The sequence below is a fragment of the Embleya sp. NBC_00888 genome (assembly GCF_045207655.1).
Lineage (GTDB): Bacteria > Actinomycetota > Actinomycetes > Streptomycetales > Streptomycetaceae > Embleya.
The window spans coordinates 4,828,566-4,884,621 of the sequence record NZ_CP108784.1; the positions used below are offsets into that span (position 1 = coordinate 4,828,566).

Genomic DNA, 56,056 nt, shown 5'->3' on the forward strand with positions numbered 1-56,056 from the left:
CACGACGCCGAGGTCGTGGCCGGGCTGTGCGTACGCCGGGAACTGCCCAGGGTGCGCGATGTGCCCTGGCAGCCGCGGTTGTTCACGACCGCGGCCGTGCACGCCGACCCGGAGCTGCGACCCGAGACGGTGTGGGACACCCTCTCGGTCAACAAGCTCTACGACCGGGCGTTCCTGCTCGAGCACGACATCCGCTTTCCCGACGGCGCCGCGCACTACGAGGACTTCGTGTTCACGGCGCGCGTGTACGCGGCCGGGCCCCGCCTGGCGGTGGTGCCGGACCACGTCTACACGTGGCACGTGCGCCGCGACGGCGGCGACCCCTCGATCTCGCTGCGCCGGGACCGGGTGGCCAACTGGCTCGACCGGCTCGACGCGCACCGACAGGTCGTGGACATCTTCACCGAGGCCGGCCGCCCCGCGCTGCGGGCGGCGGCGCTGACCAAGTTCCTCGAGCACGATCTGCGGCTGTACCTGCGGGACCTGGGCGCGCGCACCGCCGAGTACCGGGACGAGTGGTGGCGCGCCTGCCGGGCGCACCTCGCCTCCTTCGAACCCGAGGCGTTCGCGCGGGCGTTCCCCACCGCGCGGTGGGCGGCGGCCGTGATCGCCGCACACGAGACGCCCGCGGGCGTCGCGCGGCTGGCCGAACTGGCGGCCGAGCCGCCGCGCCTGATCGGCCCGTACCCGGAGCACGCGGGCACGCCGGTGTGGGACGAGGCCGGGCCGAAGGTGGTCCTGGACGCGCTCGCGGAGATCGCGCCCGCCGACCTGCCCGCGGTCGTGGAGGCGAGCGTGCGCGGCACGGTCGGCACCACACTGGACGTCACCGTGCACGACCTGTACGGCCGGCTCGCGGCGGCCGGTCCGGTCCGGCTCGACCTGGAACTGCGCGATCGGCACGGCGTCGAGGTCCGGGCCGTGGGCGTGCGCGAGGGGCTGCTGCGCGCTCTCGCGGACGCGTCCGGCTGGTCCACGACCGTCACCGTCGAGGGAACCGTGCTCGCCGGCGCGGAGCCCTTCACGGTGTGGGACGTGTGGGCCCGGGTGCACTTGGCCGAGGGCCCGCCGCTGGTCACCAAGGTCCGGGCCGGGACGGGCCTGGGCCGCCGGTTGCGCCCGGACCTGCGGCACGGAGTCGCGTTCGTGCAGTTCTACCGGACCGCGAGCCGCTCGCTGGCGATTCGCCATGCGGGCGGTGGGGTCGGTGTGCGCGAGGTGCTGGGCGCCCGGCTCCGCCGCCGCCGGGCGTCGTGACCCGACCGACTCGATCCGCCCGACCGACTCGATCCGCCCGGCGGGGTCGACCCGCCGGGCGGGCTCACCGGTAGACGTAGTCGAAGATCTGCTCCCAGCGCTCCAGCACCGCCTCCGGCGCGAACCGGGTGACGTCCTCGAGCCCCTGCTTGCCGAGCCGGTCGCGCAGGTCGCGGTCGCGGATCAGGCGCTCCAGCGCGGCGGTGAACTCGTGGGTGTTGCCCCGCGGCACCAGGAGACCGTTGCGCTCGTGGGTGAGGATCTCGCGCACACCCGGCGCGCAGTCGAACGCGACGCTGGGCACGCCCATCGCCATCGCCTCCATCAGCGAGATCGGGAAGCCCTCGGCGCGCGAGGGGGCGACGAACACCGAGGCCTCGCGCAGCGCGCCCTCGACATCGGCGGTCTGCCCGGCGAACTCGACGGTGCCGGTCAGGCCCAGCGCCGCCGCCTGGGCGCGCAGCCGGCCCTCCTCGGGACCCGACCCGTACAGCCGCAGCCGCCACTCGGGATTGCGTCGGGCCACCTCGACCCACGCCTCCAGGAGCAGGTCGTAGCCCTTCTCGAAGGAGAGCCGACCCAGTCCCACCACCAGCGGATCGGCCCGCTCGGAGAACGTCCGCGGCCTGATCGGCAGCGGGTTCGGCAGCACGTCGACGTTGTTGAGCCCGTCCCGGCTCCACGCGTCCGCGTCCTCGACGGTGAGCAGCAGCAACCGGTCCACGTCGGCGAACCAGCGGCGCACCCGGCGCGCGCGCGAGGAGTTGGCGGACGCCTCGAACGACTCGTGGCTCATCCCGATCACCCGCAGCCCGGAGGTGTCCGCGAGGGCGACCCACTCCATCGCCCAGACCTGCGGCGCGATCACTATCGCGCCCGGCCGGGCCGCGCGGAACAACGCCGTCAGCCGGTCGGCGGCCTGCCGCATCGACGCCTTGCGCAACATCTCGCGGCGTTGCGCGCCGACGTTGAGCCGATCCCGCACGGTGCGCGGACCCCAGGCCGACGGCGGGTGCACGCGGTGCAGCACGCTGGTGCGATACGGCAGATCACGGCCGTAGTCGTGCACGGTCTCCGGGTGCACCACTCCGATCAGGTGCACCGTGTGCCCACTCGCCTGGAGCATCCCCGCCGTGTGGTGCGCCCAGCGCTGGAGCCCGCCGAGTTCCTCGATGTTGTTGCAGACGATGAAGATGTCGCGCGGTGTGCGCGTCACGATTGCCTCGCTCACTGCTGCCTCGCTCACTGCGCGCCCCCGGTCGGGAAGAAGCGCGCGACGATCTCCTTGGCGGCGGTGCCCCGGTCGTATTCGCCGTAGGACTTCACGAACGCCCGGCGCCGGTCCGCGTAGCGCTCGCGCATGCCCTCCACCTCGCGCATCGCCGCGAACAGCGCGTCCTGGTCGCCGGCGAGCGGCCCGGGCGCCTGCTCGGCGAGTTCGAAGTAGGCACCGCGCGACTGCCGGGTGTAGGCGTCGTAGTCGTAGGTGTAGAACACCATCGGCCGATCCAGCAGCGCGTAGTCGAACATCAGCGACGAGTAGTCGGTGATCAGCACGTCGGCCAGCCGCAGCAGCGGCGTGACGTCGTGCGTGGTGGACGCGTCGCGCACGTCCGCCGCCAGCGACGGCGGCAGTTCCACCTCGTCCAGGTAGTGCGTACGCACCAGCAGCACGAACTCCTCGCCCAACTCCGCGACCCAGCGCTCGAGATCGAACGGCATCTCGAAGTCCTCGTCCTCGCCGCGCGGTCGGAACGTCGGCGCGTACAGCACGATCCGGCGCGGATCGTCGACCAGGCCCAACTCGGCCCGCAGCGCCTCGACATCGGCGGTCCCGGCGTCCTTGTCGGCCAGCGCGTCGTTGCGCGGGTAGCCCACCCGCAGCGGTTCGGCGCGCAGCCGGTAGGCGGCCATCAGCGTGTCGACGTCGTGCTCGGAGCGGACCACGAAGTAGTCGAAGCGGTCCACGCCCTTTTGCAGCCGGGCCTGCGCCGCGGCGTCGGACTGCTTGACCGAGGGCATGTCGAAGCCCATGCGCTTGAGCGCGGAGCCGTGCCAGGTCTGGATGTACGTGGTGCCGGGATTCTTCACCGCGTCACCCAGCACGCCCTGGTTGTCGATCCAGAACTCGGCCTGGGCGAGCGCCTTGTAGTGCGCCCACGAGCCGCGTTTGACCAGCGTGGCGTCCTTGGGGAAGCCCGCCCGGCTCTCCGCGTAGACCCACACCGCCTCGAACCTGGCACCGGAGCGCCGCAGTTCCTCGTGGATGTAGCGCGGGTTGTCGCTGTACCGCAGGCCGAGGTGGCTCTCGAAGACGACCAGACCCTTGCGCACCGGCAGCTTGGCCAGCGCGGTCCGGGCCAGTCGGAACGCCTCCCGCTTGCGCGCCCCGGTCCGGGTGATCTGCTTGCGGGCGGTGGCGACCAGCTTGTGGCCGAACGGGCTGTCGGCGGTCCGCAGCACCAACTCGCGGCCCTTGCGCGCGATCGCGCCCTCGTGCGTGATGGTGAAGGACAGGTGCCCCTTGTCCGTGATGAACGGGACCACGTGGTCGCCGACGGCCTTGCTCAGCCGGGGCCGGATCGGGATCCGCCGCGCGTCCTCGGGCAGCGAGGTGGCGAAGATGCGACTCGTGGTCACCACGCCGTCGACCGTCAGGTCCATCCGCACGTCCCACACCGGGTCCAGCACCCCGACCGGGTGCAGGGTGCGGGTGAGGTCGACGGTGGTCTCCCACACCAGGCCCTCGGGCGTGTGCCGGACCGAGTCCACCGGGACGTGCACCGTGGTCATCGCGAGCTTCTTGCGCCGGGAGCGGAACTCCAGGCGGGCGGAGAGCTTCGCGGTCGGCGCGATCCGGTCCAGCGGATTGACGATCAGCCCGGCGAGGCGGAGCGAGCCGCCGGTGGAGGAGTAGTGCGTCAGGTCGTTGCCCAGCCAGACCAGGTTCAGCGGCTTGGACCAGGTCACCAGGTCGGTGACGTCCAGGACCGCGCGACCGAGTTCGTCGTCCAGGTGCTCCGCGCACCAGTAGACCCGGCCGTCCCGCCGGTGCAGCGGCGCGCACACCTTGGTGCGGTTGAGCACCATGTCGATCGCGGTGAGCAGGTTCGGCCAGTCGTCGCGCAGCACCAGATACGCGGCCAGCGCCGGGATGTGCTTGGCCTGGCGGAACGCGCGCGGGTCCAGCGTGGCCAGGTACTCCTGGGCCATCGGGATGAACTCGCGACGGAATTCCTCGGTCTGGAACGGCAGGCCCCACAGGTAGAGCACCAGGTCGTGCTGGAGGAACTTGATGTCCTTCCGCAGCTTCAGCGCCCGATGTTCCTCGCCGTGCAACTCCTCGTCGATCCGGCGGTGGATGGTCAGCCGGTCGGCGAAGTTGCGCAGCTCGCCGCGGCGGTTGGAGATCGAACGCACCTTCGCGTCCTCGACCACCCGCCACTGGTAGACGGTGTTGGGGATCAGCGTGATCCGGTTCGCCGCCAGGTAGGCGCGGGCCGAGAACAGCAGGTCCTCGTAGTGCAGGCCCTCGGGGAAGCGCAGTTCGTGCTCGTCCAGGAAGGCGCGCCGGTAGCACTTGTTGGTGGACAGCGTGTCGTAGAGCAACTCCGGGCGCTCGTCCAGCGAGTCGAGCACCGCGCGTTCCGCGTACAACTCCGGGTACCACGGGGTCTGCTTGCCCTTGCGGCTCTCGTGCACGCGCACGCACAGCCCGGAGATCAGGTCCGACCCGGTCTCCTCGGCGGCCACCAGCATGTTCTTGCACGCGTGCCGGTCCAGCGTGTCGTCGCTGTCCAGGAACATCACGAAGGTGCCCCGGGCCTGGTCGATGCCCTCGTTGCGGGGTCGGCTGCATCCGCCGCTGTTGTGCGGCAGCCGGATCGCCCGCACCTTGTCCGGGTGCTCGGCCGCGAACCGCTCCGCCACCGCGAAACTGTCGTCCGTACTGGCGTCGTCGACGATCAGGATCTCGAGGTTGTCCAGCGTCTGACGCAGCACCGAGTCCACCGCGCGCGGCAGTCGGGCCGCGTCGTTGTAGACGATCACGATCACGCTCACGTCGGGTGCGCGAGACACACTCATGCGGCCACCTCCGCGGGCGGGGTTCGGGAACGGTGCTTCGAGCTTAGTCAGGCTGCGGATCGCCGGGCCAATCCCGGTCGCGGGACGCCGCACGCCGGGCGGCGGCACATCCACGGGGCTCGACGGGACGGACACGGGACGGACATCGGACGGACAATGGAGGCGTGAACGCGGGTGTGCGCGGTTCGCCCGGCGGCCTCGCGAGGGCGGCCGGAAATCGGTTCTCGCTCGCGGGTGGCGGACGACGGCGGATGATCCGTTAACCTGTCTCGTTGTTTCGGGGAACTCCCCACACCCTCCGCTCGATCGGCGTTGCTGCGGCGATTGCTCAAAGGAGTGATGGCGCCTGTCCACTGCCCTGGTCGTCACAGAGCCCACCTCCACCGGTTCGACGGCTCGGACGGATCGGCCGGATCCCGCCCCGCTGCTCGCCGAGCTGTCCGCGATCGACCGCCGGGTCCCCGAGATCGAGGTGGTCGCGGCGGACGCCCTCGCGAGCGCCCTGGCCGGCGGCGACTGTCGGGTGACCATCGTCGACGCGCGCTTCGTCGGCCACCGGCACGCGCTGCGCCTGGTGATCGCCGACACCCGCTTCCCGGTCGCGCACGTGCCCGGCGTGCTCGCGCTCGAGGGCGAGGCGCGCGCCGAGGCGGCCCGGATCCTGGCCGCGCTCGACCGGCAGCCGGCGAACGTGTGCGTCCCCGACCTGCTGGCCGAACGACTGACCGAGGCCGGCATCGCGCCGCGCGAGGTCCCGCTGGGCGACCTGGTCGCCGAGGTCGCCCACGACGAGGCCGCGCGCACCCGGGCGCTGGCCGCGGTGGCGGCCGTGGACGACGAGCGGATCCGGCTGAACTCGGCGGTCAAGGCCCGGGACGGCTTCTTCACCACGTTCGCGGTGAGCACGTGGTCGCGCTATCTCGCGCGCTGGTGCGCCCGCCGGGGGCTGACCCCCAACCAGGTCACCGTCGCGTCGCTGTTCGTCGCGCTGATGGCGGCGGCCGGTGCCGCGACCGGCACCCGCGCCGGCTACATCGCCGCGGCGCTGGGCCTGTACTTCTCCTTCGTGCTGGACTGCACCGACGGCCAGCTCGCGCGCTACGCGGTGAGCTACTCGCGGATCGGCTCGTGGCTGGACGCCACCTTCGACCGGGCCAAGGAGTACGCGGTCTACGCGGGCCTCGCGCTCGGCGCGTCCCGGCACGACGACGACGTGTGGACCCTCGCGCTGGTCGCGATGGTGGTGATGACCACCCGGCACATCGTCGACTTCGCCTTCAACGAGACCCGACGCGGCATCGGCGGCGGAGACGACGACAGCGCCGACGGCGGCGCGGGCGCCAAGCTCTCCGGCAAGCTGAACTCGGTCGGCTGGACCGTGTGGGCCCGGCGGATGATCATCCTGCCGATCGGCGAGCGCTGGGCGCTGATCGCCGTGCTCACCGCCACCACCACGCCGCGGATCACCTTCGTCGTGCTGATCGTCGGCTGCGTGCTCGCCGCCTGCTACACCTCGCTGGGCCGGATCCTGCGCTCGCTGCCGCGCCGCGCCGCGTTCGTCCCGCAGGTGGGCGAACACCTCGCCGCACTCGCCGACAGTGGTCCGCTCGCCGAACTGGTGGGCCGACTGCGGCTGCGCGTCCCGGCCCCCGCCGCCGCCCTGCTCGGCACCGCCGCGCTGGTCGCGGTGCTGCTCGCGGGCGGCGCGGGCGAGTGGTGGGGCCTGGCCGGCGCCGGCGCCTACGCGCTGTGCGCCGGGATCGCGATCGGCCGACCGCTGGTGCGCCGGCTCGACTGGGTGGTGCCGCCGATCTTCCGGGCCGCCGAGTACGCCGCGATCACCATCCTCGCGGCCCGGGTGGTGCCCACCGCGGTGGCCGCCGCGTTCGGCTTGGTCGCGGCCACGGCCTACCATCACTACGACACGGTGTACCGCCTGCGCGGTGGCTACGGCGCCCCGCCCCGGGCGCTGGTGTGGCTGGTGCTCGGTCACGAGGGGCGGGTGCTCCTGGTGACCTTGCTGGCCGCACTGGGCTCGGGCACCCTGCGCACCGGCCTGATCGCGACGGCCGTCGTGCTCGCGGCGATCGTGCTCACCGAGAGTGTCGTGTTCTGGGTGCGCGGCGCGCGCCCGGACATCGACGACGTGACCCCGGTGGGACCGGCTCCCTCGGCCTCGACGCCGCCGTACCGCCCCCTGGAGGCCGCCGCCGCGGCGGCCTCCGATCGAACTGGAGACCTCTCATGATCGGCCTCGTTCTCGCCGCCGGCGCCGGCCGCCGGCTGCGCCCGCACACGGACACGCTGCCCAAGGCCCTGGTGCCGGTGGGCGCGCCCGGTGCGCCGGACAGCGAACGGTCGATCCTGGAGGTCACCCTCTCCCACTACGCCGCGGTCGGCCTGACCGAGGCCGCGATCGTGGTCGGCTACTGCGGCGACGCGATCCGTGACCGGCAGGGCCTGCTGGAGCGTCGCTACGGCCTGAAGCTGCACATGGTCGACAACGACAAGGCCGAGGAGTGGAACAACGCCTACTCCCTGTGGTGCGCGCGCGACCACCTCGCGGACGGCGTACTGCTGGCCAACGGCGACACGCTGCACCCGGTCTCGGTCCAGGAGACGATGCTGGCCGCGCGCGACACCTCCGGGGCCGACGCCAAGGGCATCATCCTGGCCCTGGACACCGCCAAGCCGCTCGCCGACGAGGAAATGAAGGTCACCCTCGGCGAGGACGGCCGGATGCGCCGGATCACCAAGCTGATGGACCCGGCCGAGGCGGCCGGCGAGTACATCGGCGTCACGCTGATCGAGGGCCACGCGGCGCCCGCGCTGATCGACGCGCTGCGCGCGACCTTCGAGCGCGACCCACAGCTCTACTACGAGGACGGCTACCAGGAACTGGTGAACCGGGGTGGTCGGGTCGACGTGCAGCCGATCAGCGCGTCGGGCACCCGGGTGCCGTGGACCGAGATCGACACCACCGAGGACCTCGTGGTCGCGCGGGAGATCGCGTGCCGGTACTGACCCGTCTGGTCCCCACCCCGCTGACCGTCGACATCCGCGCGGGTGCGGTCGACGACCTCGCGGGCATCCTGGCCGACCGCCGGGTCTCCACGTCGGGCCGGATAGCGGTCGTGGTCAGCGAGGGCTCCGGGGCCCGGCTGCGCGAGCGGTTCGCGCCGCACCTGCCCGGCGCCGAGTGGTACACCGTCGCCGGCGGCACACTGACCGCCGCCGTCGACCTCGCCGACCGCATGCGCGGCGGCGCCTACGACGCGGTGGTCGGTCTGGGCGGCGGCCGGGTCCTGGACGCGACCAAGTACGCCGCCGCGCGGGTGGGCCTGCCCATGGTCGCGGTCGCCACCAACCTCGCCCACGACGGCATCGCGTCGCCGGTGAGCATCCTGGACAACGACGCGGGGCGCGGCTCCTACGGCGTGCCCACGCCGATCGCCCTGGTGGTGGACCTGGATCTGGTCCGCGCCGCGCCGCAGCGCTTCGTTCGCTCCGGCATCGGCGAATCCTTGTCCAACCTGTGCGCGGTGGCCGACTGGGAGCTGTCCCAGCGCGAGACCGGCGAGCCGGTGGACGGCCTCGCGGTCGCGCTGGCCCGCACCTCCGGCGACTCGATCCTGCACCGCCCCGGCGGCATCGAGGACGACGACTTCCTCGTGGCCCTGGCCGAGGGCCTCGTACTCTCCGGCATCGCGATGTCCGTGGCCGGCACCACCCGCCCCTGCAGCGGAGCCTGTCACGAGATCTCGCACGCCATCGACCTGCTCTACGGCGAGCGCGACGGCCACGACGGGCTGCACGGCGAACAGGTCGGCCTGGGCGCCGCGTTCGCCACCCACCTGCGTGGCGACACCGCGCTGACGAAGCTCTTGACGAGCACCCTTGATCGGCACAAGCTGCCGGTCGTGCCGGAGCATCTCGGCCTGACCATCGACGAATTCGTGGCGGCGGTGAGTCACGCGCCCCAGACCCGTCCGGGACGCTTCACCATCCTCGAACATCTCGACCTCGACAATGACGCCATCCGGGATTCGGTGACCGAATATGTCCACACCTACGGCGGCTGAGCTTCGCTCGGTCGTACACCCCGAGGGCCTGCTCGATCGGCGCAGTGGCGAACACTGGGCCGGACGCATCTACATGCGGCAGGTCTCCCTTCAGGTCACCCGACGCATCGTCGGGACCCGGGTGACGCCCAACGGCCTCACCTACATGATGATCCTCGCGGGCATCGCCGCCGGCGCCGCGCTGATCCTGCCCGGGATCGCGGGGCCGCTCGCGGCGCTGCTCCTGGTGCAGCTCTACCTGCTGCTCGACTGCGTCGACGGCGAGGTGGCGCGCTGGCGGCGGCAGACCTCGGTCACCGGCGTCTACCTCGACCGGGTCGGCCACTACCTCTCCGAGGCCGCGCTGCTCTCCGGCGCGGGCCTGCACGCCGCGGGCGTCCTGGACGGCGGCGGCTTCAACGGCTACGCGACGCTGGGCGTGGTCGCCGCGCTGGGCGCGATCCTGATCAAGTCGGAGACCGACCTGGTCGACGGCGCGCGGGCGAAGAGCGGCCTGCCGCCGGTCCAGGACGCCGCCGCCGTGCCGCGCTCCTCGGGCGCCGCGTCGGCGCGCAAGATCGTCGCCTCGCTCAAGTTCCACCGCCTGGTCGGCGCCGTCGAGGCGTCGATCTTCCTGCTCCTGGCGGGTGTGCTCGACCTGGTGGCCGACGACGGCGGCCTGCTGTACAGCAGGATCGCGGTGAGCGCGCTCGCCGCCATCGCGCTCCTGCAGACCGTGCTGCACCTGGTCAGCGTGCTGATGTCGAGCAGGCTCCGGTGACCGCCGAGGCTGCCGAGGGGCAGCGCGCCGGCGAGGCGAAGGCACAGGCGATCGCGCTCGGCGCGGTGGTGTTGACCATGGGCGACCGCCCGGACGAGCTGAACCGGCTGCTGCGCTCGGTGGCCGATCAGCACGGCGAGTCGATGGCGGTGGTCGTGGTGGCCAACGGCGGGCCGCTGCCGGAGTTGCCCGAGGGCGTGGTGGGCATCACCCTGCCGGAGAACGTGGGCATCCCGGCCGGGCGCAACGTGGGCACCGCCGGCCTGCCCGACGACGTCGACGTGGTGCTCTTCCTCGACGACGACGGCCGACTCGCCGGCACCGACGCCGGCCGGCTGCTGCGCGAGGCGTTCGCGGCGAACCCGCGGCTGGGCATCGTCAGCTTCCGGATCGTGGATCCGGAGAGCGGCGAGACCCAGCGCCGGCACGTGCCCCGGATCCGGGTCGGCGACCCGCTGCGCTCGGGCCCGGTGACCACCTTCCTCGGCGGCGCCAGCGCGGTGCGCGCGGCGGTGCTGCGCGAGGTCGGCGGGCTGCCCGACGACTTCTTCTACGCGCACGAGGAGACCGACCTGGCCTGGCGCGCGCTCGACGCCGGCTGGGAGATCGACTACCGCGCGGACATCGTGCTGGAACACCCCAAGACCAGCCCGGCCCGGCACGCGGCGTTCTTTCGGATGAACGCGCGCAACCGCGTCTACCTGGCCCGGCGCAACCTGCCGTGGCCGATCGTGCCCGCCTATCTGGGCACCTGGGTCGTGCTGACCGCCGCCCGCCGGCCGTCCAAGGAGAACGCCCAAGCCTGGCTGGCCGGCTTCCGCGAGGGGTGGAAGACCCCGAGCGGCCCGCGCAAGCCGATGTCCTGGCGCACGGTCTGGCGGATGACCAGGCTCGGCCGTCCGCCGGTCATCTGACAGGCTGGAATCCCCATACCGTTTCGATTTCGACCCGACGCAGACGAAAGTGTCAACGTGGCCAACAGCGCGCAGGCCGACACCCTGAGCCCACAGGGGACGTCGGCGCCCCCCGGTTCCACCGAACCCCTGGCGGACCTCGCCGCCCGCTACAAGCTGACGGTCAGCGGGGCCCGTCCCGGACTGCTCTCCTACACCAGGCAGCTCTGGGCCCGACGCCACTTCATCGTGGCCTTCGCCAACGCCAAGACCCGGGCGACGTACAGCACCGCCAAGCTCGGCCAGGTCTGGCAGGTGCTCACGCCGCTGATGAACGCGGCCGTGTACTACCTGATCTTCGGCTACCTGGTGCAGACCAAGGACGGCATCGACAACTACGTCGCCTTCCTGGTCACCGGCGTCTTCGTGTTCACCTTCACGCAGAGCGCCGTGCTCGCGGGCAGCCGGGCGATCAGCGATCAGCTCAACCTGATCCGCGCGCTGCACTTCCCGCGGGCGTGCCTGCCGATCTCCTTCACGATCGTGCAACTCCAGCAACTGCTGTTCTCGATGGTCGTGCTGTGCGCGATCGTGCTGGGCACCGGCGAGCCGCTCACCCTGAAGTGGCTGCTCGTGCTGCCCGCGCTGATGCTGCAGTTCGTCTTCAACGTCGGCCTGAGCCTGGTCCTGGCCCGGATCGGCGCGGTGTTGGTGGACATCAAGCAGCTTCTGCCGTTCCTGCTGCGCACCTGGCTGTACCTCAGTGGCGTCTTCTACAGCCTGGACTCGTACACCGACAAGGCGCCCGCCTGGGTGGCCCGAGTGCTGGAGGCGAACCCGGGAGCGGTCTACATCGAGGTGATCCGCGACTCGCTCATCGAGAGCCACCAGACGCTCCCGCTGCACGTGTGGGGCTACGCGGTGGGCTGGGCGCTGGTGATGGGCATCGGTGGTTACGTGTACTTCTGGAAGGCGGAAGAGAGGTACGGCCGTGGCTGAGCAGCCCGCGATCATGAGTTGGGCCGAGGCCGGCGCGAATTCCGAGGTCGAGGTGCCCGAGCAGAACGCCCCGCAGCCCGCGCAGCCGCAGGAGGAGATCCCGCCGACCGTCGTGGTCGACGACGTGCACCTGATCTACCGCGTGCACGGTGCCTCCTCGGGCAAGGGCAGCGCCACGTCCGCGCTGTCCCGGCTCGCGCTGCGCAAGAAGGCGGCGGGCATCACCGAGGTGCACGCCGTACGCGGCGTCAGCTTCGTCGCCTACAAGGGCCAGGCGATCGGCCTGATCGGGCGCAACGGTTCGGGCAAGAGCACGCTGCTGAGGTGCATCGCCGGCCTGCTGCCGCCCACCACCGGCAAGATCTACAGCGACGGCCAGCCGTCCCTGCTGGGCGTCAACGCCGCGATGATGAACGACCTCACCGGTGAGCGGAACATCATCCTGGGTTGCCTGGCGATGGGCATGACCCAGCGCGAGGCCGAGGCCAACTACGACCAGATCGCCTCGTTCTCCGGGCTGAACAACTACAACGGCAAGGACTTCACCAAGCTGCCGATGCGGACCTACTCGTCCGGCATGGCGGCCCGCCTGCGCTTTTCCATCGCGGCCGCACGCACACACGACGTGCTGATGATCGACGAGGCGCTGGCCACCGGCGACCGCGAGTTCCAGCTCAAGAGCGAGGCCCGGATCCGCGAGCTGCGCAAGGAGGCCGGCACGGTCTTCCTGGTCAGCCACAGCATGAAGTCGATCCGGGACACCTGCGACCGGGCGATCTGGCTCGACCAGGGCGTGATCAAGATGGACGGTCCGATGGAGGAAGTCGTCAACGCGTACGAGGGCAAGTAGCGGCGACATCGCTCCGACGGTTCCGTCCACCGTTGCGACGGCACGGACGGCGCCAACAGCACCAACAGCACCAACAGCACCACGCGAAGGGGTTTACCGGTGTCCTTGCAGGTCCTGGCGGAGAGTACGGACGACAACCTCGACATCGAGGTCCTGCGGGACGTCAACGGACTCACCGAGCACACCTCATGGGCGCACGGGGGCATGGAGTTCATGGGCGAGTACGGCATGTTCGCCGTACTCGCCGTACTCGGCCTGCTCGCGTGGTGGCGGGCCCGCGCCCGCCCCGACCACATATCGGCCGTGGCGGGCCTGGTGTGGGCTCCGCTGGCGGCCCTGGTCGCGGAGCTGGCCAACGCGCCGCTGCGCGACTGGGTCGATCGACCCCGTCCGTTCCTCAGCCACGAGGGGCTGCACGTGCTGGTCGAGGGCAAGACCGACCCGTCCTTCGCCTCCGACCACGCGCTGACCACGATGGCGCTGGCGGTCGGGATCCTGCTGGTGGACCGGCGACTGGGGATCCTGGCGGTGCTCGCGGCGGTGTTCACCGGCTTCTCCCGGTTGTACGTGGGCGTGCACTACCCGACGGACGTGCTCGCCGGGTTCGCGCTCGGCGCGCTGGTCGCGCTGGTCGGGTCGATGGTCGTGGGGCGGGTCCTGGAACCGGTGATGCGGCAGGTGGAACGCGGCCCGATGCGGGTGCTGGTGACGGACCGAGCACGCCCGGCCGGCTGACGGCGACGCGGCCGAGGGGGCGGACACACGATGGGAACGGATACCGAGGGCGGTCGCGACGCGGGACGTCTGGGCGAGCGGCTGAGCCTGCGCGAACAGGTCGCGCGCGCGGTCCGGGCGGCGCTGGTGGCGGGCCGGATGCAGCCGGGGGTGGTCTACTCCGCGCCGGCCCTGGCCACCCGCTTCGGGGTGTCCGCGACCCCGGTCCGCGAGGCGCTGCTCGACCTGGCCAAGGACGGCCTGGTCGAGCCGGTCCGCAACAAGGGCTTCCGGGTTCGCGCCGTGTCCGCGGCCGACCTGCGGGACATCCACGACCTGCGCGAACTCCTGGAGATACCCACGATCGGGCGGCTCGCCCGGGACGGCATCGCGGAGGCGCTGCCGGCCCTGCGCGCGCTGGTCGACGAACTCGCCGACGCGATCGACCGCGCCGACGTGCTCGACTACGTGGACGCCGACGACCGCTTCCACGCCCACCTGCTCGGCCTGGCCGGCAACGCGCGCCTGGTCCGGATGGTCGGCGAACTGCGGGCCCAGGCCCGGCTGTACGGTCCGCGCCCGATGACCGAGCCGGCCGACCGGAGCCTGATCGCGGCCGAACACCACCGGCTGCTCGACCTGATCGAGGCACGCGATCCGGCCGGCGCCGAAGAGCTGACCCGCCGGCACCTGGAGTGGTCGCGCACACCGAACCCGGACCCGGACCCGGCGCCCGCGCTCGTCGACCCGACGTCCCCCGAACGGCCGTAACCCGGCGCCGCCTCGCTCGTTGTCCCGTCGAGCCGCCGCCGCGTGGCCGGCCGTCACGCGAGGATTCAGAGCATCCGGGAGAACCCACATGTTGGTCCGCACCGTGCTCACGAGTGCCTGCTGCGCCCTCGTCCTGGCCGGGGTCACCGGCTGTCAGGGTGACGACGTGCAACCCCAGGGAGCGCGGGTCGAGGGCGGCGGCGGGGCCGCGAGCGGCCCGTCGGAGGCGGTGCTGGCCGTCCGCAAGGCGGCCGACGTCACCACCGGCGCGAAGAGTTCGCGCACCCGAACCACGATGACCATGCAGAACAACGACCGGGTGGTCAAGCTCACCGGTCAGGGCATGTTCGACTATGTCCGGCACATCGGCACCCTCACCGTGGACGCGCCCAAGGACTCCGGCATCGCCGGTCCGCTCCAGGAGATCCTCACCCCCGAGGCGCTCTACATGAAGAACGGGTCGCCGGGCATCCCGAAGGACAAGTGGGTGCGACTGGCGATCGACGGGCTGGCCGACGGCAACCTGGTCAGCGGCGGCGCGACCGACCCCGGGACGTCCTTCGAGATACTGCGCGGGGTCAACGACGACGTCGTGCTCGTGGGCACCGAGAAGTTGGGCACGGACACCGTGCGGCACTATCGGGGCACGCTGGACATCCGCAAGGCGCACGACCTGACCGCGCCGGAGGTGCGCGGGCCGCTGGCCGCGGCGCTGAAGACCTTCGACGGCGCGCCGATCCCGTTCGACGCCTACCTCGACGACGCGGGTCGGTTGCGCCGGGTCGACGAGTCGTTCGCGTTCGTGATGGGCCCGGAGGTGGGCAAGGCGGCACCGCCGACCGCGAAGGTGCTCTCCTCGGCGGAGTTGTACGACTTCGGGGTCGTGGTCGACGTCAAGCCGCCCGAGGCCAAGGACCTGTACGTCGCGCCGACCCCGCCGGGAACACCCGCCAAGCGCGGCTGAGTCACTCCTGCGGAGTCGTTCCGGGCGGTCCCCATATGACCCAGGCGTGCCATGTCCGCGCCGCGGACCCGCCCCTACGCTGGATGGGCCGAAGCCCGTCCGGGGTGCGCACGAGGAGGTGATGTGGGTGTCACGGTTCTCCGATCGCGGTGTGCACGACCACGTCGTCCTCGACGAGATCGAACTCTACGGCGACCTGATGATCGCGGCGTCGGCGAGCGAGGGTCCGCTGACGCAGGCTCAGATCGACGCCGTGCTCGGGCTGGTCGGCGGCTGGGGGACGGCGACCCACACCCGGGCCGGCCCCCGTCGCCGCGGCCTCAGGAGCGCACCAGGCGTGCGATCGCCTGGGACGCCTCCTTGACCTTTTCGTCCGCTTCCGGTCCGCCCTTTTCCACCGCGTTCGCGACGCAGTGGCCCAGATGTTCCTCCAGCAGACTCAGCGCGAACGACTGGAGCGCCTTGGTCGCCGCGGAGACCTGCGTCAGGATGTCGATGCAGTACTCGTCCTCGGAGACCATCCGCTGCAACCCGCGGATCTGTCCCTCGACCCGGCGCAGTCGCTTGAGGTGCTCGTCCTTGCGCCCGCTGTAGCCGTGCCCGTGCCCCGATGCGCCGTGCGTCGCCGTCGTCTCCGGCGCCTGCGGATCCTGTTCCACCGTCGTCTCCCGTATCTCTGTGGCCGTTCCCCACGTGTCCATGGCCCGATCGGGCGACCGTCCACGTTCCAAATTTACCCCCGGGGGGTATATCCGGCAAGCATTCGATCACGCGCCGACGGCGTCGCCCGCACCCGCCGACCCGATCCGCCGGCGTTCATGCCGAATCGCCGATTCCGGTTCGTGTGATGTGGGCGACATGGATCGAGCGTAGGCCGCTCTGTCCTTCGACGGGTGCCCGGACCCATACTCTGGCCGTGTGACGGGCGCCATGGGCGGCGGAACGGGCGGTTCCGCATGCCCGTTCGTCGCTGTGTGCGCGCGTCTCATTACCGCCGGGTACGGTCGGGGTCCGCGTCGGCTCCCCGGTTTGTGTGCGGCACCGCCGGAGCGCCTAGCATCGACGCCGACCACTTTCATTATCCCGGAGACCTCAAGTGCGATTGCGTCTGACCCCCAGGGAGACGAGCTTCTACGACATGTTCGCCGCAGCGGCGAGCAACCTGGTCACCGCATCCAAGCTCCTCACGGAGTTGCTCGGCGCAGAGGTCTCCGCTCGTCCGGAGATTGCCGAACGGATGCGCGCGGCCGAGCATGCCGGTGACGACACCACGCATGCGATCATGCGCCAGCTCAACGCCTCCTTCATCACGCCGTTCGACCGTGAGGACATCTACGCCCTCGCGTCGCAACTGGACGACGTCATGGACTACATGGAAGAGGCCGTCGACCTGGTCGTGCTGTACCAGCTCGACGAACTCCCCCCGCAGGTCGCGGACCAGATCGAGGTGCTGGTGCGGGCCTCGGAGCTGACCGCCGAGGCGATGCCCCGGCTGCGCACGATGAAGGACCTGACCGAGTACTGGATCGAGATCAACCGGCTCGAGAACCAGGCCGACCAGATCCACCGCAAGCTCTTGGCGCACCTGTTCAGCGGTGCGTACGACGCGCTGACGGTGCTCAAGCTCAAGGGCATCGTCGACGTCCTCGAAGAGGCCGCGGACGGGTTCGAGCACGTGGCGAACACGGTCGAGACGATCGCCGTCAAGGAGTCCTGACCCAGTGGAACTCACTGGTCTGATCATCGTCATCGGCGTCGCGCTCTTCTTCACCTACACCAACGGCTTCCACGACTCGGCCAACGCCATCGCGACCTCGGTGTCCACCCGGGCACTGACTCCGCGCGCGGCCCTGGCCATGGCCGCGGTGATGAACCTCGCGGGTGCCTTCCTCGGCGAAGGCGTCGCCAAGACCGTCAGCGAAGGGCTGATCGCCACCCCCGAAGGTGATCAAGGTCTGATCATCCTGTTCGCGGCGCTGGTCGGCGCGATCTTCTGGAACCTGCTGACCTGGTACTTCGGGCTGCCCTCGTCCTCGTCGCACGCGTTGTTCGGTGGCCTGGTCGGCGCCGCGCTCGCGGGCTCCAGCACCGTCTACTGGAGCGGGGTGATCGACAAAGTCGTCATCCCGATGTTCCTGTCGCCGGTGGTCGGCCTGGTCGCCGGCTACCTGGTGATGGTCGGGATCATCTGGCTGTTCCGTAAGTCCAACCCGCACAAGGCCAAGCGCGGGTTCCGGCTGGCGCAGACCGTCTCGGCCGCCGGCATGGCGCTCGGGCACGGCATCCAGGACGCCCAGAAGACGATGGGCATCGTGGTGATGGCGCTGGTGATCAGCGGTCATCAGCAGGGCGACGGCATTCCGGTGTGGGTCAAGCTCGCCTGCGCCATCACGCTCTCGCTGGGCACCTACGCGGGCGGGTGGCGGATCATGCGCACGCTCGGCCGCAAGATCATCGAGCTGGACCCGCCGCAGGGCTTCGCGGCCGAGACCACGGCCGCCTCGATCCTGTACACCACGGCCTACGTCTTCAAGGCGCCGATCTCCACCACGCACATCATCACCTCGGCGATCATGGGCGTGGGCGCGACCAAGCGGGTCAAGGCGGTGCGCTGGGGCGTCGCCAAGAACATCCTGATCGGCTGGTTCACCACGATGCCGGCCGCCGGCCTGGTCGCGGCCTGCGTGTACTGGATCACCCACCTGATCGTGGGCTGATCCGCGGACCGTGTGCCGCGTACGCGACGCAGGACGTACGGGGTAGCCGGCCCGAAGGCGACATATCGAACGAGAGGGTCCACACCCGTCCCGGTGTGGGCCCTCTCGCATGTCCATCCCGACGCCCGTCGACGCTTCGACCGTCAGCCGAACCGGCCGGCGATGTAGTCCGCCGTGGATTCCTGGGTCGGTGCGGAGAAGATCGTCTCGGTGTCGCCGATCTCCACCAGGCGACCGGGCTGACCCGGGCCGGCGAGGTTGAAGAACGCGGTCTTGTCCGAGACGCGCGCGGCCTGCTGCATGTTGTGGGTCACGATGACGATCGTGTACCGCTCCTTGAGCAGCGCGATCAGGTCCTCGATCGCGAGCGTGGAGATCGGGTCGAGCGCCGAGCACGGCTCGTCCATCAGCAACACCTGCGGCTCGACCGCGATCGCGCGGGCGATGCACAGTCGCTGCTGCTGGCCGCCGGACAGGCCCGCGCCGGGCTTGTTCAGCCGGTCCTTGACCTCGGTCCACAGGTTCGCGCCGCGCAGCGAGCGCTCGACGATCGCGTCCAGGTCGCCCTTGCGCTTGATGCCCGCGAGCTTGAGCCCGGCCGCGACGTTGTCGTAGATCGACATGGTCGGGAAGGGGTTGGGCCGCTGGAACACCATGCCGACCGTGCGGCGCACCGCGACCGGGTCGATCTCGCTGCCGTACAGGTCCTGCCCGTCCAGCGCGACCGAGCCGTCCACGGAGGCACCCGGGATCAGCTCGTGCATGCGGTTGAGGGTGCGGATGAAGGTGGACTTGCCGCAGCCGGAGGGACCGATGAAGGCCGTGACCGAACGCGGCTCCATGGTCATCGAGATGTCCTCGACGGCCTTGTGCGAGCCGTAGTAGGCGTTGAGTCCGGAAACTTCGATGCGCTTGGTCATTCCTGCCTCGGAATCGGTGCGGTTGTCGGTGCCGCGGTCGGCCGGTCGGGTCGTCAGGGACTTCATCGGCCCCCCTTCGGGGCCTTCCAGCGGGCGATCAACCGCGCCGCCAGGTTCAGGATCATGACGATCAGGATCAGCGTCAGCGCGGCGGCCCAGGCCCGCTCCTCGGCGAACTGGTTGCCCGCGTGGTTCTGGTCGAAGACGTACAGCGGCAGCGCCGACTGCCAGCCCGAGAACGGGTCGGTGTTGATCGACTGGGTGAGTCCGACCAGCAGCAGCAGCGGCGCGGTCTCGCCGATGACCCGGGCGATCGAGAGCATGACGCCGGTGACGATGCCGCCGAACGCGGTGGGCAGCACGACCTTGAGCACGGTGCGCCACTTCGGGATGCCCAGCGCCAGGCTGGCCTCGCGCAGTTCGTTCGGGACCAGCTTGAGCATCTCCTCGGCGGAGCGCACCACCGTCGGCAACATCAGGATCATCAGCGCCAGCGACCCGGCGAAGCCGGACGCCTCGAAGCCCAGCATCATGATCCAGAAGGCGTAGATGAACAGACCCGCGACGATCGAGGGCAGCCCGGTCATCACGTCCACGAAGAACGTCACCGTCTTGGCCAGCCGGCCGCGCCCGTACTCGACCAGGTAGATCGCGGTGAGCAGCCCGATCGGGACCGCGATCAGGGTGGCCAGGCCGACCTGCTCCAGGGTGCCGATGATCGCGTGGTAGACGCCGCCGGTGTCGTCCCGGGCGCCCACGCCGCGCATCGAGTGGGACAGGAAGTACGGGGTCAGCTTGTCCCAGCCGCGCTGGATCGTGTAGCCGAGCAGCGAGATCAGGGGCAGTACGGCGAGCACGAACGCGGTGGAGATCAGGCTCGTGGCGAACCGGTCCCGGGCCCGACGGCTGTCCTCGTAGCGCCAGGAGACGGCCGAGAGGGCGACGATGAAGGCCACACCCGCGAGGAAGACCGCGAGGGCCCAGTTGTCCAGGACCAGCTTCAGCACGACCGTCAGCGCCACGCCGCCGCCCGCGATCGCCCACGGCACCGAGCGCGGGAGGGTCCGGCGGGTCAGCGAGGCCGCGCGCGGATCCGGCAGACCACCGGCCTTCTCCACCGCGTCCGAACCGATGCCCGGGCGCTTGTCGCCCGTGTCGAGGACGGTCATGAGTTCGCTCCAGAGAACGCCTTGCGCCGGTTGATGACGACGCGCGCGGCGCCGTTGACGAGCAGCGTCATGACGAACAGGACCAGGCCCGAGGCGATCAACGCACCGCGACCGATGTCGTTGGACTCACCGAACTGGTTCGCGATGTTCGCCGCGATCGTGTTGTTGCCCGGGTCCAGGATGTGCACCGAGACCACGAAGCTGGGGGAGAGCACCATCGCCACCGCGATGGTCTCGCCGACCGCCCGGCCCAGGCCGAGCATCGAGGCGCTGATGATGCCGGGCTTGCCGTAGGGCAGCACCGCGACCCGGATCATCTCCCAACGGGTCGCGCCGAGCGCGAGCGCGGCCTCCTCGTGGGCGCGAGGCACCTGGAGGAAGACCTCCCGGGTGACCGCCGCGATGATCGGCAGGATCATGATCGAGAGCACGATGCCGACGGTGAACAGGGTGCGGGCGGTGACGCCCGCCTGCTCCTTGTCGAACAGCGGGATCCAGCCGAGGTAGTCGGACAGCCACGAGTGCAGGCCGAGCAGCTTGGGGGCCAGGAAGATGTAGCCCCACAGGCCGTAGACCACGCTGGGTACGGCGGCCAGCAGGTCGACGATGTAACCGAGTGTCTGGGCGATCCGCCGGGGAGCGTAGTGCGTGATGAACAGCGCCACCCCCACCGCGACCGGCACCGCGATGACCATCGCGATGGTGGCGCTGACAACCGTGCCGAACACGAGGGTGACGACGCCGAAGGCGGGCTTCGCCGCGTTCGGGTCCCAACCCTGGTCGGTCAGGAAGCTGCCCTGGTTCTTCGACAGCGCGTCCGTCGCCTTGACCACGAGGAATATCGCGATCGCGGCCATGATGGCGAGCAGGCTGATGCCGGCGCCGCGGGCGGCACCGGAGAAGATCCGGTCGCCCGGCCGAACCTTGGTGCGCTTGGCCACGGGGGCCTTGCGCTCGGGTTCCGCCGGTGCGGTGGGGGTGGTGGTGGACATCTCTCTCCGTACGAGTCGGTCGCTCAGCGGGCTCGGACTAGGACAGACCGGCCACGGCGGCGCGGACCTTTTCCGCGATCGTCGTCGGGAGCGGCGCGTAGCCGATGCCCGCGAGGACCTTCTGGCCTTCGGCGCTGGAGGTGTAGTTGAGGAAGGACTTGAGCAGCGGCAGCTTGTCCGCCGGGGTGCCCTTCTCACAGACGATCTCGTAGGTGACCAGGATGATCGGGTAGGCGCCCTCGGCCTTGGTCGCGTAGTCGACGGTCAGCTTCAGGTCGTTGCCCTGACCGGCGATCTTCGCGGCCTCGACGGCCTTGCCCGCGGCCTCGGGGGTGAGCTTGACCGGAGCCGACGCGCCCGTGTTGATCTGCGCGATGCCCAGGCCGGAGTTCTCCGCGAAGGACTGCTCCATGTAGCTGATGCCGCCCTGCGTCTGCTTGACGATCGACGCGACACCCTCGCTGCCCTTGGCGCCCTGGCCGCCCGGGGCCTTCCAGTCCTGCGCGGCGTCGAAGGTCCAGTCGGCGGGGGCCGCGGCCTTGAGGTACTTGGTGAAGTTCTCGGTGGTGCCGGACGCCTCGGACCGGTGCACGGTCTGGATCGGGGTCGACGGCAGCTGCGCGTTCGGGTTCAGCGCCTTGATCTCGGCGGCGTCCCACTTGGTGATCTTGCCGTTGAAGATGCCCGCGATCGTCTTCGCGTCCAGGACCAGGTCCTTGACGCCGGAGACGTTGTACGCCACCGCGATCGGGCCGGTCACCATCGGCAGGTTGATCGCCTGGCCGGGAGCGCACGCGGCGCCGGCCTTGGCGACCTCTTCCGGCTTGAGCGCCGAGTCGGAGCCGGCGAAGGTGACCTGCTTGTCGAAGAACGACTGGCGGCCGGCGCCCGAGCCCGAGCCCGCGTAGTCGATCGAGGCGCCCGAGCACTTGGCCTGGTAGGCCTTGATCCACTCGTCCAGCGCGTTCTTCTGGGCGCTGGAGCCGGCGCCGGCGATCTTGCCCGTACCGCAGTCACCCTTGGGCGCCTCGGCGCCGGGGGCGGAGGCCGCCTTCGTCGACGACTTGTTGTCGTCCCCCGAGCTGTTGTCGTCGGAGCCGCACGCGGCCAGCGTGAGCGCGCCGGCGAGTGCCAGGCCGGTGAAGCCGATACCGCGACGGACACTGCGGGGCCGAATGGTCACGGCGCTCCCTTTCGATCGAACTCGACTCGTGGTGCGACGACCCGAACGGTCGCCGTCATCCATGAAGTTAGGCCGTGAGAATGAAGCGATCCGCCGCGCAAAGTGAACCGAGGGTGAACTTGAACGGTCGAGTCAGATAAGCCGACCGCTGGATGAATTGTCCGCTCATGTAGCCATTTACTGCCCGCGAACTGGGCCTTTGTCGCGCACGGCGAATCTCGTTCACCCGCTGTTCAGATGCCCGCCGGGTGACGTTCCGTGAACCGTGATCACGACTTGACCGAATGCTCAGCTCCCCGTCGGGTAGGGGGCGTACCGGCCCATGGCCACCACACGGCCCGCCCACGCGTGCAGCACGGCGAACTCCCCGGGCAGCAGGGGCTCGGCGGCCAGCCGGGTGGCGGTCATCCCGGGAGCGGCGCCGGGCAGGTCCGGAACGGGCGCGCACAGCAGTGTGGGCCGGCCGCCGCGCAGCGCGTCGGCCACCGAGCACGCGGTCGAGCGCACCCGCGCGCCCACCGCCGCGACATACGGCGCCACCGTCGCCACCGCGGCCGGCGTCGTGGCGCCGTACACCTCGACCGGACCGAACGCGGCGAGCATCGGCACCAGGTCCCGCGCGTACGCCGGTCCCGCGCGCAACACCAGCACCGGGACCGTCGCGGGCGGCGGTCCGGAGCGAAACGCGTCGGTCAGCGACGCGGTGTAGTCCGGGGTCCCGGACAGCTTCGCGGCCTCCTCCGGCGGGCCCCACCACATCCGGTCCACCTCCGGATTGGCGGCGAACTCGCCGGCGACCGCCTCGGCGACCCAGTAGCGGTTGATCTTGAGGCGATCGCGCGAGTGCATCGGATAGCTGAGCACGCCCAACTCGCGTCCCAGGATCGCCCGATAACCGGTCTCCTCGGCGATCTCGCGCACGGCGGCCACCACCGCGGGCTCGCCGGACTCCAGCTTGCCCTTCGGGAAGGACCAGTCGTCGTAGCGCGGCCGATGCACCAACCCGACCTCCACGCCGTCCCCGGCCCGGCGCCACAACACGCCGCCCGCGGCGAGCACCGGGTCGCGCTCGGTGTGCGCGAGCAGAGCGGGGTCATCCATCGAGCCACGCCCGCACGTCCGGCGTGCAGGCCTTGGGCCACACGTGCGTGAACGCGTACCGCCGAGCGGTGGCGACCTGCCGCTCGTGCGCGTACAACTCGCCCAACACGAAGGCGGCCGGCCCGCCGACCCGGGGCCCGGCGGCGAGCTCCGCCACCGCGTCGGCGGCGATGGTCGCGTCCTGGTGCACGCCGAGCACCTCGGTCACCGCCTTGAGCCGCCGGGCCAGTCGGGCCGCCGGCGGCCCGAACGCGGGTACGCACATGTCGGCGGCGTAGCGGGCCCGCTTGGCCAGGATCCGCACCCGGTGCCAGGCCTCGTCGTCGGTGCCCGCGTACGGGGTGAACCCGGCGTGGTCCGGCGGATAGGGCACGCCGGCCGCCTCCAGCGGCAGCGCCCCGGCGGCGCGGTCGAGCCGGCGCAGCGTGCGGGCGACCAGTTTGGGCACGACCTCGGCGCCCGGTGCCGCGGCCCGCTCGGTGAAGGTCAGGCCCAGGGCCGGTTCGACCAGGTCCGCGGACAGCGTGGTGAACACTCCCGAGCCGAGCGCGTCCAGCGCGCGGGCCCGGCCGGCGCCCTGATCGCCGCGCAGCCGGCGGGTGAGGACGGCCCGGGCCCTGGCCGTGCCGGGCCGCTCGGGCAGCGCGTCCAGGTCGGCCGACAGGCGTTCGAGGAGCACCTCCGCGTCGCGCTCGCCCGCCAGCGCGTCCGCGGCGTCGCGCAGCCGGGTGCGCAGCAGCGCGGCCGGCTCCGGCTCCAGGAGCGGTCCGCACGTGGCCAGCGCGCTGCGGATGCGCCGGGCGGCCACCCGCGCGTTGTGCGCGGCCTCCTCCTCGCCCGCGCTCAACCGGGGCAACTCGTCGATGAACGCCCCGGCCTCCCCGACCAGGTGCGCGAGCAGGATCGCGCCGGCCGAGGTGTCCTCGGCCGCCGCGCGCTGCCGAGGGATGGTCGTTGCCTGCTTACTCCGGGCCACGTCTGCGCCTCCGGGTCTCGATGAGGTGCTCCTGCACGTCACGAAGCCGGGTCCCGTCGGCGGCGGTCGCGTGCCGGGTCCAGACGCCGTCCCGGTCCAGGTGCCAGGACGCGGTCTTCGGGCTCATCCCCAGGTCCATGAAGGACGTCATCTCGTCGCGGTGTCGATCGCCGCGCAACCGCACCGCGGCCTCGACCCTGCGGTCCAGGTTGCGGTGCATCAGGTCGGCACTGCCGATCCACACCTCCGGTTCGCCGCCGCCGGCGAACACCCATACCCTCGAGTGTTCCAAAAATCGCCCGAGAATACTGCGCACCCGGATGGTCTCGGACAGTCCGGGAACGCCCGGGCGCAACGCGCAGATGCCGCGGATCCACAAATCGACCGGGACGCCGGCCTGCGAGGCGCGGTACAGCGCGTCGATCACCAGTTCGTCGACCAGCGAGTTCGACTTGAGCCGGACGTACGCCGGCAGCCCCTGCTCGTGGTTGTCCACCTCGCGCTCGATCCGCTCGACCAGCCCGTTGCGCAGCGAGTGCGGGGCGACCAGCAACCGCCGAAACGATTGCGCGCGCGAGTAGCCGGAGAGCCGGTTGAACAGGTTCGACATGTCCTCGCCGACCTGCGGGTCGGCGGTCAGCAGGCCCAGGTCCTCGTACAGTCGGGCCGTCTTGGGGTTGTAGTTGCCGGTCCCGATGTGGCAGTAGCGGCGCAGCGTGTCGCCCTCCTGGCGGACCACCAGGCTCAGTTTGGAGTGCGTCTTGAGCCCCACCACGCCGTGCACGACATGGCAGCCGGCCTGCTCCAGCTTGCGCGCCCAGGTGATGTTGGCGTGCTCGTCGAAGCGGGCCTTGAGCTCGACCAGGACCAGCACCTGCTTGCCGGACTCGGCCGCGTCCACCAGGGCGTCCACGATCGGCGAGTCGCCGGAGGTGCGGTACAACGTCTGCTTGATCGCCAGCACGTGCGGGTCGGCCGCGGCCTGCTCGAGGAAGGCCTGCACCGAGGTCGCGAACGAGTCGTAGGGGTGGTGCACCAGGATGTCGCGCTTGCGCATCGCGGCGAACACGTCGGCGGCCTGCGCGGTCTCCACCTCGGCCAGGTCGCGGTGGGTGCCGGCGACGTAACGGCCGAACTTGAGCTCGGGTCGGTCCAGGTCGGCGATCGCGTGCAGCCCGGTCAGGTCGAGCGGACCGGGCAGCGGGTAGACCTCCTTCTCGCCCACGCCCAGCTCGCGTACCAGCAGGTCGAGCACGTGCGGGTCGATGTTCTCCTCGACCTCGAGTCGGACCGGGGGCCCGAACCGGCGGCGCATCAACTCCCGCTCGAGCGCCTGGAGCAGGTTCTCCGCGTCGTCCTCCTCGACCTCCAGATCCTCGTTGCGGGTGACCCGGAACGCGTGGTGGCCCAGCACGTCCATGCCCGGGAACAGGTCGCCGAGGAATTCGGCGATCACCTCCTCGAGCGGCACGAAGCGGGCCGGCGAGGTCTCCACGAAGCGCGGCAGCAGCGGCGGCACCTTGACCCGGGCGAAGTGCTCGTTGCCCGAGCGCGGGTTGCGCACGATCACGGCCAGGTTCAGCGACAGGCCGGAGATGTACGGGAACGGGTGCGCCGGGTCCACGGCCAGGGGGGTCAGGACCGGGAAGACCCGCTCGCGAAAGAGCGCGTACAACGACTGCCGCTCGCCGTCGGTCAGGTCGTCGAAGTGCAGCAACTGGATGTCGGCCTCGCCGAGCGCGGGCAGCACGTCGTGGTGGAAGCACGTGGAGTGCCGGGCCATCAGCGCACGGCTGCGCGACCAGATGTTCTCCAGCACCTCGCGCGGCTGGAGCCCGCTGGCCGCGCGCACCGCCAGGCCGGTGGCGATCCGGCGCTTGAGGCCGGCCACCCGGACCATGAAGAACTCGTCGAGGTTGGAGGCGAAGATGGCCAGATATCGCGCCCGCTCCAGCAGCGGCGTGCTCGGGTCCTCGGCCAGTTCGAGCACCCGCTCGTTGAACGCCAGCCAACTGCCCTCGCGGTCCAGGAACCGGTCCGGCGGCAGATCGACCTCCACGCGCGGCGCCGCCGCGGTGACCGTGGCCGTGGCGCCTGCCTTCGCCGAGGGCACGGCCACGGTCAGGTGTCGGGAGGATCGCGCGGCGGGAGTTTCGGCGTTCATCAGACCATTGTCTTTTCGCGACGGTCTATGTGCACCTGTGCGACCCCGACCCGAAACAGATGTTCGCCAGGTTTCACACGGTGTTCAGCGTCGGTACATCACATCGACGGTATGCACGCGAAAGCCCAAACGGGTGTACACCTTGACCGCCGCCTCGTTGTCCGCGTCCACATAAAGCAGTATTTCGGCAAGCGGACGACCGTCGACGGTGTGCTGGGCCAGGTGCCGCAGACCCACCGAGGTCAGCAGCGCGCCCAGCCCGCGGCCCTGGGCCGCCGGGTCGACACCGACCACGTACACCTCGCCCAGCGGGCCCGAGTCCGCGGTCGCGGGGTGCGTCTTGGTCCAGTGGAAGCCGAGCAGTTCGCCGCTGTTCGTGTCCTCGGCGAGGAAGAAGCCGGCCGGGTCGAACCACGGCTCGGCGAACCGCCGGCGCAGGTCGTCCGCGGTCCACGCGCCCTGCTCGGGGTGGTGCGCGAAGGCCTTGGCGTTGAGCGCCAGCCAGGCCCGGTCGTCGGTGCCGGGGGCAAAGGCGCGCAGCCGCACGTCGGCGGGCACGTCCAGGTCGGGCACCGCGGTACCGGCCGCGCGACGCATCTGCCACAGCTCACGGAACGCGGTGAAGCCGAGCGCCGCGGCCAGCCGCTCGGCCGCGGGCAGCTTGCCGTGCGCCCACACCCGCAGCCGGCCGTCCCCGTCGATCCGGGCGGCCTCGGCCGCCAGCGCGTCCAGCAGCGCCCGGCCCAGGCCCGCGCCGCGCGCGGGCGGTGCGACGAACAACTCGGCGGACGGACCGTCCACGGGGTCCGAACCGTCCAGGTGCGCGAAGCCGACGATCGTGTCGCCGCTCCGGGCGAGCACCTCGCGCGCCGCCGGCGCGCCGTGCCGCAACTCCAGCCGGGACTGTTCGGACAGCGGCGAGGCGCCGTCGACGCCGGCCGCCGTCTCGGCCAGGGCCAGCACGGCTTCGGCGTCCTGCGCCGAGGCCCGATTCACCGTCTCGATCGACACATCCGCGAGGTCCATGGCCTCCACGGTACTGAGCGCCGCCTCGGGTCGTCGCGCCGCCGTCAGCCGCAGCCGCAGCTTCGCCGGACCACCAGCGTGGACGGGAAGGTACGCACCCTGGGGTCGCCGGCCGCGGCCGGTTCGCGCTCCAGGGCCAGCTCGACCGCCGCGCGGGCCATGCCCGGCCGGTCCGAGGTCACCGTGGTCAGCGGCGGATCGGCGATCGCCGCCTCGGCGATGTCGTCGAAGCCGACCACGGCGAGGTCGTCCGGCACCCGCAGACCCGCTTCGCGAGCCGCGTGCAGGACACCCATCGCCTGGTCGTCGGTCGAGCAGAACAGCGCCCGGGGCCGATCCGGGCCGGTCAGCAGCGACAGCGCGACCTGGTAGGCGCCGAACCGGCCGAACGGCGCCTCGTGCAGCAGACCGTCGGTGGGCAGCCCGCGTTCGGCCATCGCCCGCCGCCAACCGGTGACGTGGTCGGTGACCGGGTCGCCCGAGTCCGGTGTGCTGGGCGGGCCGCCCAGGCAGTCCACCCGGGTCAAGCCGTGTGTGTCGAGCAGGTGGCGGACCGCCGTGTAGGCGCCCTCCACGTCGTCCACGATGACCGCGTCGCCGCCCAGCGCGTCGGGCTGACGGTGCATCAGCACCACCCGGACGTCCCGGGTGGCGATCTCGCGCGCGGCGCGCTCGGAGGGGCCCTGGCTGACCAGCACGAGTCCGGACACCTGCATGCCCAGGAACGCGCGCACGTAGTGCAGCTCGCGGTCGTCCTCGTAGTCGGAGTTGCCGATCAGCACCAACCGGCCCTGTTCGAACGCGGCCTGTTCGACGGTGTGCGCGAGTTCGGCGAAGAACGGCTGTCGGGCGTCGGGGATCACCAGGCCGATCAGGTTGGTCCGGCGGCTGGCCATCGCCTGGGCCACACTGTCGGGCCGGTAACCCAGCTTGTCTATCGCGGCGAGCACACGCTCGCGCGTCGCCGGCGCGACCGGGCGCGGGCCGTTGTTGACGACGTAGGAGACCACCGCGGTGGAGGTCCCCGCGAGGCGGGCGACGTCGTCGCGGGTCACTTTGGGCACCCGGTCATTGTAGGGACGGGGACCGGCACGACTCACGGGAGTTCACAACCTGGACGCGGGACGGGGTGGTCCTCCGTGTTGCTCCGGATAAGTCTGCTTTGTGCTTGTGGGCAAGGGATGTGACGCCCCATCGGGTCGATCGACGGGCCCGGTGCCGGGAGGTGGATCACGTGCGGTCGGCGAGCGCGGGCTCGCCCACGCCCCGATCGGGCACCACGAACCGGTAGCCGACGTTGCGCACCGTGCCGATCAACGACTCGTGCTCGGGCCCGAGTTTCGCGCGTAGTCGGCGTACGTGCACGTCGACCGTGCGGGTGCCGCCGAAATAGTCGTATCCCCACACCTCCTGCAACAACTGGGCCCGGGTGAACACCCGGCCCGGGTGCTGCGCGAGGTACTTGATCAGCTCGAACTCCTTGAACGTCAGATCGAGCACCCGACCGCGCAGCTTCGCGCTGTAGGTGGCCTCGTCGATGCTCAGGTCGCCGTTGCGGATCTCGGTGGGCTCGTCCTCCGCGCCCTGCGCCGCCTGGAGCCGGCCGATCGCCAGCCGCAGTCGGGCCTCGACCTCGGCGGGCCCGGCGGTGTCCAGCAGGACGTCGTCGACCCCCCAGTCCGCGGTCAGCGCGGCCAGGCCGCCCTCGGTGGCCACCAGCACCAGCGGGGCACCGACCCCGGTGGTGCGCAACACCCTGCACAGGCTGCGCACCTGGGGGAGGTCACGCCGGCCGTCGACCAGGATGACGTCCGCGGCGGGCGCGTCGACCAGCGCGGAGGCCTCCGCCGGGGCCACGCGTACCTGGTGCAGCAGCAGACCGAGCGCGGGCAGCACCTCGGCCGACGGCTGGAGCGCGTTCGTGAGCAGCAGCAGTGCACTCAACGGGACACCTCCCAAAACAGGCACAGAAACACGAAAGGACCCGGGGCATCGTCGCCCGGATCCTTCATTGGTCGCCGGCTCGTCCGATTCCGTAACCGTTCCGGAACCACTTCTGGGGTCCGTGGGGTGTGCCCGTCATCGGAGGTGAGCCTGCGGGGTCAGGATAGCGAACATGTCTCGAGGAACCGACCTACCCGGGGATCTTCCCGCACTGCGGACACCTTCGGGTCCGTCTTTCACCGGAATGCCTGCACCCGAGCAGGCCGTCCTGATCACCGACGACGACGTGCGGATCAGCGCCGTACACCGACCCGGAGCCGATTTCGGCACCCGCGATCGGGTCTTCGTGGTCGCCCACGGGTTCACCGGTTCGTGGCGTCGGCCGGCCGTCGGCGCGGTGCTGGACGGGCTGCGCGCGCACGGCGGGGTGATCGGTTTCGACTTCCGCGGCCACGGCGCGTCCACGGGACTGAGCACGGTGGGCGATCGCGAGGTGCGCGACCTGGAGGCGGCGGTCGGATGGGCCCGCAGGCTCGGCTACCGAAGGGTGGTCACGGTCGGCTTCTCGATGGGCGGCAGCGTCGTGCTGCGGCACGCGGCGCTGTACGACGGCGTCGCGGCGGTGGTCGCGGTGAGCGCGCCGGCCCGCTGGTACTACCGGGACACCCCGCCGATGCGCCGGGTGCACTTCGCGATCGAGCGCCGGACCGGGCGCGCGGTGGCCCGCTTCGTGCTGCGCACCCGGATCTCCGCCCGAACGTGGGATCCGGTGCCGCTCGCCCCGTTCGAGGCCGCCGCGGCGATCGCGCCCACGCCGCTGCTCGTGGTGCACGGCGACAGCGACCCGTATTTCCCGTTGGACCACCCCCGACAGATCCACGACGCGGCCGGGGCCCCGAAGGACCTGTGGATCGAGCCCGGCCTCGGCCACGCCGAGAACGCGGTCGGCGCCGACCTGGTGGACCGGATCGCGCGGTGGGCCCGGGCGCACACCGAGGGGTGATCCGGGTGCCGGGGGACCGAACGGCCCGTCGGGAGGCGTCATCATGGATGCTGCACACTTCGGCGCCGTTCGGGCACACCAGCCGCGGACGCACACACGGACACACGGGAGGGCGCGCGATGGCGGTCGGCACCATGCGGTACTGGGCCGCGGCGAAGGAAGCCGCGGGCACGCCCGAGGAGCCGTACGACGCGGTCACCCTCGCCGACGCCCTGCGGCGGGCCCGAGAGCGGCACGGCGACTCGACCCGCTTCGGCGCGGTCGTCGCGAACTGCTCGTTCGTCGTGGACGGCGATCCGGTGGGACTGCGCGACCACTCGGCGATCACCCTGACCGAGGGCGGCACCGTCGAGGTCCTGCCCCCCTTCGCCGGCGGATGAGCGGGCGACGCGGACGCCCGACGGGCGACCGATACGAGGAGCCGGGCGGGTACGACCCGGCGGCGATGTACCAGGGCGAGCCGCAGGCCGACCCGGGTGCGTCGGGACCCGGCTACGGCGAACAGGCCTTCGCGCCGGCCGGGGAGCACTACGGCGAGCCGCACGGCGGCCCGGTCGGCGAGGCGTACGGCGGGCCACACCCGGGCGGCGGCTACGCCGAGCCCGGGCAGTACGCGCAGCCCGTCGAGCACGGCGGCCACGGCTACCCGCAACAGTCCTATGCCGGGCCGGACGGGTCGCACGGGAGCCATATCGCACAGGGCTACGCGCCGGAGCCCTACGCGCCGGAGCCCTACGCGCCGGAGCCCTACGCGCCGGAGCCATACGCACAGGAGCCCTACCCCCGGCAGGGGTCGTATCCACAGGAGTCCCCTCCGCAGGCGTACGCCGAGCCGGTCCCGAGCGGGCCCGGCGGCGGGTACGGCTACCCGGACGCGACCGAGATGTTGCCCGCACTCGCCGAATCCGGCCGGGACGCGTACGGCTCGGGATACCCGGACCAGGACGGCGCGACGAGCGTGCTGCCGGCGATCGTCGAGCCGCTTCCCGAAGCCGGGACGGACGACTCCGGCGCTTACGGGGCAGAGGTCGACCACTACGACGAGGGGCGCGCCGACTACGCCGGCACCGACTACTCCGCGGCCGACTACGACGCGGAACACGCGCTGGACGCGGCCGGGGCCGCCGACCTCGGCCCCGACCTCGATCGGGGCCGTGACCTCGAGCACGCCGTCGGCACCGGTCGTCGGGCCGCGCGGGTGCCCGCCCAGCGCACGGGCGAGCCGTCCACGCGGGCCGCGCGGACGCCCCGGACGCCGATCTGGGACCCGCCGGGCATGTTGCCGGCGCTGTGCACGGTCGGCCTGGCCGCGGTCCTCGCGGTGACCGCGATCGCCGGCAAGCCGGCCCTCGTGCTCGGCGTCGCGTTCCTGCAAGTGCTCACCGCCGCCGGGTGGTTCCGGCTCAACGGCATGTGGCCCGCGCGCCAGGGCATCGCGCTGGTCGTGCTGGCCGCCTTCGCCACCGACATCGCGGTGTACGCCAAGGGCGAGCAGGGGCTGGCGAGCGTGCCCGCCGTGCTCGCCTGCACGCTGCTGGTGGTGCTCGCGCTCCAGGCCCGGAGCGGAGCCCGGCCGGGCGAGTTGTTGCCCGCGCTCACCGTGACCACGTCCGCCGCGCTGATCGCCGCGTTCGACGTCGCCTACCTGGTCGCGGGCGACCTCGAGGGCGGGCCGATCGACGCGGGCGCGGCGGTGGTCGCCGCGGTGTTCGCGGCCGGTGTCGCGACGCTGGTCCGGGCGGTGCCGCTGCCGCCGGCCGTGGCGCCGATCCCGTCCTGGCTGCTGGGCGCCGCGGCCGGCGCGGGCGCGGGCATCGCGCTCGGTGGCGAGGCGTCGTACGCCGCGCTGCTCGGTGCCGGCGCCGCGGCGCTCGGGCTGCTCGGCCGGCGGATCGCCGGCTACGACCATCCGTCCCGGTTCGTGCACTTCACCGCCGGTGTATCCCTGCCGCTCGCGCTCGCCGCGCCGGCCGCGTACCTGCTGGGACGGGTCATGATCGGCTGATTAACCGTACGGCGGCGGCTCCGCCACGGGAGGATGCGGCCATGCCGTGGATATACCGCCGGTCCCGTCCCGGGAGCCGGGATGAACCGCCGGACCCGCCCGCCCGTATGGCGGGTGTGACGCATCGTTCGGAACTGCTCGGCGCCGAGGCGCAGGCGGACCCGGCGGCGGCTCGGGCCTTCCTGGCCCGACCCGCTCGCGGGGACGACCGTCCCGCCGCCGACCCGCTGCACTCGGCGTCCCGAATATCCACCGCGGACGAGGCGGTCATCCGCACGCTCTACCTCGAACACGGCGGCCCGCTGCTGGGTTTCGCGCTGCGGCTGACCGGCGGCGATCGGGCCTGGGCCGAGGACGTGGTCCAGGAGACGCTGTTGCGCGCGTGGCGCCACCCCGAGGCGCTGGACCCCACCCGCGGCTCGGTCCGGGGCTGGCTGTGCACGGTGGCCCGCAACGTGGTGATCGACGTCGGCCGGGCCCGCAAGGCCCGCCCGCCCGAGACCGGCGACGCGGCGCTGGCGACGGTGGCGGACGAGGGTGCCGAGGCCGAGTTCGACCGGGCCGTGCTCGCGTGGGACGTCGCCGACGCGATGGCCGCGCTGAGCCCCGAGCACCGCGCGGTGTTGTTGGAGACCTACTACCGGGGCAGTTCGGTGGCCGACGCGGCCAAGGCCCTGGGGGTACCCGAGGGCACGGTCAAATCACGGACGTACTACGCGCTGCGAGCGCTGCGCGTGGCCTTGGAGGAAAGGGGGTTGGTCCCGTGACGGACACCGGGGACGAGAGCGCGGCGGCGAGCGGCGCCGCTCCCGACGCGCATCCGCCGAAGCCGGCGGGCCCACCCGCCCGGCTGGGCTGCGCGGTGGCCCGCCTGGACCTCGGCGCGTTCGTGGTCGGCGCCCTCGACGAGAACGAGGCCGCCCGGGTCCGCCAACACGTGGCCACGTGCCCGCGCTGCCGGGCCGAGTACGAGGAGCTCGCGGGGCTGCCCACCCTGCTCGCCCGGCTGACCGCGGCCGAGGCGGCGGCGAGCGGCGCGGCCGCGAACGGCGTCGTTCCCGCACGCGTGTTGTCCACCGCGGCCCGGCAGGCGGATCGGCGCCGCCGGTCGCGCCATGCGGTGGCCGCCGCGGCGGCCGTGTTGATGATCCTCGCGGGGTTCACCGGTTGGGTCCTCGGCGACTCCTCGGACAGCGGCGACACGGCCGGCGCACCGCCGACGACCGCGCCCCCGGGGCGCCCGTCCGCGACGGCCGGTCCGGCCGGCACCGCGACGCCGCCCGGGTTGCCGGGCCTTCGGATCGCCCGCGGCGGCGACCCGCGCTCGGGCATGGGCGCCGAATTGCGCTACGCCGCCACCGCGTGGGGCAGCAGCGTGGACCTGTCGCTGTCCGGCATCCGGCCGGGGACCCGCTGTCGGCTCGACGTCTACGGCACCCGGGGGCGGGTGGAGACGGCGTCCTCGTGGGTGGTCCCGAACGGCGACTACGGCCCCGGCGACCCGATCCGGGGCGCGACCAGCATCCCGGTCGGGGAGATCACCCGATTCGCCGTCAAAACCGTCGGCGACGGCGCGGAACTGCTGGAGATCCCGCCCGCCCAACCATGACAAAGCGGTGCCAATTGTCCGCTCATCTCAATGGGCGGACAATTTTGTCTCACATCTTGGGCCGCGCATGACACGAGTGGCTCACCCTCCCTACGATCGATGGTGTGAAGCGACAGGCGGACGACCTCACCAAGCGGCGCGCAGTGGACCTGTGCCGCACGCAGACCTGCCTGTGTTGCGCTGACTGACTTGCCGACAGTCGTAGATCGGCGATGCGCCCGAGGCGGATCGCGACCGACCGTCGGACCCGGGACCCGAACCGTGTGACGACGCGGTGGAACGGGCACCCGGCCCCCGCGTAGCAACCACGGACACACCCACACCCCGCCTGCCGCGGCGCCGCGGCACGCCCGGGTGTACCCCGAGACCGCGCAGCCCCACATCCGCGGCAATCCCGCGCACTTTTGCACCGGAGGTATCCCCATGAGCCGCTCCGACGTTCTGGTAGACGCCGACTGGGTCCAGGCCCGCCTGGACGACCCGAAGGTCGTCCTCGTCGAGGTCGACGAGGACACCAGCGCCTACGTCAAGAACCACATCCGCGGTGCGGTGCGCATCGACTGGCGCGACGACCTCCAGGACCCGGTCAAGCGCGACTTCGTCGACGAGGCCGGCTTCTCCGCGCTGCTGTCGGCCAAGGGCATCTCCAACGACGACACCGTCGTGCTCTACGGCGGCAACAACAACTGGTTCGCGTCCTACGCCTACTGGTACTTCAAGCTCTACGGCCACGGCGACGTCAAGCTGCTCGACGGCGGTCGCAAGAAGTGGGAGCTCGACTCGCGCGAGCTGGTCGTCGAGGTGCCCGAGCGCGCCGCGACCACCTACGTGGCCAAGGAGCAGGACAAGTCGATCCGCGCCTGGCGCGACGACGTGCTCGCCGCGATCGGCACGCTGAACCTGGTCGACGTGCGTTCGCCCGACGAGTTCTCCGGCAAGCTGCTCGCCCCGGCGCACCTGCCGCAGGAGCAGTCGCAGAAGGCCGGCCACGTGCCGACCGCGAAGAACATCCCGTGGTCGAAGGCCGCCAACGACGACGGCACCTTCAAGACCAACGAGGAACTCACCGCGCTGTACGAGGGCGAGGGCGTGGACCTGGCGAAGGACACCATCGCCTACTGCCGGATCGGCGAGCGCTCGGCGCACACGTGGTTCGTCCTGCACGAGCTGCTGGAGCAGGGCAACGTCCGCAACTACGACGGCTCGTGGACCGAGTACGGCGCGCTGGTCGGCGTGCCGATCGAGCTCGGCGACGGCAAGTGACCGACGGCTACCCGACCAACCCGACCTCAGGGAGCAGGAACGATGTGCGGTGCGAAGGCCGGCGGCCCGGATCTGGCAGGAGTTGACGTGGCGAAGGAAACCATCATTCAGGGGGCGGTGACCAAGGGCGGGCAGCCGATCAACGGTTACGTGCGCCTGCTCGACGCGGGTGGCGACTTCACCGCCGAGGTGCCCACCTCCGCGACCGGCCAGTTCCGGTTCTTCGCGGCCCCGGGCAACTGGACCGTGCGGGCACTGGTGCCCGGCGCGACCGTGGACCGCAGCGTGGTGGTGTCCGAGAAGGGCACCGTCGCCGAGGTCGAGATCGCGGTCTGACCCCCGACGGGTCGGGTCTCCTTCGGACGTACACCCTCGGAACCCGCTGCCCGATCGGTGGCAAGAACGGCTCCGCCCCTCCCCACGTGCTCGGGGGAGGGGCGGGGTCGTTTGGTGTGTGCCCTGGGTCGTCGGGGCAGAAAGGTTTCCGTATCTTCGGGGGATCCGCCTCGGGCGGATCTTTCGGGGCGGGGCACCGGAAGCAGGGCGCGACGCCGGGAGGCACACGTGGCATGGGTGATCGTGATCATCGCGGGAGTCCTGGAGACCGGATTCGCCATCATGCTCAAGCAGAGCCACGGATTCACCCGGTTGTGGCCCACCGTCGGCTTCGCCGCGTGCGCGCTGGGCAGCTTCGGGCTGCTCACCTACGCGCTCAAGTCCCTGGAGGTCGGCCCCGCGTACGCGGTGTGGACCGGGATCGGCGCGGCGGGCACCGCGCTCGTGGGCATCTGGCTCCTGAACGAGGGCGCGTCGCCGCTCAAACTGATCTCGATCGGCCTGGTCCTGCTCGGCGTGATCGGCCTGAACATCTCCGGGATCAGCCACTGACCGCGGACCCGCGCGGCCGATCGGTCAGTACACCAACGCCTGGGCGCCGTCGGCGAGCGCTTCCTGGACGAACACCTGCGCGCCCGCGATCCGAATTCCCGGCAACACGTCGTCGCCGGTGATCTCGCGGCGCGCCGCGCACTGCGTGCACAGGGTCACCCGGCCGCCCGCGATCAGCGCGTCGAGCAGGTCCGGCAGCGGCGCGGCGTGCGGGAGCTCGAACTCGGCCGCGCGCCCGGGCAGCGCGAACCAGGACGACTCGCCGGTGAGCCACAGCGATACGTCCACCCCCGACGCGAGCGCCACGGACGCCACCGTGAACGCCTGGGAGCAGCGCTCCGGCGCGTCCTGACCTGCGGTGACCTTGACCACGAGAGATCGCTTCACGGCCCGCAGCCTATACACTGAGGCCGTTTGGCACCCGGCCAGGTCGACCTGGCCCACCCGTACAGAGCACGAGGAGCACCCGGGCGATGCACATCTTCTTCATTGCGCTGCTGGCCGTGGTCGGCGTCCTCGTCGCGTGGTTCGCCGCGCTGACCGTGTCCAAGCTGTACAAGGGCCAGAACTGAGCGCGGGACCGGTAGGCTGACCCGCCGTACCCGACCCCGGAAGCGGCCGCCCCACCATGATCGAAATCCCGGACGACCTGCACTTCGACGCCGTCCCGCTCGCGTTCCTGCTCGGCACCTGGGAAGGCGCCGGTGTCGGCGACTACCCGACCATCGAGGCGTTCCGCTTCGGTCAGCAGGTCACCTTCGGCTACATCGCGAACAAGCCGTTCCTCACCTACACGTCGCGCACCTGGCTGCTCGACGACGAGGGTGAGCGGGTGCGCCCGCTGGCGACCGAGACCGGCTTCTGGCGTTCGAAGCTGGACGGTTCGGTCGACGTGACCCTCGCGCACCCCACCGGCATCGTGGAGATCTGGCTGGGCAAGGTGGACGGCCCGCGCCTGGAGATGCGCACCGACGTGGTCGCGCGCACCGAGGACGCGAAGGAGTACACCGCGGGCCACCGGCTGTACGGCCTGGTCAAGAGCGAGTTGATGTACGCGTACGACATGGCCGCCATGGGGCATCCGCTCCAGGCCCACGTCTCCGCCCAGCTCAAGCGGGTCGACGCCGACCTCGCGGCCGAATAGCGCCGACGGCGCCGAACCGGACGCGACCGCGCCGAGTGGCCCGGGGACCGGCCCGCACTCGTAAACTTCCCTGCGTGAGCACTGACTGGAAGCACGAACTTCGGGAGAAGGGCTACCGGCTCACGCCGCAGCGCCAACTCGTCCTCGAAGCGGTGAACACCCTGGGTCACGCGACGCCGGACGAGATCCTGGTCGAGGTGCACAAGACGGCCGGCGGGATCAACATCTCGACCGTCTACCGCACCCTGGAACTGCTCGAACAACTCGACCTGGTCACCCACACCCACCTCGGGCACGGCGCGCCGACCTATCACCCGGCCGACGTCGGCGGCCATCTGCACCTGGTCTGCCGGGACTGCCGTCGGGTGATCGAGGTGGGCACCGAGGTGGCCGCGGCGATGGGCGAGCAACTGCGCGCCGAGCACGGATTCGACATCGATCTCGCGCACTTCGCGATCTTCGGCCGCTGCGCCGAGTGCACCGCTGCCCGGGTTCCCTGAACCGGGGCAACGGCACCGGGCCGCGCCGGTCTCGTACTGTGGGGACATGCCCACGAGCCCCTTGTTGTCCCTGCCCGGCGCGGTCGCCGCGGAAGCCCCCGACGCCGGCGTCGCCGCGCACTACGGCGATCCCCTGCGCGAACAACGTCGGCTGGAGGCGGGCGAGGGCTTCGTCGACCTCTCCCACCACGACGTGATCAAGGTGAGCGGTCCGGATCGGCTGAGCTGGCTGCACTCGCTGACCACGCAACACCTGACCGACCTGAAGCCGCACGAGGCGACGCTGACGCTCGTGCTGAGCCCGCACGGGCACATCGAGCACGCGCTGTACGGGGTGGACGACGGCGAGGCGTTCTGGGCCCATCTCGAGCCCGGCGAGGCGCCCGCGCTGGTCGAGTTCCTGGACCGGATGCGCTTCATGTTGCGGGTCGAGGTCGCGGACGTGTCCGCCGACTTCGCGATCGTGCACGAGGCGGGCGGCCCCGGCGACACGCCCGAGGACGTGCTGGTGCGCGCCACGGACCACGGACGCGAGCTGTTCCTGCCGCGCGAGCGCCTGGAGCGGTACGGCCGCGAGCACGCGCACCCGGCCGGCATGTGGGCGTACGAGGCGCTGCGGATCGCCGCGTACCGGCCCCGACTGGGCCAGGAGACCGATCACCGCACGATCGTGCACGAGCTGGGTCTGATCGACACCGCCGTGCACCTGGACAAGGGCTGCTACCGGGGCCAGGAGACGGTCGCGCGCGTGCACAACCTGGGCCGCCCGCCGCGCCGGCTGGTCTTCCTGCACCTGGACGGCACGCCGGAGACGCTGCCCGCGCACGGTGCGCCGGTCGAACTCGCGGGCCGGCAGGTCGGCTTCGTCACCAGCGCGGTGCGCCACCACGAACTCGGCCCGATCGCGCTGGCGCTGATCAAGCGCAACACCGCGGTGGACGCGGAACTCCTGGCCGGCGGCGTGCCGGCCACCCAGGAGGTCGTGGTCCCCGCGTAGTCCTCGTCGGCCCGGGCGGGCCCTTCGGCTAGCGGATCTCGCGGCGGCGGATGCGGTGCAGGCGCCGCCGCTGCGAGCGGTCCAGGGTGAAGTAGGCGACGACCGGCAGGCCGATCGCGACCGCCACGATGGTCCAGGCGATCCACGACGGCAGCACGATCAGCGCGACGATGGCGACGACGATCCCGGCCGCGATGTACGGCCCGCGGTGCGACATGGTCCAACCCCTTTCGGTCGGTGTACCCGACGCCCATTCTCCTTCCCCGCGGGGCCCGCGAACATGGGGAGAACCCCCGGGAACGGGAATCGCCGGGGCGCGGGTCCGGCTCATTCGTGGGGGTCGTGCGGGTCGCGTGCGCCGGTCACATGTCCACGACGAGGGTCATCGGGCCGTCGTTGACGAGCGCGACCTTCATGTCGGCGCCGAATACACCGGTGGCCACCTCCGCGCCCAGCGCGCGCAGTGCCGCGACGACCTCGGCCACCAGGGGTTCGGCGACCGGGCCCGGCGCGGCCTCGTTCCAGGTCGGTCGACGGCCCTTGCGGGCATCGCCGTACAGGGTGAATTGGCTGATCACCAGCAGCGGCGCGGACAGGTCCGAGCAGGACTTCTCGCCGTCCAGGACGCGCAGGCTCCACAACTTCGCGGCCAGTCGGCGGGCGATCTCAAGAGTGTCGGTGTGCGTCACGCCGACCAGGACGCACAGGCCGGGGCCCACGATCGAGCCGACGACCTCCCCTTCGACGGTCACGGATGCTTCGGTCACGACCTGCAGGACGGCACGCATGGGCCCATTCTGCACACCCGTCCGGACCGATTCCGAGCCATGTGGCACGCGGCGGTCTGTCCGACATGACACGATGCGTCTCATGGTGGATCTTCCCGACGGAGTGGCCCCGGAGGCCATCCGCGCACTCACGCTGAGTCGGGTTCGCGAACTCATGCGTGACGCCCAGCGCGAGGAGAACGATCTGTCCTATCTGCGGAGACTGCTGCAAGGGCGGATCGACATCCTGCGCGCCGAGCTGGCCCGGCGATCCGGCCAGGACGGCGCCGAGCCCGAATCGCCGGTGGTGGGCCGGCTGCCCGAGATCCTGTCCGAGTCCAGACCGCCCACCCGGGGCGCGCGGCACGTCAACGTCCAGCCGCCGCGCACCGATCGCTACCGGAGTTGGATCGAGCAACTCCTGGCCGACGTGGGCCTGTCCGACCTGGCCGCGCACACCGACGCGGAGCTGGGTGAGGCGCTGGACAAGCTCGGTGCCCACGAGCAGGAGGTGTCCTCGCGCCGGCACCGCCTCCAGCGCACCGCCGACGACTGCGCCGCCGAGATCACCCGCCGCTACCGCGAGGGCGAGGCGAAGGTGGAGGACCTGCTGTCGGGCCGATGACACCTTCCCAACGATCGGGTCCGAACAAGCGGCACGATCGACTCCGCATACGGTTGCTAGCACAGTGCTTGCAATAGCAAGCACGATCTGTGCATGCTGGAGCCATGGCAGGTCTGAACGTCGGCTCGCTGGGTGAGTACATCCGGGAGCAACGCCGCAACGCGCAATATTCGCTTCGGCAACTCGCCGAGGCGGCCGGGGTCTCGAACCCCTATCTGAGCCAGATCGAGCGCGGTCTGCGGCGGCCGAGCGCGGAGATCCTGCAACAGATCGCCAAGGCGCTCCGCATCTCGGCGGAAACGCTCTACGTGCAGGCGGGCATCCTCGACGAGCGCGAGGAGGGTGACCGTGAGGTGCGCACCGCGATCATGGCGGATCCGGCGATCAACGACCGCCAGAAGCGGGTCCTCATCGAGATCTACGAGGCATTCCGCAAGGAGAACGCGCAGGACGGCGCCGTGCGGGACGAACGGGGCGCCACCGACGGAACCGAGAACGGCAGGGCCGGCCGGGCCGTAACCGATCACCTCGATCCGAAAGAGTGAGGAACACCATGGCAATCGCCACGGAACTGAAGAAGACCCTGACCGACACCACCCCGCTGTACGCCGTCGCCGGTGCCGGCGACCTGGTGGTGGAGAAGCTGCGCGAGTTGCCCGAGCGCTTCCGGGTCGAGGTCACCACCGACCCCAAGGTGCTCCGCGAGCGTCTGCAGACGCTGCCCGACCGCACCCAGACCTTCGCCAAGTCCCAGGTGGACAAGGCCAAGGAGCTCTACGAGGACCTCGCCGCGCGCGGCGAGAAGCTGGTCAAGCGGGTCGACCGGCAGGAGAGCACCAAGCGGGCCAAGGCGGCCGTGAGCACCACCGAGAGCAAGGCGAAGGCCACCACGACCGCGGCGCGGCGCGGCGCGGCGAACGCCAAGTCGCAGGCGAAGTCCGCGGCGACCGCCGCCGCCAAGGCCGCCGACGCGGCGGCCGACGCCGTCGAGCAGGCAGCCGGCAAGGTCGGCGACTCGGGCTCCAAGCCGACCGCCGACACCAAGGCCTGATCCTCGGCCCACGCACACCGACGGACCCGATGCCGCCTCGGCAACCCCCGAGGCGGCATCGGGCATGCCAGACTGGAATCCCCGCACCACGTGGCGGCACGCGGCGGCCGCGCAGAGGAGGATCGATGGAACTGGCCATGGCCGATGGTCTGCTGACGGCCAAGTTCGACCAGGTGCTGACCTGGCTGTTCCTCGGCATCCTGCTGCTCAAGGTGTTCTGCCTGTTCGACGCCGCCTTCCGGCGCGAGGACGCCTACCGCGCGGCGGACAAGAAGAAGAAGTCCTTCTGGCTGATCGTGCTCGGCGTCGCGGTCGTGGTCGACGTGCTGCCGATCGGCCTGGGTCTGATCCTGATGCTCGCGGGCCTGGTCGCGGCGATCGTCTACCTCGTCGACGTGCGGCCCGCGCTCAAGGAGGTCGCCGGCGGTCGCGGCGGCGGTCGCAACATGGGGCCGTACGGCCCCTGGTGAACCGCCGGGCCCGACCCGCGGGGCCCGACCCGCCGGCCGCGCTCAGCGCGTGGGCAGCTTGACCACCGAGACGAAGAACTCGTCGATGTGCCGCACGACGCTGATGAACTGCTCGAAGTCCACCGGCTTGGTGACATAGGCGTTCGCGTGCAGGTGGTAGCTGCGCAGCACGTCCTCCTCGGCCTCGGACGTGGTCAGCACGACCACCGGGATCCGGCGCAGGTCCTCGTCCGCCTTGATCTCCTCCAGCACCTCCCGGCCGTCCTTGCGCGGCAGGTTGAGGTCCAACAGGATCAGGTCCGGGCGCGGCGCGTCGGTGTACTCGCCCTCGCGGCGCAGGAACGCCACCGCCTCGACGCCGTCGCTGACCACGTGCAGCGTGTTGCGCACCTTGTTGTCCTCGAACGCCTCGCGCGTCATCAACACGTCGCCCGGGTCGTCCTCGACCAACAGGACTTCGATGGCTCCCTCGATGGGGTGGGTCATGCGTTGCTCCCTCGTACCGCTTCGTCGGCCGGTCCCTGGGACTGCGGCTCGCGGGTGGTCGGTTCCGGCCGCTCCGGTTCCGGCTCGGATTCGCGCGGCTCCGGCAGCGCGGCCGGCGGCGGTCCCGGCAGGGTCCAGCGGATCGTGGTGCCGCCGGTGCCCTCGGCATCCAGCCAGATTCGGCCGCCGTGGTACTCCACGATCTTCTTGCACATGGCCAGCCCGATGCCGGTGCCGGCGTAAGCGTCCTTCGGATGCAGCCGCTGGAAGATCACGAAGATCCGGTCCGCGTACTGCGGCTCGATCCCGATGCCGTTGTCGACGCAGGAGAACTCCCACTGCGCGCCGTCCCAGCGGGCGCCCAGGTGCACGCGCGGCACCTCCTCGGCGTGGAACTTGATCGCGTTGCCGACCAGGTTCTGCACCAGTTGACCCAGCAGCAGCCCGTCGCCCGGCACCGTGGGCAGCGGGTCGGCGGTGATGCTCGCGCCGCTCTCCTCGCGTGCGGCGGCCAGCGCGTGCAGCGCGTGGTCCAGGCACTCGCGCAGGTCCACATCGCCGCGCTCGGTGTCCAACCGGCCCACCCGGGAGAACGCGAGCAGGTCGTTGATCAGCGTCTGCATGCGCTTGGCGCCGTCCACCGCGAACGCGATGTACTGGTCGGCCCGCTCGTCCAGTTGGCCCTTGTACCGCTTTTCCAGGAGTTGGCAGAAGCTGGCCACCTTGCGCAGCGGCTCCTGGAGGTCGTGCGAGGCGACGTAGGCGAACTGCTCCAACTCGGCGTTCGAGCGGCGCAGATCCTCGGCCTGCTCGTCGATCAGCGCCCGGGCCGCCTCGGTGCTGTGCAACTCCTCCACGATCCGGTCGCGCATCGAGTTCACGTCGTAGGCGAGAGCGGTGATCTCGGCCGGCCCCCGGCCGGTCAGCACCTGGTTGTAGTGGCCCTCGGTGACCTTGCGGACCTGCTCGCCCAGATGCTCCAGCGGGCGGGTGACCATCCGGCGGAACACCAGCGCGACCAGCAGCACCAGCCCGGTGAACAGCGCGGCCACCGCGATCAGCGTCGCGGTCAGCGTGGTGGCGTCGCGGGAGAGTTCCTCGCGCGCCCGCGCCCGCTCGTCGCCGAGGTCGGCCTGCTGGGCGGCCGTCGCCGCACGCACCGCGTCGAACAGTCGTTTGCCCTGATCGGGCGGCAAGGCGCCGATGGTGGCCGCCCGGTCGGCGAGTGCCGGTTCCGCGTAGCCCGTGCGCCACGCCTGCGCCCGGGCGCCCACCTCGGCCAGGTCGGCGCGCAGCCGGTCACCCTCGGCCGACTTCGGCAACAGCCGCTCCAGGTCCGTGTACGCCCGGTTCTCCTCGGTCCGGCCCTGCGTGTACGGCTCGCGCAGGCTCGGGTCGCCGCCGATGATCCAGCCGCGCACGCCGGTCTCCTGGTCGATCAGCGCGTTCTCCAGCCGCAGAGCGGCGTTGGCGGCCGGTTCCAGGCGGTCCAGGACGGTGTGCCGCGAGTCGTTCAGGCGCGATATCGCCAGCGCGCCGACCACCGCGGAGATCACGATCACCAGCGCGAGCAGGCCCAGGCCCAGCCCGACCACCTGGCGCATGCGGGGTCCGCCCCGCCGCTCCCGCTCCTGCTGAGTCCGCTCCTGAATCACGCCGTGTCGTCCTCGCCCGTCGTCTGGCCCGGCAGCACCGGATGTCCCCCCTGCACGCCGTGCAACGGGCGATCGGGGTCGTGCCGCAGCAGCAACACCGCCACGTCGTCGTTGAGACTGCCCCCGTGCAGGTCTTCCACCGCGGCCACGGCGGAATCGATCAGGTCGTAACCGGAGCGTCCGGCCGCGAGGAGCCGGCCGATCATGGGCAACAGACCCTCGGTGCCCAGTCGTTCCGGGCCCGGGCCGATCCGGCCCTCGATCAGTCCGTCGGTGTAGAGCAGGAGCGACCAGTCCGTGCCCAGCTCCATCGACTCGTGGCCCCAGCGCCCGTCCGGGAACAGGCCCAGCGCCGGGCCGGTCGCGCCCTCGGACAACGGTGCGACGCCCTTGGGCGTGAGCAGCAGCGGCGCCGGATGGCCCGCGAGGTAGACCTGCCCGCGTCGACGATCGGGCTCGATGATGGTCATGCACAACGTGGCGAACATCTCGTCCGAGCGTCGCTCGTGTTCGAAGATCCGCTCCAGCGTGGTGAGCAATTCGCCGCCGGTGAGCCCGGCGAAGATCAGCGAGCGCCAGGCGATCCGCAGGTTGACCCCCAGCGCGGCCTCGTCCGGCCCGTGCCCGCAGACGTCGCCGATCATCACGTGCACGCGCCCGTCGGCGGTCTGCACCGCGTCGTACAGGTCCCCGCCCAGCAGCGCCCGCTGGCGACCGGGGCGATAGCGCGCGCGGAAGTCCAGTGTCGGGTCGCGCAGGATCGGCGCGGGGAGCAGCCCGCGTTCCAGGCGCGCGTTCTCCTGCGCGCGCAGCTCCGACTCCACCAGTCGGCGCTGCGACTCGTCGGCCCGCTTGCGCTCCAGGGCGTAGCGGATCGCCCGGGACAACAACGAGCCGTCGATCTCCTGCTTGACCAGGTAGTCCTGGGCGCCGGCGGCGACCGCGGCCGAACCGCGATGCGCGTCGGACAGGCCGGTGAGCACGATCACCGCGGTCCGCGGCGCGAACAGCAGCAGTCGGTGCAGCCCGTTCAGCCCCTCGGCGTCGGGCAGTCCCAGGTCCAGCAGGACGCAGCCGATGTCCTCGCCGAGCTTGACCATGGCCTCGGCCATCGACCGGGCCCAGACGATCTCCATCGGGTCCGGGGAGTCGGCGAGCAACTCCTCCACCAGGAAGGCGTCGCCCGCGTCGTCCTCGATGAGCAGGACGCGCAGCGGGTGCGCGGCGTGGGCGACCGGGGCCGATGCCGCGGGGGCGGGCATCGGTACCGCGCGGTAGTCGGTCCGTTCGACCGCTTTGCCGTCGCCGCCGTACGCGGGGCGCACGCCACCACCTCCGGGATTGATGTCGCCGCACGAATCGTTGTCGTACGGCAATCGAAAAAGGACGATAGCGCGGCGGGGTGTGAGCGGGTAACCGCACGGCGCGCGGGTTCGGCCGAAGCTAGGTCGGGTCGGCGGCTCGTTGCGCCGCGTCACGCAGTACCGCGAGGGATCGCACGAGCGAGTCCAACTCGTCCGCCTCCAGATGTATCAAGACCTTGGCCAGGGCCTGTCGTCGAGCCGACCGCAGTTCCTCCACGAACCCGACCCCGTCGGGCGCCAGCCGCAGCACCACCTCCCGGCGGTCGGTCGGGCTCAGCCCGCGCACCAGCAGGCCGGCGTCCTCCAGACGGTCGCACAAGCGGCTCGCCGAGGACGGGATGGCCCGCAACCGGGCGGCCAGCATGTTCAGATTGATGCCGTCGTGACCGGCGATCACGAGGAGGGCCCGCAACTGGGACGGCGAGACCCGGCCGCCCAGATCGCCGTGTGCGCGGGTGCGTACCGCGGCCAGCCACTCGCACAGTGCGTCCACACGATCGAGCAGTTCCGCGGGTAGGTCCCCTTCTCCTCGGGCCACGGACATTCGGCCACTGTGCCGGCTGAGGGAGCGGGAGCGCCACGCCGGGGGCCGGCAGGCTGGGCCCATGACACGGATGACTCTCGTGCGCGGCGACATCACCGAACAACACGTGGACGCGATCGTGAACGCGGCGAACTCCTCCCTGATGGGCGGTGGCGGTGTCGACGGCGCGATCCACCGCAAGGGCGGTCCGGAGATCCTGGCCGAGTGCCGGGCGCTGCGCGCGGCAAAGCTCGGGAAGGGCCTGAAGACCGGCGCCGCGGTGGCCACCACCGCGGGACGCCTGCCGGCGCGGTGGGTCGTGCACACGGTGGGGCCGGTGTACAGCCACACCGACGACCGGTCCGCGTTGTTGGCGTCCTGCTACCGCGAGGCGCTGCGGGTGGCGGACGACCTCGGCGCGACCTCGGCGGCGTTCCCGGCGATCTCCGCGGGCATCTACGGCTGGCCGATGGACGACGCGGCGCGGATCGCGGTCGAGACCGTGCACGCGACGCCGTCCGCGCTCGAGGAGGTGCGCTTCGTGCTGTTCGAGGCGCGCGCGTACGTCGCGTTCGAGCAGGCGGTCGCCGCGCTGTAGACCCGGACACGGCTGTGGGCCGGACCCCGGGGCCCGACCCACACGCGTTGTCGAGGTGCTCAGCCGCCGCTCGGGACGGCCGAGGTCTTCCCGGACGGGCTGCCCGACGTGGAGTTGCTCGGCGCCCCGGTCGACGGCGGCGCCGACGTGGGCGGCTGCGTCGTCGGCGGTTCGGTGCTCGGCGGCGCGGTGGTCACCGGCGGGGTGGTCACCGGTGGCGTCACCGGAGGGGTCGTGACCGGCGGCGTGACCGGGGGTGTCGTCACCGGCGGCGTGACCGGCGGCGTCGTGGGCGTGGTCGGCGGAGCCGGGACGTGCGGGATGGCCGGGGCGTTCACCGTGCCGGCGCCCGCGTCGGGACGCACCACGCCGAGGATCGGCATCGAGCCGGCGTTCGCCACGGTGATCGTGCGGCCCGGTCGGGGCGCGTGCACCATCTTGCCGTTGCCCAGGTACATGGCGATGTGGCTCGCGTCGGAGAAGTAGACGATCAGGTCGCCCGGGCGCATGTCGGCGAGCGGCACGCGCGGCAGCGACGCCCACTGCTCCTGCGAGGTGCGGCGGATCGGCACTCCCGCGAACGCCCACGCCTTCGAGGTCAGACCGGAGCAGTCGTAACCGTCCGGGCCCACGCCGCCCCAGATGTAGGGCTTGCCGATCTTGTCGATCGCGAACGCGATGGCCAGCGCGGCCTTGGGCGTGGTCTGCTGGTCCGGCTTGCCGATCAACGTGTTCAGCTGGGCCTGGCCGGCCTCCGCGGACAGCGCCTCCATCCGGGCCAGTTCGGCGAGCTGCTCGGGGGTGAGGCCGGCCAGTATCTTCTCGGCCTCGGCGATCCGGGTCTGGATGTCGGTCCGGCTGCCGGCCGCCTCCTGCTCCAGCCGACGGCTCTCGGCGAGCTGGGTGTCCGCGCTCTTCTGCATCGCGGTGAGCTGGAGTTCGGCCTGCTTGGCTCGATTGATGGTGTCCAACTGCGTCTGCGAGATGTGCTCGTACGCCGGCGCGTCGCGCAGGAAGCCCTGCGGGTCCGAGGTCAGCATCAGGGTGAGCAGCGGGTCCAGGCCGCGGGTGGTGTACTGCAACCGGGCCAGCCGGCCGAGGTCGTCGCGGGCCTTCTCGACGTTCTGCCGGGCCCACACCACGCCCGCGTTCACGTCGTTGACCTTGACCTGGGTGCGGGCCAGTTGTTCGGTGGTGGCGTTGAACCGCTCGGTGGCCTGCTCGGCCTGGCGGTACAGCTCCTGCACCCGGGCCTGCGCGGCCAGCAGATCCTGCACCGACGTGATCGCGGTCCCGGCCGGCGGCACGGGCGGTATGCCCGGGTCCGCCCACGCGTTTCCGCCGAACAGGGCCGCGCACAACAGCGCCGCGCCGCAGGTGGTCACAGCCCGGGTTCGCAGACCTTTTCGGCCCCCGAGTTTCACCATGCTTTCGCCCTTTCGGAACTCGAATGCTCTCCTGCGACGTGTCTGTCGATGCCGGCCGGCGACGTCGATTCGAAACGGAACCGGTGCTTCCGGGACGGCAGTTCCCAAAGGCCGGCTCAGCGTCGGATCCTTGCATGTTCCGGCGGCGATGGGCAGAGGAGAATTCACGATCGTCCACTTATCGGAACGGGCGAATGTATCCATTTACGGACGACACGCCGGGTCCGATCACGGTCAAGTGAACGTGGTGTGTTCAAGATTTCATGTGCCGTTCCGGATCGGACACGAGTCACCGAATTCCGTCCGACACGAGTCACCGAATTCCGTCGGTCCGGCCGGCCGACGGGGCCGACCCGCGCGGGGCCACCGCCGACCACGCCACGGTCAGCTCGCCCTGCCGTCGGCGCGCCGGCCGGTCGCACACCGGCCAGTCCCGGGCCAGCGTCGCGGTCGCCGCGAGCCAGCGCTGCCGGGCGCCGAACGCGGCCAGCGGCGCGTGCAGGTCCCAGGCCCGGTCGAACGCGGTCAGGAAGGTGTGCACCGGTTCGCCCGGCACGTTGCGGTGGATCAGCGCCTTGGGCAGCCGCTCGGCCAGTTCGGACGGGCGCTCGAGGCCGGCCAACCGGGCGGCGAAGGTCACCGTGCGCGGCCGCGCGTCGGCCCCGATGCCCAGCCACACCGCGCGCCGGCCCAACTCGTCGCACGTGCCCTCCACGAGCACCCCGTTCGGGGCCAGGCGGGCGCACATCCGAGCCCAGGCCGCCGGCACCGCGTCCTCGTCGTACTGCCGGAGCACGTTGAACGCCCGGATCGCGGTCGCCGAGCGGCCCGCCGGCAGCGGCACCTCGAAGCCGCCCCGGGCGAAGGTCAGCGCGTCCTCGGCGTACGGGAGCGCCGCGGCCACCCGCTCCGGATCGATCTCGAAGCCGACCACCGCGACGTCGGGACGGACCGTGCGCAACCGCCGGAACAGCTCGACGGTGGTCACCGGCGACGCGCCGTAGCCGACGTCGACCACCAGCGGATCGGCCGCGCCGCGCAGCAGCCGCGCGTGTACGTCGGTCAGCCACCGGTCCACCCGGCGCAACCGGTTCGCGTTGGTGGTTCCCCGGGTGATCACCCCGGTGGGCCGCGACCGGGCCGCGGCCCTCGTCCCCGCTCCCGGGGTGCCGAACCCCGAGTCGCCGCGCGTGCCCATGCTCGCAGCGTAGGGGAACACCTCCACGCGCCCCCGCGAGCGGTCCGGATCACACTCCGCCGGGGAATCTCCTCCCACCACGATGGGTTGGGTCTTGAGTTGGGCCGAGAACCACGGACGGGCGGCCCACGCATCGGTAGTAGCTCTGTACAACTAGTAGCTCTGTGTACACGTGGTAGCTCTGTACACCGGACAACATGACACGGGGCCGGCCTGGGAGGTCAACGAGTGAGCCACCACGTCCAGCGCGCGATCACATTGGGAGCGCGCCGGGGGGCACCTCGTCGAATCGCGACGCTGAGCGTTCACACCTCCCCGCTGCACCAACCCGGCACCGGCGACGCCGGTGGCATGAACGTCTACATCGTCGAACTCAGCAAGCGGCTGGCCGCGCTCGGCATCGAGGTGGAGATATTCACCCGTGCCACCGGCCGGGACCTGCCGCCGGTCGTCGAGATGGCCCCGGGGGTCCTGGTGCGGCACGTCACCGCCGGGCCGTACGAGGGCCTGTCCAAGGAGGACCTGCCGGCCCAGTTGTGCGCGTTCACCTCGGGGGTGCTGCGCACCGAGGCGATGCGCGAGCCGGGGCACTACGACCTCGTGCACTCGCACTACTGGCTCTCCGGCCAGGTCGGCTGGCTGGCCAAGGAGCGCTGGGGCGTGCCGCTGGTACACACCATGCACACGATGGCCAAGGTCAAGAACGCCTCCCTGGCGGGTGGCGACGCGCCCGAACCCCGGGCCCGGGTGATCGGCGAGTCCCAGGTGGTCGAGGCCGCCGATCGGCTGGTCGCCAACACGGTCGAGGAGGCGGACCAGTTGATCGACCTCTACGACGCGAACCCCGACCAGGTCGCGGTGGTCAACCCCGGCGTGGACCTGGAGACCTTCTGCCCGGGCGACATGGCCGACGCGCGCCGCCGGCTGGGCGTGCCGGCGGACGCCACGGTGATCCTGTTCGCCGGTCGGATCCAGCCGCTGAAGGCCCCCGACGTGTTGTTGTACGCGATCGCCCACCTGTTGCAGGCCGATCCGAGCCTGCGCGACTCGCTCGTGGTCGCGGTGGTCGGCGGGCCCAGCGGCAACGGCATGGCGGCGCCGGAGCACCTGCACAAGCTGGCCGCGACGCTGGGCATCCACGACGTGGTCCGGTTCCAGCGGCCGGTCCGCCAGGACGTGCTGGCCGACTGGTATCGCGCGGCCACCGTCGCGGTGGTGCCCTCCTACAACGAGTCCTTCGGCCTGGTGGCCATCGAGGCCCAGGCCTGCGGGACCCCGGTGGTCGCGGCGTCGGTCGGCGGCCTGCCCACCGCGGTGCGCGACGGCGTCTCGGGCACCCTGGTCCGGGGCCACAACCCGGTGGACTACGGCCTGGCCCTGCGCGACCTGATCCGCGCGCCCGGACTGCGCGAGGACTACTCCGAGGGCGCGGTGCGGCACGCGGCGGCGTTCGGCTGGTCCTCGGCGGCGGCGTCGATGGCCGAGGTCTACGCCGACACGCTGGCCCGCAGCGCGGCCCCGCGTGGCCGGGTCGTGGGCGGGCAGTAGCGTCGAGACGTTCGCACGCCGAAACGAATGGAGTGGCCCGTGGGAGCACAACAGGATCGGGCCGCGGAGACCGTCCGCGCGGCCCTGAAGGACGCCGGCGTCGAGTGGGAGCAGTCCGCGACGAACACGTTCGTCGCGGTCCTGCCGGGCACCCGCAAGCTCAAGACGGCGGTCGCGCTCACGGTCAACGCGCACACCCTGGCGGTGAGCGCGTTCGTGATCCGGCACGCGGACGAGAACCACGCGGCCTTCTACCGTTGGCTGCTCGAGCGCAACGTGCGGATGTACGGCGTGGCCTTCGCCGTGGACAAGCTGGGCGACGTCTATCTCAACGGCCGGCTGCCGATCGCGGCGGTCACCACCGACGAGGTGGATCGCATCCTGGGCGCCGTGCTGCAAGCCGCCGACGAGGGCTTCAACACGCTTTTGGAGATCGGCTTCGCCACCTCGATCCGCCGCGAATGGGACTGGCGCGTCGAACGCGGCGAATCCCTGAAGAACCTGGAGGCCTTCGCCCGCTTCGCGGCTCCGGAGAACCGCGGCTAGGCCGGCTAGGCCCTGTCCGGCGGATTCCGGTGGGTCCGCCGGACAGGACCCGCTGCCCCGGAAAAGCCCGTGCCCGGGCGCCCGATCGCCTCGATTAGGCTCCTGCCCATGGCTGATGCTCTCTACAAACTGATCCTTCTGCGACACGGCGAAAGCAAGTGGAACGAAGCCGGACTTTTCACCGGCTGGGTCGACGTCGACCTGACCGACAAGGGTGAGAAGGAGGCCGCGCGCGGCGGGCAACTGCTGCTCGACGCGGGTGTGCTGCCGGACGTCCTGCACACCTCGCTCCAGCGCCGCGCGATCCGCACCGCGCAGCTCGCGCTGGATGTGGCCGACCTGAACTGGCTGCCCGTCCGCCGCTCCTGGCGGCTGAACGAGCGGCACTACGGCGCGCTCCAGGGCAAGGACAAGAAGCAGACCCTGGAGGAGTTCGGCGAGGAGCAGTTCATGCTCTGGCGCCGTTCCTACGACACCCCGCCGCCGCCGCTCGCGGACGACGACGAGTACTCGCAGTTCGCCGACCGTCGGTACGCGTCGCTGCCGGTGGAGATCCGCCCGCGCACCGAGTGCCTCAAGGACGTCGTCGAGCGCATGCTCCCGTACTGGTACGACGCGATCGTGCCGGACCTGCTCGGCGGCGACACCGTGCTGGTCGCCGCGCACGGCAACTCGCTGCGCGCGCTGGTCAAGCATCTGGACGGCGTCTCGGACGCGGACATCGCGGGCCTGAACATCCCCACCGGCATCCCGCTGCTGTACGAGCTGGACGCGAACCTGCGCCCGATCACGCCGGGTGGGCGCTACCTCGACCCGGAGGCCGCCGCGGCCGCGATCGAGGCGGTCAAGAACCAGGGCCGCAAGTGATCACGAACATCGGGTGAACCATCGATCGGCTCCGCGCGGGGCGCCCACCTGTCACGGAAGGGGTGGGGCGCCCCGCACGGGCCGGGCTCGGCGGCCCGAGTGCCGGCTCAGCGGCCGCAGCCGCCCCCGCAATTGCACGCGGAACCGGACTTACAGCCACAGCCGCAACTCGACGGGCAGTTGCAGCCCGGCGTGGGGGCCTGAGGTTGGGGTGGGGTCTGTGGGTCGGGCATGACGACCTCCGAACGATCACCGGTGACAGGCGTGGCGCACGGATGAACGACACATGAAGATCTGCACGATGGACCCTCTGGACGGTTTCACCCGTTCGGAGCAGCTCTACCCTGGAACATGTGGACGTGAACGTTGCTGCTGCCGCTTTGGCCGCCGTATCCGGATTGGCCGTGGGTGTGGCCGGCACCCTGGCTTTCCGCTGGAGTGAGCGAGTCCAGGGCAGGGGCACGGCCGCGGCGCCCGCCGTGGCCCCGTCGCTGCCGCCCGGAGTGGCCACGGTGTTGTCCGTGCTGCGCTCCTCGGCGGTGGTCCTGGACGAGTTCGACACCGTCGTGAAGGCCAGCTCGGCGGCCTACAAGTTCGGCCTGGTCCGAGGCGACCAGTTGGTGCCCGAGGACCTGCTCGCGATGGCCAGGGAGACCAGACGCGACGGCGAGATAAGGCAGCGGGACCTGCTGCTGGCCCGCGCCGACGGTGAGGCGCACGAGTTCGAGGTGTCCGCCCGGGTCGCGCCGCTGGGCTCCCGGCTGGTGCTGCTGCTGGTCGAGGACCGTACCGAGGCCCGCCGGGTGGACGCGGTGCGCCGCGACTTCGTGGCCAACGTGAGCCACGAGCTCAAGACCCCGGTCGGCGCGCTGTCGCTGCTGGCCGAGGCGGTGATGGACGCCAGTGACGACCCCGAGGCGATCATCCGCTTCGCGGGTCGCATGCAGATCGAGTCGGCCCGGCTGACCAACCTGGTGCAGGAGCTGATCGACCTGTCCCGGGTGCAGAACGACCACCCGCTGCACCACGTCGGCCCGGTGCCGCTGGACGAACTGGTGGCCGAGGCCGCCGACCGTTGCCGGCAGGCCGCCGAGTCGAAGCAGATCACCCTGGAGATCGGCGGCGACCGTGACCTGATCGTGCCCGGGGACCACAATCAACTGGTGATGGCACTGGGCAACCTCGTCGAGAACGCGGTCAACTACTCTCCCGCGAGGACGAGGGTCGACATCGAGGTCAGAGCCGAGGCACGGATGGCCGTCATCACCGTTTCCGACCAGGGGTTGGGCATCCCCCAGCGCGACCTGGATCGAATTTTCGAGCGGTTCTACCGCGTCGATCCGGCCCGTTCGCGGGCCACCGGCGGTACCGGCTTGGGCCTGTCCATCGTCAAGCACATCGCGGCGGGCCACGGGGGAGAGGTAACCGTGCGCAGCCTGGAGGGTGTGGGATCCACCTTCACCCTGGTGCTGCCCTTCAAGTCCAGTACCTCTCAATCGATGTCGATGACATCGTCGACCCCATCCATGGAGGCTTCACGATGACCCGTGTGCTCGTCGTCGAAGATGAAGAGTCCTTCAGCGACGCGCTGTCGTACATGCTTCGCAAGGAAGGCTTCGAGGTGGCCGTCGCCGCCACCGGACCCGAGGCCCTGGAGCTGTTCGACCAGGGCGGCGCCGACCTGGTGCTGCTCGACCTGATGCTGCCCGGGCTGCCCGGCACGGAGGTGTTCCGCGGGCTCAGGGCCAAGTCCAACGTGCCGGTCATCATGGTGACGGCCAAGGACAGCGAGGTGGACAAGGTCGTCGGGCTGGAGATCGGCGCCGACGACTACGTCACGAAGCCGTACTCCACGCGCGAGCTGATCGCCCGGATCCGCGCCGTGCTGCGGCGCCAGGGCGGTGAACCCACGGACGAGCCCCGGGCGATCGAGGCCGGGCCGGTACGGCTCGACGTCGAGGCGCACCGGGTCACCGTGGAGGGTCGGCGGATCGACCTCCCGCTCAAGGAGTTCGACCTGCTCGAGGTGCTGCTGCGCAACGCGGGCCGGGTGCTGACCCGGATGCAGCTGATCGACCGGGTGTGGGGCGTCGGCTATGTCGGCGACACCAAGACGCTCGACGTGCACGTGAAGCGGCTGCGCGCCAAGATCGAGCCGGACCCGGGCGCCCCGCGCTACCTGGTCACCGTGCGCGGTCTCGGTTACAAGTTCGAGCCCTGATCGGCCCGGGGCGCCGGCAACCGCCCCCATGCGCGACGACGGCGCCCGCGTCGCCCACCGGAACTCCGGGGGCGGCGCGGGCGCCGTCGTGGGTACGTGCGAGCGTCGTCAGCCGCCGGCCGGGGCCGACGAGCTGTTGCGCGGAGTCGAGTTCGCCGCGTTGGTGGTGGTCGCCGCACCGGTCGCGCCCGTCGCGGGCGGCGAGGTCGCGCCTGCGGAGTTGGTGGGTGCCGCGGTGGTGGGCGGCGCGGCCGGCGGGGCCGGCGGCGGGGTGAACGCCGGGGTCGGCTTGAGCTGTGCGAAGTAGCCGGACGGCCCGTGCACCGAGACGTTCAGCGAGGTCTCGCCGTTGGTGCCGAACGCGAAGGTCACCTTGCGCCACGACCCGGCCTCCACCTTCGCCGCGTCCGGGAAGACCAGCGGGCCGAGGTAGGCCTTGCCCTGCGGACTCTCCGCGGCCATTCCCTGCGGCCGGTCGACCAGGTACAGGGAGCCGCCCGCCGGGATGGTCAGCGGGCCGCCCAGGGCCTGGCCGGCGCCGTCGACCGTCACCTTGGTGATGGTCTCGGGCGTGGTGCCCTCGTTGAACAACGCGCCACCGAGCGCGACCAGGTTCTTGCCCGGGTCGCTCGTCACCAACTGCACGTTCTGGATCTTGAGCGCGCCGAACGCCGTGTTGGCCGTGTCGGGCTGGATCTTGCTGGTCTCGGCATCGTTGCCACTGGCGCAGCCCGCGGCCAGAGGAAGGACGACGGCGACGGTGGCGGCGAGGGCGCCGCGTCGAAGGCTGCGGCTCACGGCGGCGGCATCTCCTTGAAGATCTTGGATCGAGGACCGGTCAGGACGACCGGGGACAGCGTACTCAGCCCCGGCGGACGACTTGTACGCGGCTCACCGCGCCGACGGCCGGCTTCGGCCCGGTCGGGGCGGCGGAATGATCTCGAACACGGGACCGACATGGGTGGGGCCCGTGTGACATATGGGTCGCGCGAGAGCGCGCGGCTCGCCACCTGGAGGAGCTGTTTGCCCTATTTGTTCGAGTCCTACGGGTGTGGGGTTCCCTGTCCCAGCACGGCCGGAGGTCGGTTGTCAAGCCCCGACTAAGGCCCTGACCTGCGGAAACGTCATTCAGTAGGGGCGTGTCCCGTGTTACCCTAGAAAGCCACGGAAGGGGTACCTGTCACATGACGTTCAAGGTTGGCGACACCGTGGTCTACCCCCATCACGGGGCCGCGCTGATCGAGGCGATCGAGCAGCGCACGATCAAGGGTGTGGACAAGACCTATCTGGTGTTGAAGGTCGCCCAGGGTGATTTGACCGTCCGCGTGCCTGCGGACAACGCGGAATTCGTCGGTGTTCGGGACGTGGTGGGCCAGGAAGGGCTCGACCGCGTCTTCGAGGTACTGCGCGCTCCGCACACCGAAGAACCGACGAACTGGTCACGACGTTACAAGGCGAACCTGGAAAAGCTCGCCTCCGGTGACGTTATCAAGGTCGCGGAGGTCGTGCGCGATCTATGGCGCCGCGAGCGTGACCGCGGCCTGTCGGCAGGCGAGAAGCGCATGCTGGCAAAGGCTCGGCAGATCTTGGTGAGCGAGTTGGCGCTCGCCGAGAACACGAACGAGGACAAGGCCGAGGCCATCCTCGACGAGGTTCTGGCTTCCTGAGCCGTAGGATCCGCCCGTCGATGACGGACGGATCCGCCGGTGCGGTGTCGGCGCGATTCCGCGTCG

At 71.3% G+C, this 56,056-nt stretch carries 59 protein-coding genes (1 of these 59 running past the window's edge); 36 read left to right on the forward strand and 23 right to left on the reverse strand.

Going from position 1 to position 56,056, the window contains the following annotated elements:
- Nucleotides 1-1,257: the 3' portion of a glycosyltransferase family 2 protein gene (locus tag OG948_RS20365; RefSeq protein WP_406297890.1), read on the forward strand. 345 nt of this gene lie to the left of the window's left edge; the window shows 1,257 of its 1,602 coding nt (coding positions 346-1,602); its start codon lies beyond the left edge, outside the window; the stop codon is at nt 1,255-1,257.
- Nucleotides 1,258-1,321: 64 nt separating this feature from the next.
- Here the strand turns inward: OG948_RS20365 and OG948_RS20370 are convergent, their stop codons facing one another.
- Both OG948_RS20370 and OG948_RS20375 read right to left on the reverse strand, forming a co-directional pair.
- Nucleotides 1,322-2,488 carry a glycosyltransferase gene (locus OG948_RS20370; RefSeq protein WP_406297892.1) on the reverse strand — a complete coding sequence of 389 codons (1,167 nt, stop codon included), beginning with the start codon at nt 2,486-2,488 and terminating at the stop codon, nt 1,322-1,324.
- Nucleotides 2,489-2,499: 11 nt separating this feature from the next.
- Nucleotides 2,500-5,343 (reverse strand): CDP-glycerol glycerophosphotransferase family protein, encoded by a 2,844-nt coding sequence (locus OG948_RS20375; RefSeq protein ID WP_406297894.1) that lies wholly within the window; start codon nt 5,341-5,343, stop codon nt 2,500-2,502.
- Nucleotides 5,344-5,815: 472 nt separating this feature from the next.
- Here OG948_RS20375 and OG948_RS20380 point away from each other — a divergent pair, with 472 nt between their 5' ends.
- The 10 genes from OG948_RS20380 to OG948_RS20425 all read left to right on the forward strand — a co-directional run bounded on the left by OG948_RS20380 (nt 5,816) and on the right by OG948_RS20425 (nt 15,376).
- Complete coding sequence (locus tag OG948_RS20380; RefSeq protein ID WP_406297895.1) at nt 5,816-7,591, forward strand: DUF5941 domain-containing protein; 1,776 nt, start codon at nt 5,816-5,818, stop codon at nt 7,589-7,591.
- Nucleotides 7,588-8,367 carry an NTP transferase domain-containing protein gene (locus OG948_RS20385; protein WP_406297896.1) on the forward strand — a complete coding sequence of 260 codons (780 nt, stop codon included), beginning with the start codon at nt 7,588-7,590 and terminating at the stop codon, nt 8,365-8,367. Before OG948_RS20380 ends, OG948_RS20385 begins: the two co-directional genes overlap by 4 nt.
- Nucleotides 8,355-9,425 (forward strand): iron-containing alcohol dehydrogenase family protein, encoded by a 1,071-nt coding sequence (locus tag OG948_RS20390; protein WP_406297897.1) that lies wholly within the window; start codon nt 8,355-8,357, stop codon nt 9,423-9,425. The genes OG948_RS20385 and OG948_RS20390 overlap by 13 nt, the downstream gene beginning before the upstream one ends.
- Nucleotides 9,403-10,185 carry a CDP-alcohol phosphatidyltransferase family protein gene (locus OG948_RS20395; protein WP_406297898.1) on the forward strand — a complete coding sequence of 261 codons (783 nt, stop codon included), beginning with the start codon at nt 9,403-9,405 and terminating at the stop codon, nt 10,183-10,185. The genes OG948_RS20390 and OG948_RS20395 overlap by 23 nt, the downstream gene beginning before the upstream one ends.
- A 77-nt stretch (nt 10,186-10,262) precedes the next feature.
- Nucleotides 10,263-11,099, forward strand: coding sequence for a glycosyltransferase family 2 protein (locus OG948_RS20400; RefSeq protein WP_406300306.1), 837 nt, complete (start codon nt 10,263-10,265; stop codon nt 11,097-11,099).
- A 57-nt stretch (nt 11,100-11,156) separates the two neighbouring features.
- Complete coding sequence (locus OG948_RS20405; protein ID WP_406297899.1) at nt 11,157-12,077, forward strand: ABC transporter permease; 921 nt, start codon at nt 11,157-11,159, stop codon at nt 12,075-12,077.
- A 13-nt stretch (nt 12,078-12,090) separates the two neighbouring features.
- Nucleotides 12,091-12,927 carry an ABC transporter ATP-binding protein gene (locus OG948_RS20410; protein ID WP_395864721.1) on the forward strand — a complete coding sequence of 279 codons (837 nt, stop codon included), beginning with the start codon at nt 12,091-12,093 and terminating at the stop codon, nt 12,925-12,927.
- Nucleotides 12,928-13,026: 99 nt separating this feature from the next.
- A complete protein-coding gene (locus OG948_RS20415; protein WP_406297900.1) occupies nt 13,027-13,662 on the forward strand; it encodes a phosphatase PAP2 family protein in 636 nt (211 codons plus the stop codon).
- Nucleotides 13,663-13,692: 30 nt separating this feature from the next.
- The gene (locus OG948_RS20420; RefSeq protein WP_406297901.1) at nt 13,693-14,412 is read left to right on the forward strand and encodes a GntR family transcriptional regulator; all 720 of its coding nucleotides are present in this window, start codon (nt 13,693-13,695) and stop codon (nt 14,410-14,412) included.
- A gap of 88 nt (nt 14,413-14,500) precedes the next feature.
- Entirely contained in the window at nt 14,501-15,376 is an 876-nt protein-coding gene (locus tag OG948_RS20425; protein ID WP_406297902.1) for a hypothetical protein, read from the forward strand.
- A 320-nt stretch (nt 15,377-15,696) separates the two neighbouring features.
- Here OG948_RS20425 and OG948_RS20430 read toward each other — a convergent pair whose 3' ends face one another.
- Nucleotides 15,697-16,077 carry a metal-sensitive transcriptional regulator gene (locus OG948_RS20430; protein ID WP_406297903.1) on the reverse strand — a complete coding sequence of 127 codons (381 nt, stop codon included), beginning with the start codon at nt 16,075-16,077 and terminating at the stop codon, nt 15,697-15,699.
- A 395-nt stretch (nt 16,078-16,472) separates the two neighbouring features.
- On the opposite strand from OG948_RS20430, the gene OG948_RS20435 reads away from it, so the two are divergent.
- Nucleotides 16,473-17,093 carry a DUF47 domain-containing protein gene (locus OG948_RS20435; RefSeq protein ID WP_020552276.1) on the forward strand — a complete coding sequence of 207 codons (621 nt, stop codon included), beginning with the start codon at nt 16,473-16,475 and terminating at the stop codon, nt 17,091-17,093.
- 4 nt (nt 17,094-17,097) lie between these two features.
- On the forward strand, nt 17,098-18,093 hold the full coding sequence (locus tag OG948_RS20440) for an anion permease (RefSeq protein ID WP_406297904.1): 996 nt from the start codon (nt 17,098-17,100) through the stop codon (nt 18,091-18,093).
- A gap of 143 nt (nt 18,094-18,236) precedes the next feature.
- Here the strand turns inward: OG948_RS20440 and pstB are convergent, their stop codons facing one another.
- From pstB to OG948_RS20490, 10 genes are all read right to left on the reverse strand, one after another.
- Nucleotides 18,237-19,013 (reverse strand): phosphate ABC transporter ATP-binding protein PstB, encoded by a 777-nt coding sequence (gene pstB, locus OG948_RS20445; RefSeq protein WP_395864719.1) that lies wholly within the window; start codon nt 19,011-19,013, stop codon nt 18,237-18,239.
- Nucleotides 19,014-19,075: 62 nt separating this feature from the next.
- Nucleotides 19,076-20,182, reverse strand: coding sequence for a phosphate ABC transporter permease PstA (gene pstA / locus OG948_RS20450; protein WP_406297905.1), 1,107 nt, complete (start codon nt 20,180-20,182; stop codon nt 19,076-19,078).
- The gene (gene pstC, locus OG948_RS20455) at nt 20,179-21,174 is read right to left on the reverse strand and encodes a phosphate ABC transporter permease subunit PstC (protein ID WP_406297906.1); all 996 of its coding nucleotides are present in this window, start codon (nt 21,172-21,174) and stop codon (nt 20,179-20,181) included. The genes pstA and pstC overlap by 4 nt, the downstream gene beginning before the upstream one ends.
- A gap of 37 nt (nt 21,175-21,211) precedes the next feature.
- Nucleotides 21,212-22,357, reverse strand: a complete 1,146-nt coding sequence (gene pstS / locus OG948_RS20460) for a phosphate ABC transporter substrate-binding protein PstS (RefSeq protein WP_406297908.1) — start codon at nt 22,355-22,357, stop codon at nt 21,212-21,214.
- 288 nt (nt 22,358-22,645) lie between these two features.
- Complete coding sequence (locus OG948_RS20465) at nt 22,646-23,458, reverse strand: NUDIX hydrolase (protein WP_406297909.1); 813 nt, start codon at nt 23,456-23,458, stop codon at nt 22,646-22,648.
- Nucleotides 23,451-24,434 (reverse strand): CHAD domain-containing protein, encoded by a 984-nt coding sequence (locus OG948_RS20470; protein ID WP_406297910.1) that lies wholly within the window; start codon nt 24,432-24,434, stop codon nt 23,451-23,453. Before OG948_RS20470 ends, OG948_RS20465 begins: the two co-directional genes overlap by 8 nt.
- Nucleotides 24,421-26,598 (reverse strand): RNA degradosome polyphosphate kinase, encoded by a 2,178-nt coding sequence (locus OG948_RS20475; protein WP_406297911.1) that lies wholly within the window; start codon nt 26,596-26,598, stop codon nt 24,421-24,423. Before OG948_RS20475 ends, OG948_RS20470 begins: the two co-directional genes overlap by 14 nt.
- Nucleotides 26,599-26,682: 84 nt before the next feature.
- Entirely contained in the window at nt 26,683-27,624 is a 942-nt protein-coding gene (gene mshD, locus OG948_RS20480; protein WP_406297912.1) for a mycothiol synthase, read from the reverse strand.
- 44 nt (nt 27,625-27,668) lie between these two features.
- The gene (locus OG948_RS20485) at nt 27,669-28,688 is read right to left on the reverse strand and encodes a LacI family DNA-binding transcriptional regulator (protein ID WP_406297913.1); all 1,020 of its coding nucleotides are present in this window, start codon (nt 28,686-28,688) and stop codon (nt 27,669-27,671) included.
- 166 nt (nt 28,689-28,854) lie between these two features.
- Nucleotides 28,855-29,568: a winged helix-turn-helix domain-containing protein gene (locus OG948_RS20490; protein WP_395864396.1), complete on the reverse strand. Its 714-nt coding sequence runs from the start codon at nt 29,566-29,568 to the stop codon at nt 28,855-28,857.
- A gap of 244 nt (nt 29,569-29,812) precedes the next feature.
- On the opposite strand from OG948_RS20490, the gene OG948_RS20495 reads away from it, so the two are divergent.
- The 9 genes from OG948_RS20495 (at nt 29,813) to OG948_RS20535 (ending at nt 36,336) form a co-directional block, all read left to right on the forward strand.
- Entirely contained in the window at nt 29,813-30,571 is a 759-nt protein-coding gene (locus tag OG948_RS20495; protein WP_406297915.1) for an alpha/beta hydrolase, read from the forward strand.
- A gap of 119 nt (nt 30,572-30,690) precedes the next feature.
- Nucleotides 30,691-30,951 carry a MoaD/ThiS family protein gene (locus OG948_RS20500; protein WP_395864393.1) on the forward strand — a complete coding sequence of 87 codons (261 nt, stop codon included), beginning with the start codon at nt 30,691-30,693 and terminating at the stop codon, nt 30,949-30,951.
- Nucleotides 30,948-32,576 (forward strand): hypothetical protein, encoded by a 1,629-nt coding sequence (locus OG948_RS20505; RefSeq protein ID WP_406297916.1) that lies wholly within the window; start codon nt 30,948-30,950, stop codon nt 32,574-32,576. Before OG948_RS20500 ends, OG948_RS20505 begins: the two co-directional genes overlap by 4 nt.
- Before the next feature lie 116 nt (nt 32,577-32,692).
- Entirely contained in the window at nt 32,693-33,343 is a 651-nt protein-coding gene (locus tag OG948_RS20510) for a sigma-70 family RNA polymerase sigma factor (RefSeq protein WP_395864389.1), read from the forward strand.
- A complete protein-coding gene (locus OG948_RS20515; protein WP_406297917.1) occupies nt 33,340-34,185 on the forward strand; it encodes a zf-HC2 domain-containing protein in 846 nt (281 codons plus the stop codon). The genes OG948_RS20510 and OG948_RS20515 overlap by 4 nt, the downstream gene beginning before the upstream one ends.
- Nucleotides 34,186-34,289: 104 nt before the next feature.
- A complete protein-coding gene (locus tag OG948_RS20520; RefSeq protein ID WP_360319360.1) occupies nt 34,290-34,373 on the forward strand; it encodes a putative leader peptide in 84 nt (27 codons plus the stop codon).
- 235 nt (nt 34,374-34,608) lie between these two features.
- Nucleotides 34,609-35,448 carry a sulfurtransferase gene (locus tag OG948_RS20525; protein ID WP_395864386.1) on the forward strand — a complete coding sequence of 280 codons (840 nt, stop codon included), beginning with the start codon at nt 34,609-34,611 and terminating at the stop codon, nt 35,446-35,448.
- Nucleotides 35,449-35,490: 42 nt separating this feature from the next.
- Nucleotides 35,491-35,784 carry a DUF1416 domain-containing protein gene (locus OG948_RS20530; RefSeq protein WP_020552259.1) on the forward strand — a complete coding sequence of 98 codons (294 nt, stop codon included), beginning with the start codon at nt 35,491-35,493 and terminating at the stop codon, nt 35,782-35,784.
- A gap of 228 nt (nt 35,785-36,012) precedes the next feature.
- Nucleotides 36,013-36,336 (forward strand): DMT family transporter, encoded by a 324-nt coding sequence (locus tag OG948_RS20535; RefSeq protein ID WP_395864384.1) that lies wholly within the window; start codon nt 36,013-36,015, stop codon nt 36,334-36,336.
- Nucleotides 36,337-36,360: 24 nt separating this feature from the next.
- On the opposite strand, the gene OG948_RS20540 is transcribed toward OG948_RS20535, so the two are convergent.
- Nucleotides 36,361-36,723 (reverse strand): DsrE family protein, encoded by a 363-nt coding sequence (locus tag OG948_RS20540; protein WP_360319300.1) that lies wholly within the window; start codon nt 36,721-36,723, stop codon nt 36,361-36,363.
- Nucleotides 36,724-36,964: 241 nt separating this feature from the next.
- On the opposite strand from OG948_RS20540, the gene OG948_RS20545 reads away from it, so the two are divergent.
- The 3 genes from OG948_RS20545 to OG948_RS20555 all read left to right on the forward strand — a co-directional run bounded on the left by OG948_RS20545 (nt 36,965) and on the right by OG948_RS20555 (nt 38,977).
- Nucleotides 36,965-37,480, forward strand: a complete 516-nt coding sequence (locus OG948_RS20545; protein WP_406297918.1) for an FABP family protein — start codon at nt 36,965-36,967, stop codon at nt 37,478-37,480.
- Between the two features lie 74 nt (nt 37,481-37,554).
- Entirely contained in the window at nt 37,555-37,980 is a 426-nt protein-coding gene (locus OG948_RS20550; RefSeq protein ID WP_406297919.1) for a Fur family transcriptional regulator, read from the forward strand.
- Nucleotides 37,981-38,026: 46 nt separating this feature from the next.
- Nucleotides 38,027-38,977 (forward strand): YgfZ/GcvT domain-containing protein, encoded by a 951-nt coding sequence (locus OG948_RS20555; protein WP_406297920.1) that lies wholly within the window; start codon nt 38,027-38,029, stop codon nt 38,975-38,977.
- Nucleotides 38,978-39,005: 28 nt separating this feature from the next.
- Here OG948_RS20555 and OG948_RS20560 read toward each other — a convergent pair whose 3' ends face one another.
- Nucleotides 39,006-39,194: a hypothetical protein gene (locus OG948_RS20560; RefSeq protein ID WP_406297921.1), complete on the reverse strand. Its 189-nt coding sequence runs from the start codon at nt 39,192-39,194 to the stop codon at nt 39,006-39,008.
- Nucleotides 39,195-39,339: 145 nt separating this feature from the next.
- Nucleotides 39,340-39,765, reverse strand: a complete 426-nt coding sequence (dtd, locus tag OG948_RS20565) for a D-aminoacyl-tRNA deacylase (protein WP_406297922.1) — start codon at nt 39,763-39,765, stop codon at nt 39,340-39,342.
- Nucleotides 39,766-39,847: 82 nt separating this feature from the next.
- Between dtd and OG948_RS20570 the strand changes: the two genes are divergently transcribed.
- The 4 genes from OG948_RS20570 to OG948_RS20585 all read left to right on the forward strand — a co-directional run bounded on the left by OG948_RS20570 (nt 39,848) and on the right by OG948_RS20585 (nt 41,890).
- Entirely contained in the window at nt 39,848-40,369 is a 522-nt protein-coding gene (locus OG948_RS20570) for an ABC transporter substrate-binding protein (protein WP_395864372.1), read from the forward strand.
- A gap of 104 nt (nt 40,370-40,473) precedes the next feature.
- Nucleotides 40,474-40,914 (forward strand): helix-turn-helix domain-containing protein, encoded by a 441-nt coding sequence (locus OG948_RS20575; protein WP_406297923.1) that lies wholly within the window; start codon nt 40,474-40,476, stop codon nt 40,912-40,914.
- Nucleotides 40,915-40,922: 8 nt separating this feature from the next.
- Nucleotides 40,923-41,420, forward strand: a complete 498-nt coding sequence (locus tag OG948_RS20580) for a hypothetical protein (RefSeq protein ID WP_406297924.1) — start codon at nt 40,923-40,925, stop codon at nt 41,418-41,420.
- A 149-nt stretch (nt 41,421-41,569) separates the two neighbouring features.
- A complete protein-coding gene (locus OG948_RS20585; RefSeq protein ID WP_395864717.1) occupies nt 41,570-41,890 on the forward strand; it encodes a DUF2516 family protein in 321 nt (106 codons plus the stop codon).
- 42 nt (nt 41,891-41,932) lie between these two features.
- On the opposite strand, the gene OG948_RS20590 is transcribed toward OG948_RS20585, so the two are convergent.
- The 4 genes from OG948_RS20590 to OG948_RS20605 all read right to left on the reverse strand — a co-directional run bounded on the left by OG948_RS20590 (nt 41,933) and on the right by OG948_RS20605 (nt 45,939).
- Nucleotides 41,933-42,376, reverse strand: a complete 444-nt coding sequence (locus OG948_RS20590) for a response regulator (RefSeq protein ID WP_406297925.1) — start codon at nt 42,374-42,376, stop codon at nt 41,933-41,935.
- Nucleotides 42,373-44,031, reverse strand: coding sequence for an ATP-binding protein (locus OG948_RS20595; RefSeq protein ID WP_406297926.1), 1,659 nt, complete (start codon nt 44,029-44,031; stop codon nt 42,373-42,375). The genes OG948_RS20590 and OG948_RS20595 overlap by 4 nt, the downstream gene beginning before the upstream one ends.
- Nucleotides 44,028-45,356: a PP2C family protein-serine/threonine phosphatase gene (locus OG948_RS20600; protein ID WP_406297927.1), complete on the reverse strand. Its 1,329-nt coding sequence runs from the start codon at nt 45,354-45,356 to the stop codon at nt 44,028-44,030. Before OG948_RS20600 ends, OG948_RS20595 begins: the two co-directional genes overlap by 4 nt.
- Before the next feature lie 118 nt (nt 45,357-45,474).
- A complete protein-coding gene (locus tag OG948_RS20605; protein ID WP_406297928.1) occupies nt 45,475-45,939 on the reverse strand; it encodes a MarR family winged helix-turn-helix transcriptional regulator in 465 nt (154 codons plus the stop codon).
- A gap of 61 nt (nt 45,940-46,000) precedes the next feature.
- Here OG948_RS20605 and OG948_RS20610 point away from each other — a divergent pair, with 61 nt between their 5' ends.
- Nucleotides 46,001-46,516 (forward strand): O-acetyl-ADP-ribose deacetylase, encoded by a 516-nt coding sequence (locus tag OG948_RS20610; protein ID WP_406297929.1) that lies wholly within the window; start codon nt 46,001-46,003, stop codon nt 46,514-46,516.
- 59 nt (nt 46,517-46,575) lie between these two features.
- On the opposite strand, the gene OG948_RS20615 is transcribed toward OG948_RS20610, so the two are convergent.
- Nucleotides 46,576-47,901: an NlpC/P60 family protein gene (locus tag OG948_RS20615; RefSeq protein WP_406297930.1), complete on the reverse strand. Its 1,326-nt coding sequence runs from the start codon at nt 47,899-47,901 to the stop codon at nt 46,576-46,578.
- 355 nt (nt 47,902-48,256) lie between these two features.
- The gene (locus OG948_RS20620) at nt 48,257-49,141 is read right to left on the reverse strand and encodes a class I SAM-dependent methyltransferase (protein WP_406297931.1); all 885 of its coding nucleotides are present in this window, start codon (nt 49,139-49,141) and stop codon (nt 48,257-48,259) included.
- Between the two features lie 228 nt (nt 49,142-49,369).
- Between OG948_RS20620 and mshA the strand changes: the two genes are divergently transcribed.
- The 5 genes from mshA to OG948_RS20645 all read left to right on the forward strand — a co-directional run bounded on the left by mshA (nt 49,370) and on the right by OG948_RS20645 (nt 54,323).
- Nucleotides 49,370-50,689 carry a D-inositol-3-phosphate glycosyltransferase gene (gene mshA / locus OG948_RS20625; RefSeq protein ID WP_406297932.1) on the forward strand — a complete coding sequence of 440 codons (1,320 nt, stop codon included), beginning with the start codon at nt 49,370-49,372 and terminating at the stop codon, nt 50,687-50,689.
- 27 nt (nt 50,690-50,716) lie between these two features.
- Entirely contained in the window at nt 50,717-51,235 is a 519-nt protein-coding gene (locus OG948_RS20630) for a YbjN domain-containing protein (RefSeq protein WP_406297933.1), read from the forward strand.
- Between the two features lie 108 nt (nt 51,236-51,343).
- Nucleotides 51,344-52,102: a phosphoglyceromutase gene (locus OG948_RS20635; protein WP_406297934.1), complete on the forward strand. Its 759-nt coding sequence runs from the start codon at nt 51,344-51,346 to the stop codon at nt 52,100-52,102.
- Between the two features lie 353 nt (nt 52,103-52,455).
- On the forward strand, nt 52,456-53,646 hold the full coding sequence (locus OG948_RS20640; RefSeq protein WP_406297935.1) for a sensor histidine kinase: 1,191 nt from the start codon (nt 52,456-52,458) through the stop codon (nt 53,644-53,646).
- A complete protein-coding gene (locus OG948_RS20645) occupies nt 53,643-54,323 on the forward strand; it encodes a response regulator transcription factor (protein WP_020552235.1) in 681 nt (226 codons plus the stop codon). Before OG948_RS20640 ends, OG948_RS20645 begins: the two co-directional genes overlap by 4 nt.
- A gap of 108 nt (nt 54,324-54,431) precedes the next feature.
- Here OG948_RS20645 and OG948_RS20650 read toward each other — a convergent pair whose 3' ends face one another.
- Nucleotides 54,432-55,121 (reverse strand): hypothetical protein, encoded by a 690-nt coding sequence (locus tag OG948_RS20650; protein WP_406297936.1) that lies wholly within the window; start codon nt 55,119-55,121, stop codon nt 54,432-54,434.
- A gap of 386 nt (nt 55,122-55,507) precedes the next feature.
- Here OG948_RS20650 and OG948_RS20655 point away from each other — a divergent pair, with 386 nt between their 5' ends.
- Nucleotides 55,508-55,990 carry a CarD family transcriptional regulator gene (locus tag OG948_RS20655; RefSeq protein WP_020552233.1) on the forward strand — a complete coding sequence of 161 codons (483 nt, stop codon included), beginning with the start codon at nt 55,508-55,510 and terminating at the stop codon, nt 55,988-55,990.
- Nucleotides 55,991-56,056: the final 66 nt, after the last annotated feature.

Bases quoted from the DNA above. Each gene is read 5' to 3' on its own strand.
- OG948_RS20630 (WP_406297933.1), top strand. From the start codon at position 50,717: ATGGAGTGGCCCGTGGGAGCACAACAGGATCGGGCCGCGGAGACCGTC.
- OG948_RS20395 (WP_406297898.1), top strand. From the start codon at position 9,403: ATGTCCACACCTACGGCGGCTGAGCTTCGCTCGGTCGTACACCCCGAG.
- OG948_RS20555 (WP_406297920.1), top strand. From the start codon at position 38,027: ATGCCCACGAGCCCCTTGTTGTCCCTGCCCGGCGCGGTCGCCGCGGAA.
- OG948_RS20570 (WP_395864372.1), top strand. From the start codon at position 39,848: ATGGTGGATCTTCCCGACGGAGTGGCCCCGGAGGCCATCCGCGCACTC.
- OG948_RS20545 (WP_406297918.1), top strand. From the start codon at position 36,965: ATGATCGAAATCCCGGACGACCTGCACTTCGACGCCGTCCCGCTCGCG.
- OG948_RS20620 (WP_406297931.1), bottom strand. From the start codon at position 49,141: ATGGGCACGCGCGGCGACTCGGGGTTCGGCACCCCGGGAGCGGGGACG.
- OG948_RS20580 (WP_406297924.1), top strand. From the start codon at position 40,923: ATGGCAATCGCCACGGAACTGAAGAAGACCCTGACCGACACCACCCCG.
- OG948_RS20430 (WP_406297903.1), bottom strand. From the start codon at position 16,077: ATGGACACGTGGGGAACGGCCACAGAGATACGGGAGACGACGGTGGAA.
- OG948_RS20525 (WP_395864386.1), top strand. From the start codon at position 34,609: ATGAGCCGCTCCGACGTTCTGGTAGACGCCGACTGGGTCCAGGCCCGC.
- OG948_RS20560 (WP_406297921.1), bottom strand. From the start codon at position 39,194: ATGTCGCACCGCGGGCCGTACATCGCGGCCGGGATCGTCGTCGCCATC.
- OG948_RS20495 (WP_406297915.1), top strand. From the start codon at position 29,813: ATGCCTGCACCCGAGCAGGCCGTCCTGATCACCGACGACGACGTGCGG.
- OG948_RS20400 (WP_406300306.1), top strand. From the start codon at position 10,263: ATGGGCGACCGCCCGGACGAGCTGAACCGGCTGCTGCGCTCGGTGGCC.
- OG948_RS20475 (WP_406297911.1), bottom strand. From the start codon at position 26,598: ATGAACGCCGAAACTCCCGCCGCGCGATCCTCCCGACACCTGACCGTG.
- OG948_RS20575 (WP_406297923.1), top strand. From the start codon at position 40,474: ATGGCAGGTCTGAACGTCGGCTCGCTGGGTGAGTACATCCGGGAGCAA.
- pstA (WP_406297905.1), bottom strand. From the start codon at position 20,182: ATGACCGTCCTCGACACGGGCGACAAGCGCCCGGGCATCGGTTCGGAC.
- OG948_RS20530 (WP_020552259.1), top strand. From the start codon at position 35,491: ATGTGCGGTGCGAAGGCCGGCGGCCCGGATCTGGCAGGAGTTGACGTG.
- OG948_RS20645 (WP_020552235.1), top strand. From the start codon at position 53,643: ATGACCCGTGTGCTCGTCGTCGAAGATGAAGAGTCCTTCAGCGACGCG.
- pstB (WP_395864719.1), bottom strand. From the start codon at position 19,013: ATGACCAAGCGCATCGAAGTTTCCGGACTCAACGCCTACTACGGCTCG.
- OG948_RS20500 (WP_395864393.1), top strand. From the start codon at position 30,691: ATGGCGGTCGGCACCATGCGGTACTGGGCCGCGGCGAAGGAAGCCGCG.
- OG948_RS20385 (WP_406297896.1), top strand. From the start codon at position 7,588: ATGATCGGCCTCGTTCTCGCCGCCGGCGCCGGCCGCCGGCTGCGCCCG.
- OG948_RS20425 (WP_406297902.1), top strand. From the start codon at position 14,501: ATGTTGGTCCGCACCGTGCTCACGAGTGCCTGCTGCGCCCTCGTCCTG.
- OG948_RS20655 (WP_020552233.1), top strand. From the start codon at position 55,508: ATGACGTTCAAGGTTGGCGACACCGTGGTCTACCCCCATCACGGGGCC.
- OG948_RS20590 (WP_406297925.1), bottom strand. From the start codon at position 42,376: ATGACCCACCCCATCGAGGGAGCCATCGAAGTCCTGTTGGTCGAGGAC.
- OG948_RS20635 (WP_406297934.1), top strand. From the start codon at position 51,344: ATGGCTGATGCTCTCTACAAACTGATCCTTCTGCGACACGGCGAAAGC.
- OG948_RS20465 (WP_406297909.1), bottom strand. From the start codon at position 23,458: ATGGATGACCCCGCTCTGCTCGCGCACACCGAGCGCGACCCGGTGCTC.
- mshD (WP_406297912.1), bottom strand. From the start codon at position 27,624: ATGGACCTCGCGGATGTGTCGATCGAGACGGTGAATCGGGCCTCGGCG.
- OG948_RS20610 (WP_406297929.1), top strand. From the start codon at position 46,001: ATGACACGGATGACTCTCGTGCGCGGCGACATCACCGAACAACACGTG.
- OG948_RS20605 (WP_406297928.1), bottom strand. From the start codon at position 45,939: ATGTCCGTGGCCCGAGGAGAAGGGGACCTACCCGCGGAACTGCTCGAT.
- pstC (WP_406297906.1), bottom strand. From the start codon at position 21,174: ATGTCCACCACCACCCCCACCGCACCGGCGGAACCCGAGCGCAAGGCC.
- dtd (WP_406297922.1), bottom strand. From the start codon at position 39,765: ATGCGTGCCGTCCTGCAGGTCGTGACCGAAGCATCCGTGACCGTCGAA.
- OG948_RS20375 (WP_406297894.1), bottom strand. From the start codon at position 5,343: ATGAGTGTGTCTCGCGCACCCGACGTGAGCGTGATCGTGATCGTCTAC.
- OG948_RS20410 (WP_395864721.1), top strand. From the start codon at position 12,091: ATGAGTTGGGCCGAGGCCGGCGCGAATTCCGAGGTCGAGGTGCCCGAG.
- OG948_RS20420 (WP_406297901.1), top strand. From the start codon at position 13,693: ATGGGAACGGATACCGAGGGCGGTCGCGACGCGGGACGTCTGGGCGAG.
- OG948_RS20505 (WP_406297916.1), top strand. From the start codon at position 30,948: ATGAGCGGGCGACGCGGACGCCCGACGGGCGACCGATACGAGGAGCCG.